Annotated in this window: 51 protein-coding genes, 1 tRNA gene and 1 pseudogene (1 of these 53 running past the window's edge); 20 read left to right on the forward strand and 33 right to left on the reverse strand. The window is 69.9% G+C overall.

Going from position 1 to position 57,671, the window contains the following annotated elements:
* Positions 1–393 precede the first annotated feature (393 nt).
* Entirely contained in the window at positions 394–1,155 is a 762-nt protein-coding gene (locus tag E1291_RS05280; protein WP_370770950.1) for an inositol monophosphatase family protein, read from the forward strand.
* A gap of 193 nt (positions 1,156–1,348) precedes the next feature.
* Here the strand turns inward: E1291_RS05280 and E1291_RS05285 are convergent, their stop codons facing one another.
* The 4 genes from E1291_RS05285 to E1291_RS43785 form a co-directional block, all read right to left on the reverse strand.
* Positions 1,349–1,597, reverse strand: a complete 249-nt coding sequence (locus E1291_RS05285; RefSeq protein WP_131736448.1) for a hypothetical protein — start codon at positions 1,595–1,597, stop codon at positions 1,349–1,351.
* A gap of 158 nt (positions 1,598–1,755) precedes the next feature.
* Positions 1,756–2,526: a helix-turn-helix transcriptional regulator gene (locus E1291_RS05290; protein WP_131736450.1), complete on the reverse strand. Its 771-nt coding sequence runs from the start codon at positions 2,524–2,526 to the stop codon at positions 1,756–1,758.
* A gap of 455 nt (positions 2,527–2,981) precedes the next feature.
* The gene (locus E1291_RS05295) at positions 2,982–3,701 is read right to left on the reverse strand and encodes an HAD-IA family hydrolase (protein ID WP_207400568.1); all 720 of its coding nucleotides are present in this window, start codon (positions 3,699–3,701) and stop codon (positions 2,982–2,984) included.
* A 56-nt stretch (positions 3,702–3,757) separates the two neighbouring features.
* Positions 3,758–3,877 (reverse strand): DLW-39 family protein, encoded by a 120-nt coding sequence (locus E1291_RS43785; protein WP_211238580.1) that lies wholly within the window; start codon positions 3,875–3,877, stop codon positions 3,758–3,760.
* Positions 3,878–4,096: 219 nt separating this feature from the next.
* On the opposite strand from E1291_RS43785, the gene E1291_RS05300 reads away from it, so the two are divergent.
* Together E1291_RS05300 and E1291_RS05305 are read left to right on the forward strand one after the other, a co-directional pair.
* Positions 4,097–4,303, forward strand: coding sequence for a hypothetical protein (locus tag E1291_RS05300; protein ID WP_131736452.1), 207 nt, complete (start codon positions 4,097–4,099; stop codon positions 4,301–4,303).
* Between the two features lie 351 nt (positions 4,304–4,654).
* Entirely contained in the window at positions 4,655–6,451 is a 1,797-nt protein-coding gene (locus E1291_RS05305; protein ID WP_131736454.1) for a M64 family metallopeptidase, read from the forward strand.
* 55 nt (positions 6,452–6,506) lie between these two features.
* Here the strand turns inward: E1291_RS05305 and E1291_RS05310 are convergent, their stop codons facing one another.
* From E1291_RS05310 to E1291_RS05320, 3 genes are read right to left on the reverse strand one after another with little or no spacing between them, the layout of a single operon-like run.
* Entirely contained in the window at positions 6,507–7,532 is a 1,026-nt protein-coding gene (locus tag E1291_RS05310; RefSeq protein ID WP_242613959.1) for a DMT family transporter, read from the reverse strand.
* A gap of 4 nt (positions 7,533–7,536) precedes the next feature.
* On the reverse strand, positions 7,537–8,520 hold the full coding sequence (locus E1291_RS05315) for a helix-turn-helix transcriptional regulator (RefSeq protein WP_242613960.1): 984 nt from the start codon (positions 8,518–8,520) through the stop codon (positions 7,537–7,539).
* The gene (locus tag E1291_RS05320) at positions 8,477–8,710 is read right to left on the reverse strand and encodes a hypothetical protein (protein WP_131736456.1); all 234 of its coding nucleotides are present in this window, start codon (positions 8,708–8,710) and stop codon (positions 8,477–8,479) included. The genes E1291_RS05315 and E1291_RS05320 overlap by 44 nt, the downstream gene beginning before the upstream one ends.
* Before the next feature lie 295 nt (positions 8,711–9,005).
* Between E1291_RS05320 and E1291_RS05325 the strand changes: the two genes are divergently transcribed.
* Positions 9,006–9,356: a VOC family protein gene (locus E1291_RS05325; protein ID WP_131736458.1), complete on the forward strand. Its 351-nt coding sequence runs from the start codon at positions 9,006–9,008 to the stop codon at positions 9,354–9,356.
* Between the two features lie 624 nt (positions 9,357–9,980).
* Here the strand turns inward: E1291_RS05325 and E1291_RS05330 are convergent.
* From E1291_RS05330 to E1291_RS05345, 4 genes are all read right to left on the reverse strand, one after another.
* The gene (locus tag E1291_RS05330) at positions 9,981–10,565 is read right to left on the reverse strand and encodes a TetR/AcrR family transcriptional regulator (RefSeq protein WP_131736460.1); all 585 of its coding nucleotides are present in this window, start codon (positions 10,563–10,565) and stop codon (positions 9,981–9,983) included.
* A 54-nt stretch (positions 10,566–10,619) separates the two neighbouring features.
* A complete protein-coding gene (locus E1291_RS05335) occupies positions 10,620–11,216 on the reverse strand; it encodes a short chain dehydrogenase (protein WP_131736462.1) in 597 nt (198 codons plus the stop codon).
* 10 nt (positions 11,217–11,226) lie between these two features.
* Positions 11,227–11,769 carry an NAD(P)H-dependent oxidoreductase gene (locus tag E1291_RS05340; protein ID WP_131736464.1) on the reverse strand — a complete coding sequence of 181 codons (543 nt, stop codon included), beginning with the start codon at positions 11,767–11,769 and terminating at the stop codon, positions 11,227–11,229.
* A gap of 147 nt (positions 11,770–11,916) precedes the next feature.
* Positions 11,917–12,372: a MerR family transcriptional regulator gene (locus E1291_RS05345; RefSeq protein WP_131736465.1), complete on the reverse strand. Its 456-nt coding sequence runs from the start codon at positions 12,370–12,372 to the stop codon at positions 11,917–11,919.
* 25 nt (positions 12,373–12,397) lie between these two features.
* On the opposite strand from E1291_RS05345, the gene E1291_RS05350 reads away from it, so the two are divergent.
* The 3 genes from E1291_RS05350 (at position 12,398) to istB (ending at position 16,563) form a co-directional block, all read left to right on the forward strand.
* Entirely contained in the window at positions 12,398–13,879 is a 1,482-nt protein-coding gene (locus tag E1291_RS05350; protein WP_131736467.1) for an MFS transporter, read from the forward strand.
* A gap of 240 nt (positions 13,880–14,119) precedes the next feature.
* Positions 14,120–15,769 carry an IS21 family transposase gene (gene istA / locus E1291_RS05355; RefSeq protein ID WP_131736469.1) on the forward strand — a complete coding sequence of 550 codons (1,650 nt, stop codon included), beginning with the start codon at positions 14,120–14,122 and terminating at the stop codon, positions 15,767–15,769.
* Positions 15,766–16,563, forward strand: a complete 798-nt coding sequence (istB, locus tag E1291_RS05360; protein WP_131736471.1) for an IS21-like element helper ATPase IstB — start codon at positions 15,766–15,768, stop codon at positions 16,561–16,563. Before istA ends, istB begins: the two co-directional genes overlap by 4 nt.
* Positions 16,564–16,710: 147 nt before the next feature.
* Here istB and E1291_RS05365 read toward each other — a convergent pair whose 3' ends face one another.
* Positions 16,711–17,850 carry an FAD-dependent oxidoreductase gene (locus E1291_RS05365; RefSeq protein WP_131736472.1) on the reverse strand — a complete coding sequence of 380 codons (1,140 nt, stop codon included), beginning with the start codon at positions 17,848–17,850 and terminating at the stop codon, positions 16,711–16,713.
* A 96-nt stretch (positions 17,851–17,946) separates the two neighbouring features.
* Between E1291_RS05365 and E1291_RS05370 the strand changes: the two genes are divergently transcribed.
* The 3 genes and pseudogenes from E1291_RS05370 (at position 17,947) to E1291_RS05380 (ending at position 21,012) form a co-directional block, all read left to right on the forward strand.
* Positions 17,947–18,564 (forward strand): TetR/AcrR family transcriptional regulator, encoded by a 618-nt coding sequence (locus E1291_RS05370; protein WP_131736474.1) that lies wholly within the window; start codon positions 17,947–17,949, stop codon positions 18,562–18,564.
* A 626-nt stretch (positions 18,565–19,190) separates the two neighbouring features.
* On the forward strand, positions 19,191–20,162 hold the full coding sequence (locus tag E1291_RS05375) for a zinc-binding dehydrogenase (RefSeq protein WP_131736476.1): 972 nt from the start codon (positions 19,191–19,193) through the stop codon (positions 20,160–20,162).
* Between the two features lie 288 nt (positions 20,163–20,450).
* A pseudogene (locus E1291_RS05380) lies at positions 20,451–21,012 on the forward strand (class I SAM-dependent DNA methyltransferase).
* Positions 21,013–21,035: 23 nt separating this feature from the next.
* Here the strand turns inward: E1291_RS05380 and E1291_RS41790 are convergent.
* A complete protein-coding gene (locus tag E1291_RS41790) occupies positions 21,036–21,272 on the reverse strand; it encodes a hypothetical protein (protein WP_165494970.1) in 237 nt (78 codons plus the stop codon).
* 1,585 nt (positions 21,273–22,857) lie between these two features.
* Between E1291_RS41790 and E1291_RS05385 the strand changes: the two genes are divergently transcribed.
* Entirely contained in the window at positions 22,858–23,181 is a 324-nt protein-coding gene (locus E1291_RS05385) for a DEAD/DEAH box helicase family protein (protein WP_131736478.1), read from the forward strand.
* Between the two features lie 82 nt (positions 23,182–23,263).
* On the opposite strand, the gene E1291_RS05390 is transcribed toward E1291_RS05385, so the two are convergent.
* The 4 genes from E1291_RS05390 to E1291_RS05405 form a co-directional block, all read right to left on the reverse strand.
* Positions 23,264–23,992 carry a bleomycin resistance protein gene (locus E1291_RS05390; RefSeq protein WP_131736480.1) on the reverse strand — a complete coding sequence of 243 codons (729 nt, stop codon included), beginning with the start codon at positions 23,990–23,992 and terminating at the stop codon, positions 23,264–23,266.
* A 46-nt stretch (positions 23,993–24,038) separates the two neighbouring features.
* The gene (locus E1291_RS05395) at positions 24,039–25,370 is read right to left on the reverse strand and encodes an SGNH/GDSL hydrolase family protein (protein ID WP_207400569.1); all 1,332 of its coding nucleotides are present in this window, start codon (positions 25,368–25,370) and stop codon (positions 24,039–24,041) included.
* A 382-nt stretch (positions 25,371–25,752) separates the two neighbouring features.
* Positions 25,753–26,793: a phosphatidylinositol-specific phospholipase C1-like protein gene (locus E1291_RS05400; RefSeq protein WP_242613961.1), complete on the reverse strand. Its 1,041-nt coding sequence runs from the start codon at positions 26,791–26,793 to the stop codon at positions 25,753–25,755.
* A 515-nt stretch (positions 26,794–27,308) separates the two neighbouring features.
* Complete coding sequence (locus E1291_RS05405; RefSeq protein WP_131736484.1) at positions 27,309–27,641, reverse strand: cupin domain-containing protein; 333 nt, start codon at positions 27,639–27,641, stop codon at positions 27,309–27,311.
* A gap of 80 nt (positions 27,642–27,721) precedes the next feature.
* Here E1291_RS05405 and E1291_RS05410 point away from each other — a divergent pair, with 80 nt between their 5' ends.
* On the forward strand, positions 27,722–28,666 hold the full coding sequence (locus E1291_RS05410) for a helix-turn-helix domain-containing protein (protein WP_207400577.1): 945 nt from the start codon (positions 27,722–27,724) through the stop codon (positions 28,664–28,666).
* 42 nt (positions 28,667–28,708) lie between these two features.
* Here E1291_RS05410 and E1291_RS05415 read toward each other — a convergent pair.
* The 9 genes from E1291_RS05415 to dnaA all read right to left on the reverse strand — a co-directional run bounded on the left by E1291_RS05415 (position 28,709) and on the right by dnaA (position 41,585).
* A tRNA-Ile gene (locus tag E1291_RS05415) sits at positions 28,709–28,782 on the reverse strand.
* Between the two features lie 91 nt (positions 28,783–28,873).
* Entirely contained in the window at positions 28,874–29,713 is an 840-nt protein-coding gene (locus E1291_RS05420) for a DUF3566 domain-containing protein (protein WP_242613962.1), read from the reverse strand.
* 42 nt (positions 29,714–29,755) lie between these two features.
* The gene (gyrA, locus tag E1291_RS05425) at positions 29,756–32,266 is read right to left on the reverse strand and encodes a DNA gyrase subunit A (protein ID WP_131736488.1); all 2,511 of its coding nucleotides are present in this window, start codon (positions 32,264–32,266) and stop codon (positions 29,756–29,758) included.
* An 82-nt stretch (positions 32,267–32,348) separates the two neighbouring features.
* The gene (gene gyrB, locus E1291_RS05430) at positions 32,349–34,286 is read right to left on the reverse strand and encodes a DNA topoisomerase (ATP-hydrolyzing) subunit B (RefSeq protein WP_131736489.1); all 1,938 of its coding nucleotides are present in this window, start codon (positions 34,284–34,286) and stop codon (positions 32,349–32,351) included.
* A gap of 433 nt (positions 34,287–34,719) precedes the next feature.
* Positions 34,720–35,286 (reverse strand): DciA family protein, encoded by a 567-nt coding sequence (locus E1291_RS05435; protein ID WP_131736491.1) that lies wholly within the window; start codon positions 35,284–35,286, stop codon positions 34,720–34,722.
* A gap of 27 nt (positions 35,287–35,313) precedes the next feature.
* Positions 35,314–36,438 (reverse strand): DNA replication/repair protein RecF, encoded by a 1,125-nt coding sequence (gene recF, locus E1291_RS05440; protein WP_131736493.1) that lies wholly within the window; start codon positions 36,436–36,438, stop codon positions 35,314–35,316.
* A 98-nt stretch (positions 36,439–36,536) separates the two neighbouring features.
* A complete protein-coding gene (gene gnd, locus E1291_RS05445; RefSeq protein ID WP_131736495.1) occupies positions 36,537–37,457 on the reverse strand; it encodes a phosphogluconate dehydrogenase (NAD(+)-dependent, decarboxylating) in 921 nt (306 codons plus the stop codon).
* Between the two features lie 92 nt (positions 37,458–37,549).
* Entirely contained in the window at positions 37,550–38,677 is a 1,128-nt protein-coding gene (gene dnaN, locus E1291_RS05450) for a DNA polymerase III subunit beta (RefSeq protein WP_131736506.1), read from the reverse strand.
* A 652-nt stretch (positions 38,678–39,329) separates the two neighbouring features.
* Positions 39,330–41,585, reverse strand: coding sequence for a chromosomal replication initiator protein DnaA (gene dnaA / locus E1291_RS05455; RefSeq protein WP_131736508.1), 2,256 nt, complete (start codon positions 41,583–41,585; stop codon positions 39,330–39,332).
* Between the two features lie 763 nt (positions 41,586–42,348).
* Between dnaA and rpmH the strand changes: the two genes are divergently transcribed.
* Genes rpmH through E1291_RS05480 form a run of 5 tightly spaced genes read left to right on the forward strand, consistent with a single transcriptional unit; the run spans position 42,349 to position 44,801 of the window.
* On the forward strand, positions 42,349–42,486 hold the full coding sequence (rpmH, locus tag E1291_RS05460) for a 50S ribosomal protein L34 (protein WP_131736510.1): 138 nt from the start codon (positions 42,349–42,351) through the stop codon (positions 42,484–42,486).
* Positions 42,487–42,499: 13 nt separating this feature from the next.
* The gene (gene rnpA / locus E1291_RS05465) at positions 42,500–42,877 is read left to right on the forward strand and encodes a ribonuclease P protein component (RefSeq protein ID WP_131736512.1); all 378 of its coding nucleotides are present in this window, start codon (positions 42,500–42,502) and stop codon (positions 42,875–42,877) included.
* Positions 42,874–43,275 (forward strand): membrane protein insertion efficiency factor YidD, encoded by a 402-nt coding sequence (gene yidD, locus E1291_RS05470; RefSeq protein WP_131736514.1) that lies wholly within the window; start codon positions 42,874–42,876, stop codon positions 43,273–43,275. The genes rnpA and yidD overlap by 4 nt, the downstream gene beginning before the upstream one ends.
* A complete protein-coding gene (gene yidC, locus E1291_RS05475; protein WP_131736517.1) occupies positions 43,268–44,278 on the forward strand; it encodes a membrane protein insertase YidC in 1,011 nt (336 codons plus the stop codon). The genes yidD and yidC overlap by 8 nt, the downstream gene beginning before the upstream one ends.
* A gap of 37 nt (positions 44,279–44,315) precedes the next feature.
* Positions 44,316–44,801 (forward strand): Jag family protein, encoded by a 486-nt coding sequence (locus E1291_RS05480; protein WP_131736520.1) that lies wholly within the window; start codon positions 44,316–44,318, stop codon positions 44,799–44,801.
* Positions 44,802–44,954: 153 nt separating this feature from the next.
* On the opposite strand, the gene E1291_RS43115 is transcribed toward E1291_RS05480, so the two are convergent.
* Complete coding sequence (locus tag E1291_RS43115) at positions 44,955–45,395, reverse strand: DUF6458 family protein (protein WP_207400570.1); 441 nt, start codon at positions 45,393–45,395, stop codon at positions 44,955–44,957.
* 174 nt (positions 45,396–45,569) lie between these two features.
* On the opposite strand from E1291_RS43115, the gene rsmG reads away from it, so the two are divergent.
* From rsmG to E1291_RS05500, 3 genes are all read left to right on the forward strand, one after another.
* Complete coding sequence (gene rsmG, locus E1291_RS05490; protein WP_131736522.1) at positions 45,570–46,259, forward strand: 16S rRNA (guanine(527)-N(7))-methyltransferase RsmG; 690 nt, start codon at positions 45,570–45,572, stop codon at positions 46,257–46,259.
* A gap of 317 nt (positions 46,260–46,576) precedes the next feature.
* Positions 46,577–47,392, forward strand: a complete 816-nt coding sequence (locus E1291_RS05495) for a ParA family protein (RefSeq protein WP_131736557.1) — start codon at positions 46,577–46,579, stop codon at positions 47,390–47,392.
* On the forward strand, positions 47,389–48,387 hold the full coding sequence (locus E1291_RS05500; protein ID WP_131736524.1) for a ParB/RepB/Spo0J family partition protein: 999 nt from the start codon (positions 47,389–47,391) through the stop codon (positions 48,385–48,387). Before E1291_RS05495 ends, E1291_RS05500 begins: the two co-directional genes overlap by 4 nt.
* Positions 48,388–48,569: 182 nt before the next feature.
* On the opposite strand, the gene E1291_RS05505 is transcribed toward E1291_RS05500, so the two are convergent.
* From E1291_RS05505 to E1291_RS05535, 6 genes are all read right to left on the reverse strand, one after another.
* Positions 48,570–49,061 (reverse strand): hypothetical protein, encoded by a 492-nt coding sequence (locus tag E1291_RS05505; RefSeq protein ID WP_131736526.1) that lies wholly within the window; start codon positions 49,059–49,061, stop codon positions 48,570–48,572.
* Positions 49,049–49,585: an RNA polymerase sigma factor gene (locus E1291_RS05510; protein WP_207400571.1), complete on the reverse strand. Its 537-nt coding sequence runs from the start codon at positions 49,583–49,585 to the stop codon at positions 49,049–49,051. Before E1291_RS05510 ends, E1291_RS05505 begins: the two co-directional genes overlap by 13 nt.
* 44 nt (positions 49,586–49,629) lie before the next feature.
* The gene (locus tag E1291_RS05515; protein WP_165494971.1) at positions 49,630–50,571 is read right to left on the reverse strand and encodes an alpha/beta fold hydrolase; all 942 of its coding nucleotides are present in this window, start codon (positions 50,569–50,571) and stop codon (positions 49,630–49,632) included.
* 519 nt (positions 50,572–51,090) lie between these two features.
* The gene (locus E1291_RS05520) at positions 51,091–53,406 is read right to left on the reverse strand and encodes a DUF8508 domain-containing protein (protein ID WP_207400572.1); all 2,316 of its coding nucleotides are present in this window, start codon (positions 53,404–53,406) and stop codon (positions 51,091–51,093) included.
* Between the two features lie 1,754 nt (positions 53,407–55,160).
* Complete coding sequence (locus tag E1291_RS45045; RefSeq protein ID WP_370770948.1) at positions 55,161–55,607, reverse strand: WYL domain-containing protein; 447 nt, start codon at positions 55,605–55,607, stop codon at positions 55,161–55,163.
* A 1,133-nt stretch (positions 55,608–56,740) separates the two neighbouring features.
* Positions 56,741–57,671: the 3' portion of a D-alanine--D-alanine ligase family protein gene (locus E1291_RS05535; RefSeq protein ID WP_131736532.1), read on the reverse strand. Its footprint extends 11 nt past the window's final position; the window shows 931 of its 942 coding nt (coding positions 12–942); its start codon lies off the right edge, out of view; its stop codon occupies positions 56,741–56,743.

The raw sequence follows: 57,671 nt of genomic DNA on the forward strand, positions 1-57,671 counted from the left end.
CACCAATGATACCGAAGTGACAATTAACGCGATCGCTGCTTAACTAGCACAACGGATCACGGGGTGGCCTTTTCTTACACCACTCCCATGGACGCGGCCCGACACCGTCCCCGGCACTGGCTCGGTGTGCACCCGAACGCCACAGTCGCCGATACCGAAGGATGCGCGTACGAGCCGGGGCCTGTTCTGGACGCGAACGCCGGACGGCATCGTAATGACGGGCGACCGACAAGAACGTCGCAATCTGGCAGTGCTTTCTTCGTCTTGGAGGTGGGCCGTGGCAACAGGACCATGGAACCTTTGGAGAGACCTTCCGCTCGCTCCGAGAATGAGGCAGGCCCGAATGATCGATGCTCCCGCGTCGTTGCTCCCCTGGCTCTCAAAGCAGCCGAGATCGCCGGCGACCTGGTGCGCACTCGCGTCCCCGGCCTGCTCACCGCCAAAGGCGACCGTGACATGGCCAGCGAGGTCGACTACGCGGTCGAACGCGCCGTCCGTGACTACCTCCGCGACCGCACGCCGGACATCGCCGTGCTCGGCGAAGAAGAGGGCATCACCGGCGATTCCAGGGGCGACCTTCTGTGGGCCGTCGACCCGGTGGACGGGACCGCCAACTTCGTCCGAGGCATTCCCTTGTGCGCCTTCTCACTCGGTCTGGTCCGCAAAGGGCGCTCGGTGGTCGGCGTCATCGACGTGCCGTTCCTGGGCACCCGCTACCACGCGGCCCAAGACATCGGCGCCTACGTCGGCGACCGCCGCATCCACGCCGGAACGACCACCGATCTCAGAGACGCCATCGTCGGTATAGGCGACTACGCCATAGGTGAAGGAGCCGAGTCAGAGAACCGCCTGCGTCTTGCGCTCACCGAACGCCTGGCCGACAACGTCCAGCGCATTCGCATGCTCGGCTCGGCGGCCGTCGATCTGGCCTGGGTCGCCGAGGGCAAGCTGGACGCCAGCATCATGCTGTCCAATCACCCCTGGGACACCGCGGCCGGCGCCATCATCGCCCGCGAGGCCGGAGCCGTCGTCAGCGACATTGACGGCACCCCCCACACCTTCACCTCCTCCGCCACCATCGCCTCGGCCCCTGCGATCACCAAGGAAATCGCAGCACTCATCCAAGAAACGAGCCAGACCACGAACAGTGCGTGAGCAAAGCGGCATTGCCGCTCGTCCGGCCGAGTTCGATCTCATGATCAGCTTGTACGTGCGGGAGGGGCGGCCCGCCCGGCGGCGTCGAGCATCTGCGCGTGGAAGTACTCGACGGGCCGCTGACCGCCGAGCAGATCGAGGCGGTGCCCCGCGCGGCCACGGTCGGTCGTCTACGCCCGTGCCGTGTGCCGCTCTAGGGCCATGTGCCCCATTTGGGGGGTGACTCGGTGGTGGCTTCGAACTGGCGGGCCCTGCTCAGGCACTTCGGGCAGATCGGCTCGTCAGTCGATCGGGCCACCGCCTCGGGCGTCGCCGGGCGCAGCGAGCCCAGCACGGTCATTCCGGGCGGCAGGGTGGTCTGAGGGTCGATCAGGACGGTCTCGACGGTCCTGGGGTCGAACTCGAAGGTCTGCCTGCACGCCGCACATCGTCCTGTGTCCAAGGGCTCTTCATCCGGCATCTTGCCAGCCCATCACCGCTGAGGGTCGTCCACAAGACGCAGGCGCCCAATCCGCGAGGCCCATGGCGAAAGGCACCCTGATCACGGGCAGGTCATGACCCGGCGGGGCGCCGGCCGGCGGTGAGCGGTCTGCTCGTGGTTCACGAATCGCCACTCGCGCGACGTTCATCTCTGAGGTGAGTCGCTTCTGTTTCATCGCTTCCAGAACGGGTCCTCGCGTTGCTGTCCATGCCTCGCATCATCGTGGAGAAGGTGTAAAAGGCGTCTTCGACCGCGTCCATGTCCTCGGGAAGCGGTCCCTCCCAGGCCACGTAGACCCGGTGGCCGCCGCCCCTCCGGGAGAAGGCGAGGAAGGAGAAGTCGTCCTCGCCGGGCGGGCCGATGTCGGCCAGGTCTCGGCGCTCGGAGACGCGGGTACCCCGTGGCGGGACGATCTCCATCGCGGCCGGCCTCCGCTGCTCCGCGAGGACTGCGGTCACGCTCCCGGGCTGCCAGCGCATGGCCCGGTCGAGACCCGCCGCCGTGGCGCTCCGCGGGGCCCAGGATCGGCGCAGCTCCTCGAGGTCGCGTTCCGAGAGGGCGGCATCACGAGCCACGTCGGCCCAGGTCAGCCCTAGTTCGCCCATGCGGTCCCGGACGAGGTCGGCGAGCAGTTCCCGGCCCGGTGGGGGCGGCTCGTACTCGATGGGCTCCTGGCCCTCCGACAGGCGGACCAGATCGCCCGGATACCAGCCGAGAGCGCGCTCGACGCGGCTGCGGGTGCCGGCCTGCGGCCAGCGTTCGCCCGACTCCAGGTTGTAGATCGTCTTCCGGTCGACGGAAGCCCGCTCGGCGAGTTGCTCTTGGGTCAACCCCAGATCGCCACGTCGGGCCGAGACGTAGCGGGCGACTCGCACAAGATCGCGCTTCATGCTCCTATCATGCCGGGCATTTTGGGGAACTTCTATCGTTTGCGCGCCAATAGTTGCCTACGCCAAGTCTCTTTCGATTGCCTCTACATAAGAGAAATTATGGAAACATGACACCTCAGAGGCCCTGAGCGTCCCTCGGGCGTTGTGGTCATCCCGCTGGCCATGCTTGCCAAGTTCCCCATAGTTCCCCACATTTGCCCACCGGCTCGGGGTCCGTCGCGTCTCCCCGCTCTCGTCCCGCGGCCCATGCGGCTGTTCACCGCGTCGTCGGGGATCCGGCTGAGCCTCGTGACGTCCAGGGGGATCATGTCGCCGGATGCGCGGTGCTCACGGCAGCGGGTGCGGGCCAGTCGGCAGCGTCGTCTCATGGCGGCGGGCGGACAGTGATCGCGAGAGGCCTCGTCCACCGGACGGGCACGAAGCGGCGGGCCGGTCCGCTGGACTCGCGGGCGGATTCAGCCGTGGTCGGCGGTCAGGGCGGGGCCCGGCGCCGCGGGGGCCGGGAGGATCAGATCGGGGAAGGCCGCCACGCTGGGGAGGACGTGGGTGGCGCCGGCCGCGAGGAGGCGGGAGCGGTCGTGCGCGCCGGTCAGGACGCCGGCGACGACGGACGCGCCGGCGCTGCGGCCGCAGCGCATGTCGTTCGCGGTGTCGCCGCAGACCGCGACGTGCCGGACGTCGTCGGCGCCGAGGCGCAGGGCGGCGGTCAGGACGAGGTCGGGCCGGGGGCGGCCGCGGCCGTCCTCGGGGCCGAGGGTGAGGTCGGCGAGGTCCCACCAGCCGAGGGCGTCGAGGATGCGGGACTGGGTGCGGCGGCCGAAGCCGGTCAGCAGGGTGACCTTCACACCGGCGGCGCGGATGCGCTCGATGGCGTGGGCGGCGCCGGGGACGGGATGGAGGCCGCGGCGGTCGACGAGCTGCTCGTAGGACCGTTCGAAGGCCAGGTGGGCGGCCTGGGCGCGGGCCTCGTCGAAGAGCGAGCGGAAGACCTCGATCGTGGAGCCGCCGCGCGACTCGCGGACGCGGGCCATCGCGGCGCCGTGGGCTCCCGTGCCGGGGGCGATCCCCAGGGCGGCGATCGCCTCGGCGAACGCGGTCTCGACGGTGTCACCGTCGGCGACAGTGGTCCCGGCGAGATCGAGGCAGACGATGGAGATCGTCTCTGCTTCGCTCACGCCGGGGCCTCCCTCGAAGTCGGGCGTGCGCTCTCCGCGGGACTATCGCCGGCGTCTCAGCTGTCGGACGAGGTGGCCTCGGTCCACAGGTCGAGCTCGGCGCGGTCCTGCTGGAGGCGGCGCCAGACGGCGAAGCCGCCGAGAGCGACGACGGCGAGAATGAGAAGCTTCTTCACGGTGGGGACCCCTTCACCTCGGTTACGAAGCCAAACCCGGGAACGATACGGATCAGTGATGCTCCCCCAGGCTCTTCGCAGCCTAGCAACCGATCCCGGTCGGTCCGCACCCGCACGGGGTTATCGGACCTGGAGTCCAATCCGGGTATGGCGGCCGCGCCTCTCGCCGGATCGGGCGCGTGGCCGGATAATCCGGGGGACGACCCTTCGGGAGTGCCGATGCCAGAGGACGACTTCGGGCTCTGGGAGCGTGAGCTCGACCCAGCTCCGGAGGAGGAGAGGTCCGGCGGGCGCGGGATGGTGGTGGTCGCCGGTCTCACGGCGACGGGCTGCACCGCGATGATCGCGCTGGGCGAGGTGCCGCTGGGCACGGCAGGGCTGGTGCTGTCGTCGATCATCCTGTTGCTGTGGCGGATCGGCCTCTGATGGACGGGCGGCGCGGTGTGGAGCCGCGCGAAGCGGACGTCCCGCCGACCGTGCGGCCACCGGACTTCGCCGGAGCCTGCCGGGGAAGCCGATCGCACACGGTGAGCACGCGAGGTCGGCGGGGCGGGCGGATGGCCGATCGTGGCCGTAGGGCGCCCGGTCCTCTTCTCCTCACTCGCAGGTAAGGCCGGCGTACGGCCGACCGGCGTCCGGGTCCGCGCGGCAGGCGTTGACACGGCGGATCTCCCGCGGTACATCCGGCTCAGCCGCTTGATCAGCGGGACGAGCCGGCGCGCCGTCCCCCAGGGCCCACCTCGCCCGTCGTGCGCGCCCTCGTGAGGAGGTCCGTGCATGGTGAGAGGAAAGGCAAGCGCGATCGGAGCGGTGGCCGCGGCCGTCCTGCCCCTGGCGGCGGCACCGGCCCACGCCGCGGCCCCGCCGGAGGCGACGGTGGTGCCGATCCAGGTCACCGGCGATCCCGCGAAGCGTTTCAACCTGGTCATCATGGGCGACGGTTACACGGCGGCGGACATGCCGAAGTTCCGGACCCACCTGGCCAAGCACCTGAACGACCTGTGGACGATCGAACCGTTCGCGTCGTACCGGAGCTACGTCAACGTGTACGCGGTCGAGATCCCCTCGGGGGAGTCGGGGGTGAGCTGCGACCCGGACCTGTCCTCCCCACGTCACAAGACACCACTGAGCATGGGGTTCTGGGGTGGGTGCCAGCAGAACGGCCTGCAACGGCTTCTCGTCATGGACGAGGACGCCGCCAAGACGTACGCGGATCTCGTCCCAGGGGCGACGACGGGAAATCGTCAGATCCTCGCCCTGGCCAACAGCGACACCTATGGCGGTGCGGGCGGCACGTACGCGACGGCGTCCGGGGGGAACGCATTGTCCGCTCTCATCGCCCCACACGAACTCGGGCATTCGCTCGGTGGACTGGACGACGAGTACGACTACTACCAGCGTGGCGTGCCCGGCGGGACGTACACGGGACCTGAGCCCACGTCCATCCACCACACGCTGCTCACCGAGCAGGAGATGACAACACAGAAGAAGAAGTGGTGGCGCTGGCTGGGCGAACGCAGCGAGGCCGGCGGCACCATAGGACGGTACGAAGGCGGCCTCTACAGCAGCAAGGGGGTGTGGAGGCCGAGCCGTCACTCCATGATGAAGACGCTCGGCTACTACTACGACCAGGTCGGACGCGAGCGGATGACCGAGCGGATCTCCGCCAAGGTCAACCTCGTCCAGAGCAACACCCCAACCGAGCAGCCCGTGGGCACCGACCGGGTTCTGTGGGTGGAAGCGCTGCATCCGACCGGCCACTCGTTGTCCATCACGTGGACCGTGGACGACAAGCCGCTACGCAATGCCGGTGCGAACCTCGACCTTTCCCGGCTGCACCTCCAGTCGGGTGCGCACACGGTCAAGGCCACGGTCACCGACCCCACCGACTTCGTCCGTGATCCGGCGATCCGCTCGTCGGCCGCGCTCACCCAGGTCCGCACGTGGACTGTGGATACGCGCCTGGAGACCCCGCCGACACAGGTGCCTGTCGACTTCACGTCCACCTCACCGACCGATCTGCCTGTGGGTGGGAAGAGCGTCGTGTTCGCTGAGACCACCCACCCGGTGCAGGACGTCCCCGAGGTCCGCTGGGAGTTGGACGGGCGGAACGTGCGCGGCAATGACCGTGACATCGACCTCGGACGGTTCCGGCTTCACGAAGGGACGCATCGTCTTGTCGCACGGGTCGGCTCCCAGACCCGGACGTGGACAGTCGACGCGGGACGTCCCACGGTGCAATACGAGCTCTCCAAGGCCGCCTGGAGCCAGACTCGTCCTGGACACACTCCCGAGTACCTCTTCGACGGTCCGTTCACCATGCGGCTCACCGGGACGGACGACCGGCCCGGCGTAGTGGTGTCGGAGTTCCGTGTGGACGGGGACGGCTGGTTCAACTACTTCGGCTGGCCCACTGACTCGCAGGCACCGTTCCTGTTCACGGAGAACGGCACCGTCATCGACAGCCTGACCTACGGGAAGCTCGGCAAGGGCCGGCACGTCGTGGAGTACCGCGCGATCGACTCCGCGGGCAACGTCGGCGACGCGCGGAAGTTCGTCGTCACCCTGCGCTGACCACGCGGCGGGCCGTCCCCGATCCGGGGACGGCCCGCCGCACGACCTGAGGGCCTTATCCGGCGGCCGGTGCCGGATCCCCGTCAACGTCAACGGGCACGCTGTCCGTCGGAACGCTGTCCGTCGGCAGGGCTTCCGACGGCATGGCGTTCGCCGGGATGGGGTCGGACTCCGCGGTCGGGGCGTGGCGCGCGGTGGCCAGGACGGAGCCGCCCAGGATCAACGCGAACGAGACGGTGATCGTCGCGGTGAGTGGCTCGTCCAGGAACAGCACGCCCGCGACGACCGCGACGGCGGGGTTCACGTAGGTGAACACCATCGCCCGCGAGGTGCCGACCTCCCGGATGAGCTCGAAGAACACCAGGAAGGCCAGCGCCGTGCAGAGGACCCCGAGCCCGGCCAGCGCCCACAGGACGCGGGCGCTCGGGCGCTCGTCCGGCCAGGTGGCGATCGCCGGCCCGGTGTAGGCGAGCGCCGCCAGGGCGAGGGACGACGTGGCGAGGTGGAGGCTGGAGAGGTTCTGGAGGCGCCTGGTCGCGATCAGTGGCGCCCCGGCGTAGCCGAGGGCGACCAGCAGGACCTCACCGAGCGCCCAGGTGTCGCCGCCGCCGAGGTACGGGCCGGCCAGCACGCCGACGCCGCCCAGCCCGACCAGCAGGCCCGCCCAGCGGAGCGGGCCCAGCCGCTCGGCGTCGCCGGTGAGCCGGGCCAGCAGCACCGCGATGATCGGGACGGCGGCGATCAGCAGGCCGGTCATCGAGCTGGTCAGCCGGTGCTCGGCGTCCGAGAGCAGCGCCCACGGCCCGAGGATCTCCAGCGCGGCGAACAGCAGCAGCGGCCGCCAGTGCCGGAGGACGGCGGCGGCCATCCCGCCGGCCCGGATCGCCAGGGGCAGCAGCAGAAGGGCACCGAGGGCGGTCCGCGCGAACACCAGCACCGGGACCGAGACCCCGTCGACGGCCACCTTGATCATCAAATAGGGGATCCCCCACAGCACGCTCATCAGCGCGAACAGCACCCAGCCGCGGCGACTCACCACGTTCTCCCGTTCTGTCTCCACCACCCCGCCCCCGGCGGGCACCGGCTCAGACTGCTGGGCGGCGCAGGGCGGCGTCTTGAACGCTGTTGCGGTAAGCGCCCGGGGTGACGCCCAGCACGCGCCGGAACCAGCGCGTGAGGTGCGCCTGGTCGGCGAACCCGACCAGTGAGGCCGCTTCAGCGGGACGGTGCCCGGCATCCAGCAAGCTCCGCGCGCGCGCCACTCGATGCTGGGCCAGCCAAGCGTACGGAGGCATGCCCATGGCGTCACGGAACGCGCGCAACAACTGGTAGCGGGAAAGGTCGAGGTCGTCGGCGACTTGGGCGAGCGTCGGCGGGGCGACCAGTTCGTCCGACAGGCGGGCCGCGACCGTGCGGGCGATCCGCCCGGTGTCGGGTCCGCGCCGCGTGGTGGCACCGCCCGGGGCCGGCCCGGTCGCCGCGTGCCGGCCGACGAGCGCGCCGAGCACGCCGAGCAGCCGGGTCTCCCCCTCCAGCGGGTCGTCGCCGAGGCGCAGCGCGCGGTGCGCCTGCCAGAGCGCCTCGCCGAGACCGGGGTCGTCGATGACCGGCTCGCGGAAGTGCGTTCCCACCGGCTCGCGCGTCAGCACCGCGTCCACCAGCTCGGCGCGCGGGTACAGGGCCACGTAGGCGAAGCCGTCCGGGCCCGCCGGGCCGCCGGTGTGCGCCTCCCCCGGCTCGATCACGACGATGTTCCCGGCCGCCGAGTACAGCCGCTCCCCGCGGTAGCGCATGGTCTCCACCCCGTCGACGCACACCCCGATCGCGAACTCGTCGTGGATGTGCGGCGCGTAGTGCAGGCTGCCGAACCTGGCCGTCAGCAGGTCGAGCGAGTCACCCTGGATCCCGCCGACCCGCGTCCACTCGGCGTGGTCGCCGGTCCGGCCGGACGGCGGACCGGGATCGTGACCGATCCGGCCGGGGGCCCGCTCGGCGACGGCGTCGTCGTGGTCCGCGGCCGGACGGTCAGGCGGAGAAGAGGAGGCGGAGCCGCCAGCGGTCGCGGTCACGGCCGAGCTCCGCGACCGCGACACCCTCGGCGCCGGTGACGCGGACACGGTAGACCTGCCCCTCCCGGGACGACCCGTAGGTCTTCAGGACCTCGTCCACGGCGTAGCGCGACCCCCGCCACTCGTACGCGGTGAGCCGCCCGGCCGGGTCGTGCTCGGCCTGGATCGGCTCGTTGAGAAGGTGCCCCATAGGTCCGCGAGCCTAGCACGCATTCGAACTGATGTTCGCAGGTCGGGGGCGGTACGGCGGGTGCCCGGACGGCCACCGCGGGGCGCGCGGCACCGGTCTCGGCACCGGCCCCGGCACCCGTCCGCGCGCCATCGTACGCGCGCGTGCGGGCGTACGCCGGGCGTGGCGCGAGGGTGCCCGGGCGCGTGTCCATGTCGCCATTAAGTCGCAGCATGCGAACCATGTCCAGACCAACCGAAAACCCCATGGCGCCCTTCTCGGGGGTAGGACGACGGCGTACCGCGAAGGGGGACGAATGATCAACGGGGCGCACGTCATCCTCTACAGCCGCGACGCGGCGGCCGACCGCGCGTTCATCCGCGACGTCCTGGGGTTCCGGGACGTCGACGCGGGGAAGGGCTGGCTCGTCTTCAAGCTGCCGCCCGCCGAGCTGGCCGCCCACCCGACCGAGGGCGCGCCACGTCACGAGTTCTACCTGATGTGCGACGACATCCAGGCCACGCTCGCCGACCTGACCGCGCGGGGCGTGCACGTGGACGTGCCGGTGAGCGACCAGGGCTGGGGCCTGCTCGCGGCCATCCGGCTGCCGAGCGGGGGCGAGTTGCCCATCTATGAGCCGCACCACCCCACGGCGAAGGATCTCTGACCCGGTTGTCCACAGGCTGGGGGCAACTTTGCACACACCTTCGCGACCCCTTGAGCAGGCCCTTCGAGGGTCTGTGTCCACAGCGAAATCCCCAGTCCACAGGCTTTTCATGGGATCCCGAGCGGTATTCGTCCCGCCGTCCACACGCCCTGATGATCCCCTACAGTATCCACAGCCTGTGGATAACGTCGGTGCACAACCTGGGTATCACGCGCGCGAGCGATGTCCACCATTCTTCCCCAGGAGACCCCTCTTGCCCTGGACCACTTATCCACGGCGTGGATAACCCGGTGACCAGCGACAAGGACACGTGACGCACACGTCCGCGCACGGACTGTTCACATCCTGTGGGCAACCATCTCCACAGCCCGGCGCGACCGGTGGACAACGTCACCCACCGGCAATCCCCAGCCTGGTCCCCAGCCCGACACGGTTATCCACCATGCGCACACCGTCCCCGGGCGTCTCATCGAAGCGGGCAGACGAGGATGACCGCCGTCCAGCCAGATCCCCGCAGTCGCCGAGGAATGACGAGCGCGAACGTCCGCCGGGCTAGTCGGCCGACAACCCCCAGTAGAGGATTTCCTGGTGCTCATGCCCGTCGCGGTTGGCGGCGGCGCCGGCTCAGGCGGACGGGGCGAGGGCGCGCTCGATGATCGCGCGCGCGGCCTCGCGCGCCGCCGGAACGGTGTCGGTGATCGTCTCCAGCGCCGCGGCGGACATGGCGCCGTCGAGCAGGATCGTCAGCTCGCGGGCGAGGCGCGCCGGGTCCGCGGCGCCGGCCTGGGCGGCGAGGTCGCGCACCCAGGCCCGGACGGCCCGCTTGTGCTCGACCGTGGCCTGGTGGACCGGCGTGCCCGGCAGGGACTCGCTCGCCGTGTTCACGAAGACGCAGCCGCGGAACTTCTCGCCGTCGCCCTTCGCCGCCTCGATCGCGCCGAACATCCCGGCGAGCCGCTCGCGCGGATCGTCTCCGGCGGCGGCCGCCGCCTCGCGGAGCATCCGCCGCCACTTCTCGTCGGCCTGCCGCAGGAACGTCAGCACCAGGTCGTCCTTGGACTTGAAGTTCGCGTACAGGCTCGCCTTCGCCACGCCGGACTCGGCGATGATCCGGTCGATGCCGACGCCGCGGATGCCGTAGGCGTAGAAGAGGTCGGTCGCCGTCCGGAGTATCCGGTCACGGGCGGGTTCACGCGTCTTCGCGGCCATCGGACGGCTCCTCCCAGATGGCTCTCCATCCTATGGACAGACAGGTCGGTCCGGCTAATGCGTCCGCCCGCGCACCGGACGGAACACCTGGCCCTGTGCGTCCCCGCCGATGGCCTCGGCGTACGCACGCGCCACGTCCGCCGCCGGGGTCCCCGCGGCACCGTCCCGGCCGATGGCCTCCAGCGTCTCGGCCACCCACCCTGGGCTCACCGCGTTCACCCGGAGTCCGCGCGGCATCTCGGGCGCCGCCGCCCGGACGAACGCCTCCAGCCCCGCGTTGACGAGCACGCCGGAGGCCATACCGAGCATGGGTTCCTCGAAGGTTCCGCTGGTCAGCGTGACCGAGCCACCGTCCCGCAGATGGCGGGCCGCCCGGCGCACCAGATGGACCTGCCCCAGCAGCTTTCCGCGCGTCGCCGCCAGGAAGTCGTCGTCCGAGGTGAGCGGGACGAGCGCGCCGCTCGCCGCGCAGCACACGACGGCGTCCACGTCCCGGACGGCGGTGAAGAGCTCGTCCACCGAGCCCTCGTCGTCCATGTCGACGCGTACGGGACCGCGCCGCGAAGCGCGCACGACCTCGTGCTCCCGCTCCAGCAGCGCGACGACGGCCGAACCGATGGTGCCGCCCGCACCGATCACCACGATCTTCATGATTCTCCTGTCAGACCGCGGCACGCCGCGGGGACCCGGCCAGCAGCGCGCGGTAGCTCCGCACGTGCCCGGCGAGCGCCTCGTCCCCGATGGACGACGCGCCATGCACGATGAACGGCCGCTCGTAGCGCATCCCGGTGAGGTTGGCCGTCGCGTCGAACGGCAGTAGCAGGTCGACCACCGGGAACCGGTTGAGCCCGCCGGGACGGTAGAGGTCCTCGCCTCCGCCGACGGCGGTGACGATCTGCATCGACCTGCCGCGCAGCGCGTGGCCCGCCGGGCCGTACGCCCAGCCGCGCTCGAAGACCTCGTCCAGCCACTTCTTCAGCAGCGGCGGAACCGAGTACCAGTAGAAGGGGAACTGCAGGACGACGCGGTCGTGCCCGACGAGGAGCCGCTGCTCGCGCGGCACGTCGAGGCGCAGGTCGGGGTACTCCGCGTAGAGGTCGTGGACGGTGACGTCCGGCAGGTCGCGGACGCCGTCCGCCAGCGCCGCGGTGACCCGGGAGGCGCCGAGGTCGGGGTGAGCGAGCACGACGAGCGTGCGTCCCATGGCGATCACACCTTTCGGAACCAGGTAGACAGGTCTGTCTAGTCGATGCTCAGATTAAGCAGACAGACCTGTCTAGTCAACTTTGGGAGAGACTCCCCGGGAACGCGCCCGAGTGAACGAGAACGATCAGCCGCTACAGGGCGTCTCTCAGAGGGTCTCCGCCCCGCGGTCGGGCGCCCACAACCGGTCGGCGTCCCCGGCGGCGACCCGCCCCCGGTACACGCCGATCTTGTGCTCGATGAGCTGGAGGTGCTGATGCATCTCGGCGAGCTTGGCGATCACGTCGGCGCGGTGGGCCTCCATGAGCGCGAGCCGCTCCCGCTCGTTGCCGTGTCCTTCGGCCACGAGCCGGGCGTACCGCCGGATCGTCCGGATGGGCATGCCGGTGGCCCGCAACCGGGTGCACACGGTGATCCACTCGAGGTCGAGCCGGTGGTAGCGGCGCCGGTTCCCGGCGGTGCGGTCCACGGGCGTGACGACCAGCCCGGCGCGCTCGTAGTACCGCAGCGTATGCACGCTGACCCCGGTGCGACGTGCGGCCTCGGCGATCGGCACGCCCGCCTCGGGAAGATCGTCCGCGTCCTGCCGGTTGACTTCGAGCACGCTCTAAATCCTAGCCTCCGTGCCCATGAGCACTTCGACACCGCCGGAGAGCACGCCCGGCGAGCTCACCCGCCGCCACCGGTACCTGGTGCTCACGATCTGCTGCGCGAGCGTCCTGGTCGTGGTCATGGACATCTCCATCGTCACCGTGGCGCTGCCGGCGATCCGCCGCGACCTGCACGCCTCCGTGTCCGGCCTGCAATGGACGATCGACGCCTACACGCTGGTCCTGGCGAGCTTCCTGGTCCTGGCCGGGTCCACCGCCGACCGGGTCGGCCGCCGGCGGATCTTCCGGATCGGGCTCGCGGTGTTCGGGCTCGGCTCGCTGCTGTGCGGCCTCGCACCGGGCGTCGGCTGGCTGATCGCCGCGCGCGCCATGCAGGCCGCCGGCGGCACGATGCTCAACCCGGTGGCGATGGCGATCGTCGCCACCACGTTCACCGATCCGCGCGAGCGGGCCGGCGCCATCGGCGTGTTCGGCTCGACGGCCGGCCTGTCGCTGGCCCTCGGCCCGGTCCTCGGCGGCGCGCTGGTCGACCGCCTCGGCTGGCACTCCGTCTTCTGGGTCAACGTGCCGGTCGTGGCCGCCGCGCTCGCGGGGGCGGCGCGGTTCGTCCCTGAGTCCCGCGCCCCGCGGGCGCGCCGCGCGGATCCGGCGGGCCAGGCGCTGGTGATCCTGATGCTGGGCGGCGTCGTCTACGCGATCATCGAGTCCCGGCGGCTGGGCTGGACCTCACCGCTCATCGTCGGCCTGCTCGCCGTCGCCCTGCTCGCCGCGCTGGGCCTCCTCCGCCACGAGTCGCGCCGCGCCGACCCGCTGCTGGAACTGCGCCTGTTCCGCAGCGTGTCGTTCAGCTCTGCGATCCTCATGGCACTGTTCGCCCTGTGCGGGTTCAGCGCCTTCCTGTTCGTGACCACGCAGTACCTTCAGGACGTGCGCGGCATGTCGGCGCTGGCCGCGGGGCTGTGCCTGCTGCCGGTCGGCGGGCTGATCGCGGTGTTCTCCCCGCTCGTCGGGCGGACGGTCGGCGCGCGCGGCCCCCGGCTTCCGCTCGTGATCGCCGGGACCTGCCTCGCGCTGGGCGGCGCCGCGTCGCTCCGCCTCGGCCCGGCCACCCCGCTCCCGGCCGTCCTCGCGGTCTACCTGCTGTTCGGTGCCTTCCTCGCCGCCGTCAACCCGCCGATCACCAACACGGCCGTCACCGGGATGCCGCGCTCGATGGCGGGGGTGGCGGGGTCCCTGGCCTCCGCCGGACGGCAGACCGGCACCACCCTGGGCGTCGCGATCTCCGGGACGATCGTGGGCTCCGCCGCGTCGCACGGCGGCACGGCGTTCACCGGCGCCGCGCACCGCGTGTGGTGGCTGGTGCTCGCCCTCGGCGTCGGCATCGTCCTGCTGGGGCTGCTCAGCACCGGCCGCTGGGCCAGGTCCACCGCCACCCGCGCAGCGGCCCTGTTCGACGAGGTGGACCGAGGCACGGACCTCCGAACCCCCTCCCACCGATGACCGACGGTACCCACCGCCCCTGGCGAAGCCCGAGTCCTGCGCTTTACAACGCGACCCGATTAGTGAACCCGCGCCAACGCGGTCGAACTGCTCGAATGGTTCTGTCGACGTCTAGCGGCAGCGTTTGTCGATGAGTTTGGGCAACGCCCCTGATCATCGAAATCTGGTGTCGATGAGTTTGGTGAACACCAGGGTCCTTGCGGTGGGAGCATGATGCGTAACTCACCGTGAGAGGGCTGGATGCCGCGGCAGTCGAAGACCGAGCTGTACGCAGCGATCCGGCGTGACGTGCGCGCGGGCCTGTCGATCCGGGGTGCGATGCGTAGGTATCACGTGTCTCATCCCACGGTGAGTAAAGCGCTGGCGTCGGCGTGGCCGGAACCGCGGAAGAAGCTTCCGCCGCGGGCGTCGCGGGTCGATTCTTACAAGCCGGTGATCGATGCGATGTTGCTGGCGGACCTGGATGCTCCGCGCAAGCAGCGCCATACCACCAAGAGGATCTTCGACCGGCTGGTTGCTGAGCACGAGGCGGGTGATCTGTCGTATGGGATCGTGCGTCGTTATGTCGCTGAGCGGCGCCCGCAGATTCGGGTGGAGGCCGGCCGTGCTCCGGTGGAGGCGTTCATCTCCCAGACGCACCGGCCAGGTGCTGAGGCGGAGGTCGATTTCGGGGACGTCACGGTTCGTTTAGCTGGCCAGCAGGTGACGTGTTACCTGTTCAGTCTGCGTCTGTCGTATTCGGGTAAGGCGGTGCACCGGGTGTTCGCCTCTTGCGGGCAGGAGGCGTTCTTCGAGGGGCACGTGCATGCCTTCGATGTGCTGGGCGGGGTGCCGTTCGGCAAGATCCGGTACGACAACCTCGAGTCCGCGGTCGCTCAGATCCTGGGGTTTTCCCGGCAGCGGGTGGAGACCGAGCGGTGGACAGCGTTTCGCTCGCACTACGCCATCGACAGCTTCTACTGCCGCCCGGGGATCGAGGGCGCGCATGAGAAGGGCGGGGTGGAGGGCCAGATCGGATGGTTCCGGCGCAACCACTTCGTGCCGGTGCCCGAGGTCGGCTCACTGGCCGAGCTGAACGAGATGGTCGATCGCTGGGACGTCGAGGACGAGCAGCGGCGGATCCGCTCGCGTCCCCGCACGGTCGGTGAGTACTTCGCCGCTGAGAAAGAGCTGCTGAAGCCGTTGCCGATCGAGCGCTTCGAGACGGGGCGGCAGTTCTCGCTGCGGGTGGACCGTCACAGCCAGATCAGTGTCCGCACCAACCGTTACTCGGTGCCGGTGCGGTTGATCGGCCGGATGGTCCGGGTGGTGCTGCATGCCTCGGAGCTGATCGTCTATGACGGGCGCGAGGAAGTCGCCCGTCATGAACGGCTCAAGGCCAAGGGCCAGTCGCGCCTGGAACTCGACCACTATCTCGAAGCGCTGGTCCGCAAGTCCGGGGCTCTGCCGGGTGCGACCGCATTGGAACAGGCCCGCGCCGCGGGACGGTTCACCCCCGTCCACGACGCGTGGTGGGCGGAGGCATGCAAGGCCCACGGCGACGCGGCAGGCACTCGCGCGCTGGTCGAGGTGCTGTTGCTGGCCCGCCACATGGCCCACGAACACATCGTCGCCGGCATCGCCACCGCCCTGCGGGCCGGAGCGCTGACCGCTGATGCGGTCGCGCTGGAGGCCCGCAAAGCGGCTGAGGCCGATGACTGTCCGGCCGTGCCCGAAGACGACTCTGAACCTCTGGCACCGGCGCAGGCGACGGTGACGTCGCTGACCGCCCGGCGGCTGGCCCAGCTTCCCCCCGACAGGCGTCCCCTGCCTTCGGTGGCCCCCTACGACCAGCTCCTGCGCCGCCGTGCCGGCGGGCAGGACTCCACCAGCAAGGAAGAGATGCGATGACGACCAACCGCCACCGTGGGCTGACCGAACAAGCCGCCGACACGGCAGTGGACACCGCCTGCCGCATGCTGCGCCTGCCGACCATCCGGGCCAAGTTCACCGAACTCGCCGAGACCGCTGCCCGCGAACAGATGTCTTATCGCGGGTTCTTGGCCGAACTACTCATGGCCGAGTGCGACGACCGCAACCGGCGGCGCTCCGAGCGCCGGATCAAGGCCGCCGCTTTCCCCCGCGACAAGTCGCTGCGCGAGTTCGACTTCGACTCCAACCCCAACATCGACCCTGCGACCATCCACACCCTGGCCGCCTGCGACTGGGGCCGCAAGGGCCAGCCGCTCTGCCTGATCGGCGATTCGGGAACCGGCAAGTCCCACCTGCTCATCGCCCTGGGCACCGAAGCGGCGATGGCCGGCTTCCGGGTGAAGTACACCCTGGCGACCAAGCTGGTCAACGAACTCGTCGAGGCCGCCGACGACAAGCAGCTGTCCAAGACGATCTCCCGCTACGGGCGGGTGGACCTGCTTTGCATCGACGAACTGGGATACATGGAGCTGGACCGGCGCGGCGCCGAACTGCTGTTCCAGGTCCTGACCGAACGCGAGGAGAAGAACAGCCTGGCGATCGCCTCCAACGAGTCCTTCGGCGGCTGGACCAAGACCTTCACCGACCCCCGCCTTTGCGCCGCGATCGTCGACCGCCTCACCTTCGGCGGAACCATCATCGAAACCGGCACCGACTCCTACCGCCTGGCCCAGACCCGCGCCCGGCAACAACAGCAGGCAACAGCCGGCTGAGCATCTCCAGCGACCGCATCAGGGCGGGCGGGCCTGACGGCTCTACCCGGTACCCCCTGCTTGTGTCCCTGTTCCCGTCATCACCGCATCGCTGGGAGTCCTCGGCGTTCTGCGTTTCGATCCCGCCGAGCCAGTGACGCGCGTGGCTCAGGACGTTCGGGCGATGGGCAGTTGTCCGGGGTCGTGGTCATACAGCCAGCCGGTGGCCTTCTCATAGAAGCGGTTGAAGAAGAACGGCATCATGATCTCTCGGAGCCTGGCCGCTATGGGCCCTGCCGTTTTGGCGTCCCGGTTGGCGGCCGCCGTCTTGGCCAGCTTGCCCGTACGATCATGGCGCAGCCGGTCGAAGGCCGCCAGGGCCGCGGGGACGGCCTCGGTCGCCGCGAGTTGACGGGCGAGTGCGACGGCGTCCTCGATCGCCATCGAGGCTCCCTGCCCGGCGCCGACCGGATGGGCCGCATCACCGACCAATACCATGCGGTCGTCATGGCGACGTGTCACCGGGGGGAGCACATGTAGCAGGGTGGAAGCGGTCACCGCCGAGGAGGCGCGGAGCACGGCGAGCGGCGTCTTCTCGGTCCGGAACAGCTCGGTCAGCTTCGCCAGGCCGACGGCGGTCAGGTCCTGCGGCGGATCGGCTGCGGCGACCTGAGCGGACCACCACACGGTGCCGTCGGGAGCGGGCAGGTAGATGAAGGCCCCGCGACGCGCGAAGACCATGTTGAAGCCCTGCGGCCGCTCACCCGGCAGGCGCATGGGTCCGTCGGTGGTCCCGGAGATCGAGTACAGGCCCGCGTAACGAGGCTCGGGGGCCGCGGGGTTCAGCGCCCGGCGGGTGGCCGACCAGATCCCGTCTGCTCCCACGACGAGATCGGCGCCGTCGGTCAGCGGATCGGGTGAGTCGCCGGAGAGCCATCTGCCGACGAGGATCCGGGCGCCGGCTCGCCTCGCCTCCTCCCGAAGCACCCCGACCAGGTCGGCGCGCATCAGCGTCACACTGCGCAGCGGATCGCCGGACCGTCGCCCGCGGGGTACGTCGCCCAGCGGCCGGTCCCTCCCGGACCACATTCGCTGCCTATCCACCGGAAAGCCCGCCTGCTGAACCGCATCCAGGCATCCGAGCGCGTCCAGGGCGCGCAGTCCGTTGACCGACAGGCTGACGAACGACCCCACCGTCCCGGCGGGATCCTCATACGCCTCATAGACCGTGACCTGAGCCCCGATCCGTGCCAGCGCGATCGCACTCGCCGACCCGGCGACCCCGCCGCCCACTACGACTACCTGCACGAAAGCCCTCCTGAATCAAAGTTCACCGAATCTTAATTCGGTGAAATCGTGTTCAGTATGCTGATGCGGCGACGACGACGTCAAGACGGAGGTCCGGTGGGAGTACGCAAAGCGAGGGCCGCGGAGACCGAGGCCGCCCTGAAAGACGCCGCACTGCAGCAGTTCATGGAACGCGGCTACCTGAACACCAAGATCACCGACATCACGGCCGCGGCCGGCCGGGCCACGGGCTCCTTTTATGACCACTTCACGAGCAAGGACGACCTGCTCCAAGCACTGCTCGCCGACCTGCACGGCAAAGCGCACGACCGACTCGCCCAAGAGGATCACCCGCCACACGACCTGACGGACCGAGAGCAGCTCCACGAGCACCTGGCGGTGGCCTGGCACCTGATGCGCGACAACCGGCCCATCATGATCGCCCTGTTCGAACAGGCGCTGGCTGCGGGTCCCAGCGCAGGCCGGCTCTGGCGGCGCCTGATCCAGGACACCCAGGTGCTCCGCGAGCACCTGGAGCACCTGCGAGAGACGGGGCACTCCCTCCCCGGCGACCCGGAACTGGTCGCGGCAGCAATGGGCGGGATGCTGTCGATGCTCGCCTACGCACTACTCAGCGGCGACCCGGACTCCGGCCGCTCCGACGATGAGGTGATCGACACCCTCACCCGGCTCCTGCTACACGGCCTCGCCGGTCCGAGCCCCTCGCCGGCATGACAAAAGACGGCATGGCCGAGCGAGCATGCCTCCCCCAGCGTGACCAGCCGGTGTCCACGCGTCCATACGTTGACGGACGAGGATGTCGGCCGCGCGGTCGTGCAACGCCCCGTTCACTGTCACGGTCCGCTGGTCTTCTCATCCACGGGCAAACAATCGCCAACATCGCGCACAGCTGCGCTTGAGTGCTCGGTCGGACCCCGGTGAAGGGCCGGGACGCCAAACGACGCACCGCCGTCGCTGAATCTCATCGACACTTCCGGGCTGAACACCCTGCGATCGTTCACGAAACACGCGAACAAACGTTGCTGCTTCTGACCGACGCACTCAGCTCGAACGTCCGCCGTCGTCGGGTCCATGAGTTCTCCGCAGCTTCCCCTCTCGGAGGGGGCTCGACGACACGTCATGGCCGGGACGAATGACGGGCCACAGCCACGGAGTCAGTTGAAGGCGGTCCGAGGTGGCCGTGATCCGAGGCTGTGGGCTCGGAAGGTGGAGGTTCGCCGGGGATGAGCAAACGACGCGCGGCGCGGGGAGAGCCGATGTGAAGAGAGTCACCGTTGACCTCAAGATGTGTTGAGGTTAGAGGATCGGCCTCTCCGAAAGCTTCTGGAGCGGAGGGGCCCATGCGGGTGGTCCAAGCGGTGCGATTCGGCGGTCCGGAAGCGCTGGTGCCGGGTGAGGCACCGGATCCGGTGGCCGAGGCGGGACAGGTCGTGGTCACGGTCGAGGTCGCGGGCGTGACCTTCGTCGAGACACAGATCCGGCGCGGCGTGAGCGAATGGCATGCCAGCCCGCCGCTGCCGTACGTCCCGGGCGGACTGGTGGCCGGAACGGTGAGCTCCATCGGCGCACGGGTGGATCCGTCCTGGCTCGGGCGGCGGGTCATCGCCGGCACCGGCGAGACCGGAGGCTTCGCCGAACGCGCGGCCGTCGGCGTCGAGGACCTTTTCCCCGTGCCGGACGGCCTGGACCTGCCGGACGCGATCGCCCTGCACAGCGACGGCGGCACCGCCCAGGGCCTCGTGGAGACGGCCAAGATCCGCCCCGGTGATCGGGTGCTGGTCGAGGCGGCGGCCGGTGGCGTCGGCAGCCTGCTGGTGCAGCTCGCCCGCGCGGCGGACGCCCGCGTCATCGGGGCCGCCCGGGGCGCCCGCAAGCTCGACCTGGTCCGGGACCTGGGCGCCGACGCCGCGGTCGACTACTCCGAGCCGGACTGGACCAGGCGCGTACTCGACGCCACCGGCGGCGCGGGACCGGACGTGGTCTTCGACGGCGTCGGCGGACAGATCGGGCGAGCCGCGTTCGACGTGACGGCACGCGGGGGCCGGTTCTCGGTCCACGGCGCGTCCAGCGGCGAGGTCACGCAGATCGACCCGGCGGAGGCGCGGGCCAAGGGCGTGGAGGTGCTCGGTATTGAGCAGCTGTTCGGTTTCGGGCCGAACCTCGTGCGGTGGGCGAACCAGATGATGTCCCTGGCCGCCGCGGGGGTCGTCCGCCCCGTGATCGGGCAGACCTTCCCACTGGAACGCGCCGCCGACGCACACGCCGCCATCGAGAACCGCACCGCCCTGGGGAAAACCCTGCTGCTCATCTAACCGAACCTCAAAGAGCACCCGGCCTCCATCAGCCAATGCCAGGCGCCCACGCCCCCATCACCCAACCAAGCCGACAAACACCCCCGCGCTCGTCGCGCACGCCGTGCGGCTGTCGGCTCGACCGGCCGCGGGTCGTCCTCGGGTATCGGGGCATGCCGGGTCGTCAGCGTGGGGTGGCGTTAAACCGTTGGACGGCGTCGATTCGCCGTTGACACCATCGCCCCTGTGCGACAGGACGAGATCTGGAACCAGGACGCCGCCCAGCGCTACGACACCCCGGGCACCGGAATGTTCGCCCCGGACGTTCTCCGGCCGACCGTCGATTTCCTTGCCGCTCTCGCCGGAGACGGACCGGCGCTCGAATTCGCGATCGGTACCGGCCGCGTCGCCGTTCCCCTGTCAGAACGAGGGGTGCCGGTGAGCGGCATCGAGCTGTCCCGTCCGATGATCGAGCAGCTGCGCGCCAAGGCGGACGCGGCCACCATCCCGGTGACGGCCGGGGACATGGCCTCCGCCACGGCCCCCGGGACCTTCGCGCTCGTCTACCTCGTCTACAACACGATCTCCAACCTGCTCACCCAGCGAGAGCAGGTGGCCTGCTTCAGGAACGCGGCACGTCATCTCCGGCCGGGCGGCCGCTTCGTGATCGAAGTTCGGTGACGGCACGGAGGCCCAGGTCTTCCGCAGCCCGCACCGCTATGTCTGGCCCGCCGAGCTCGACCTGATGGCCCAGCTCGCCGGGTTCGATCTGGAGGACCGGTACGGGGACTGGACGGGCTCCGACTTCACCGCGGACTCCCGCTCACACGTCTCGGTCTACCGCCTCCCGACCGAGCCTTCCCCATCCTGAAGCCTCACCGGCGGGCGGTTGTCTCAAGCACCGCCGCATCGCCGGCCGACCAACCGCGAACGTCCGGTGCACTCGGTGGGTGCGGTGCCCTTGACCAGGAATCCGCCGGACCCGCCCTGCGACAACGGCGCCACCGCCGCGACGATCCGGCCCAGCATCGGCTTCGCGGCCCCAACACGCTGTCCGGTGCCTCGCCCCGTCCGTTGACTGCCCACAGCGAGGCGGCCGATCACCGTCGCGGCGGCCTCGTCGTCACCCACGGCCTGCCCGAGCGTCCGAGACGAAGATCGTGCCGCCACCCACGACCGCGGCACGCCCCGGGTCCCTGAAGTCGTATCGCCTGCCCGCCCGGACGGGCGAGTGTTGCTCAGCCTCGCCCGGACCGCCTATTCCCCCGTCCCGATGCCCCGGCCGCGTGCCAGTGCAGCCGGCGAGGCGGCCGACCAGCATCGCGGCCGCTTCAGCATCACCCACAGCCGACCGAGCCCGAGTCTCCCTGGCGAAGATCGTGTCACCACCGACGAGCAACAGCCCGTCCTGAGCGCTGAAGGCATATCACCTGCCCGCCCGGACGAGTGGTGCTGCTCAGGCCCGTCCATGCTGCTTGTTCCCCCCGGCCGGTGCCAGCGCCACCAGCAGGTACCAGCTCCGCCAGCCGGACGCCGATCGTCGCCGCTTCAGCCTCTCGCCTACGACCCGTGGCACGCCCTGCACACTGAAGTCGGTTCGCCCGCCCGGACGAGTGGTGCTGCTCAAGCCCGTCCAGGCCGCTTGTTCCCCCCGGCCGGTGCCGGCGCCACTAGCAGGTGCCAGCTCCGCCAGCCGGACGCCGATCGTCGCCGCTTCAGCCTCTCGGCGACCGGACGATCCCGAGCGCTCGTCACGACGATCGAATCGCCGACGACCCGTGGCACGCCCTGCACACTGAAGTCGGTTCGCCCGCCCGGACGAATGGTGCTGCTCAGCCTCGCCCAGACCGCCTATTCCCCCCGGCCGGTGCCGGCGCCACCAGCAGGTGCCAGCTCCGCCAGCCCGGCGCCGATCGTCGCCGCTTCAGCCTCTCGGCGACCGGACGATCCCGAGCGCTCGTCACGACGATCGAATCGCCGACGACCCGTGGCACGCCCTGCACACTGAAGTCGGTTCGCCCGCCCGGACGAATGGTGCTGCTCAGCCTCGCCCAGACCGCCTATTCCCCCCGGCCGGTGCCGGCGCCACCAGCAGGTGCCAGCTCCGCCAGCCGGACGCCGATCGTCGCCGCTTCGGTCTCTCGCCGACGACCGGTGGCACGGCTTGCGCACTGAAGTCGGTTCGCCCGCCCGGACGAGTGGTGCTGCTCAAGCCCGTCCAGGGCGTCTTTTCGCTCGGTGGGTGGATCGCGTGGGCTGGCGGGCTCCCTAGGTGGCCAGTGTGGACCGCCGCTCTGTGGGTGGGCGAGGACGCCCTGCGCGCCTCCTTTCTTTCGGGGGATGCGGGCGGCTCGGTGGTGGTCGGCGGACGCGTTCGCCGAGGACGACCCGCGTCTGGGCGCGCGAGTGCCCCGTCACCGACCTTCCCGGAGCAGCACGCTGTGCCCTTTGGCGCGGTGGGGTCAGCCGGGCCGACGACGCGGCCGTCCTTTGCTGGGCTTGTTCTCGGGCCGGTGATCTACGGCTGGTGCTCGATCGCGCGATCACAGCATTCGATGGCCGGGACGGGTCCCGGGGCGGCCTGCCATCATGACCGGCACGTTGTCCGGCCGGTTCGCGGAGGTGCGTCATCTTCTGGCGGTGGAAGCCTCAGCGAAAGGCTCCCGAACCTTTGGCCTCCCGGTCGGAGCCGGAGCGGATCTTCACCCATGGGCAGGTGGCGGCGTGGCTCGGTCTGGAGGGCGTCGTGCATCTGCTCACCGTCAGCGAGGAGAGCGCGGTCGCGCATACCAAGCAGCTGGAGAGCGTTTTCGCTCTGCTGGGGCGGCGGCTCGCAAGGTTGTCCGCAGGCGACTCCGCGGAGGTCAGGGCCGCTGCCTATGAGGCCGACGTGGTGGTCGGAACCGTTGACGACTTCGTCGCCGACCTTGGACGCGAGACCGAGCTGGGGATCGTCCGGCATGCCGCGGTGATCGAGGGCGATCCGACCGGGGCATTGGTCCAGCTGCTGGACATGTATCGCAGAGTGATGCCCGGGTAGTCCGCCGGGGCCTGCTGGATGGCTCGGCGCAAGACTCAAGGTCGTCGGCGGTACGTCAGGGCGGGGCAGACGGTGGCGCGGGTCATGCGCCGTTGGCCGTGGTATCGAGGTGGGGCAGGGCGACTTCGAGGTCTGACAGGCGGCGGAGGTCGTCGGCGTGGGCGGCGGAGTCGGGGACGGTGAGGGCCCTCGCCTCGGCCGCAAGCCTGCGGGCTCGGGAACCGTCGTTGAGATGGGCGGCGAGGTCGGCGCGGAGGATCAGGGCTTTCAGCCGCTCGGACGGGGTGAGGGGTTCGCCCGAGGCGAGCAGGTGGTCGAGAATCTTCGCGGCGCCGTGGTGGTCCTCCTTCGAGTCGCTGAGAAGGGTGGCCGTGTGGAGGGCTCGGGCAGCCTTCCCCTGTGGGGCGGGGGCATGGCTCAGGTCGTCGGAGATCGGCTGCCCGATGCGGAGCTGGATGCCGTCGGGGTCAGTGAGCAGGAACTGGCGGAGCCCGTAGCTGGTGTCCTTCAGCGGGCCCAGCCTGGGGAGGCCCCGGACCGGGATTCGGCCGAGGACCTCCTTGAGGCCGCCGCGGAACTCTTCGTAGAGCGCGTCCACGTCGGTGGTGACGATGTAGCACATGTTCATGGACGCGGACGGGTCGTGTTTCTTCCAGCCGAAGAACTGCAGCTCGATGTCACCGTGACGGACGGACAGGTAGGGGTTGGGGCGGGTCTGCCGGAAGGTCTGCTCGAAGTTCAGGGTCTTGTAGAACTCCCAGGTGAGATCGATCGAGCGGCACGGATAGATCGGGATCGCTTTCTCGCCCATAGGGGCAGGTTAGGCGGCCGGAGATTTGTAGTCAAGTTTGATTAGATCAGAGGGCCGCCAGGTCGATGGCTCGCGCGATGGCGTGATAGCCAGCGTCGTTGGGGTGCAGACCGTCCATGAAGACATAGCCCTGCCTGGGCAGTCGTGGGTCGGCGGAGCCGGCCATGGCCCGGTCCGAGTCGATGACGGCGTCGTATTCGCGGCTGGTGCGGATCCACAGGTTGAGGGCTTGCCGGACCTTCTCCCCCTCGGGGCTCCACATCGGAAAGAGCGCTCCCTTCATGGGGCCGACGGTCATGCCGATGGCTCGGACGCCGGCGGCGTGGGCGGCCTGGATGAGCTTGCGGTGCCCTTCGATCAACTCCTGAGCCGTCACCTTCGGGTTGGGGCGCACACAGGGGTCGTCGCTCTGGGGGGCACCGATGTCGTTCGCGCCCAGGTGGACGATGACCGAGCGGACACCGGGCCGGTCGAGCACGTCCCGCCGGAACCGGGACAGACCACTCCGCCCACCGCAGGCGGAGTCGCGGAGCAGCTTGTTCGTGCCGATGCCCGCATTGAGCACGCCCAACGGCCGGCCCGCCGCGTCGAGACGCTCCTGAAGGTCGTCGGTGAAGCGCGCGTCGGCGTCCATCGTGGAGCCAACGCCGTCCACCAGAGAGTCTCCGAAGACGATGACGGTGCGCCGCCCAGAGACGGCGGCGGCCCCGGGCGGACGGCCCGTGACCTCCAGACCGCCGAGGAAGTACCAGGAACCGGTGGATTCGGCGAACCCGCCCTGACCGACGTCGGTGAGGTGGTCGCCCGGGGCGCGGTAGGACTTCGTCAGGGCGAAGCGGTGGAAGGTGGCGGGGCCGGTCGCGCCGGTGAAGCGCATCGTCAGGGCCAGCCGTTCCAGCGGCGAGGTCGGCATCGCAACGGCGTCGCTGAGCAGTTCGCGCCCCGGCTGGACGACGGCCCGGGGAGAGCGGCCGAACGTCACCGGGACGAACGTGCCGGGCCAGGCGAGGGCACCACCGGCCGACCGCGCGACGGTCACCCCGGCCACGTGCAGCGGCCTGGTGCCGTAGGCGTTGGTGAGCCGGATGCGGAGATGGGTGCCGCCGACACCGGCCCGGACCACCTGGCGCAGGGACTGCTGGGCGAAGCCGGTCGTCGACCAGTTGGGCCCGGAGTCGTCGTCGCCCGCGACGGGCGCCTGCACGCCGGTGCCCCATGCGACCGTCCACGACGGGGTGGACGGGCCCGTGCCGGTCAGCCGGGTGGAGACCGGCGAGCGGGACGACGCGGCCTGGGTCATACCGGCGATGAGCGCGGCGGCGGCGCACGCACCCACGATGATCTTTATAGCGTGGAAGCCCGGCTTGGAAAGGCGCATGCCATCGATTTCACCGTCCAGGGTGGGGGCGGGGCATGCGGGCGGGCCTCACTCTTGAGGTATAAGCAGCCATACCTCACATGGAGTCCACAGCCTGTGGATAAATGGCGCGAAGATCACTGAGCGTGGGCCGACCAGGACTTTTCTCCGCTGATTGCAAGCGAACGACCAGGTCACTGGTCCCTGTGCAAACCGCGCCTCCGCACACAGGGCACTTGTCTGACAGTGGTCCTCGGCCGTCACGCGAGGGCGTTGACAGTCCCGCCGGAGCGACGCCGGGGGCGAGCCCCGGCGAGACTGATCGAGAAGCGATGCCACGCTCGCACAAGGGCGGTCACGGAGCGACCCGTCGGGCGAGCCCGTGGGCCGATCTCGCGGTGGCTCAGCGCTCCAGGTGGTTGGAACGGCAGGAACGGGGGGCGTTCACGGGGTTGCAGCGCGCCGGGTCGTCCCCGGGGAGCTGGGCCACGTAGTCGCTTCCGTACCTGGCCGCCAGCCCGATCACAGGGAAGTCGGTGCTGATGACCTGTGCCCCACTGGAGAGTGCGGCCTCGAGCCTGGACGTGTCGCCCGACCGGGCCTGGTCGAACGGGACGTCGGATCGCGTGCGGACGAGGTAGCCGCGCCGGACCAGGTCCCGGATCTCCTGCTGGCCCGCTCCGGTCGGCTCGTTCTGCTCCACGAACGCGGCGTCGGGACGTCCCGGCGCCGAGTCCGTGAAGATGACACGATTCTCGAGGTTGGGGTGACCCTCCAGGTAGGGGGTCTGAACGTCCGCGCCCTTGTTGTCCATCAGGAACAGGAACTTGCCCCGGGACTCCTTCAGGGTCGGCCAACCGTACTTCAGGACGGACTGCTCCAGGGTGAGCCCGGGGCGCCGCAGCTGGTCAGGCTTGATGATCTTGTCGTCGCCGACGGTCGCGCGGATCTCGGCGTCGAGCTTGTCCATGATCGGGGCGTCCCAGCGCGGGCTTCGCGGCCCGCCCAGCTTCTCGTAGGCCGGGTCGGTGGACTTGAACTCAAGCAGGATCGGGATAGGGACGTGTCCCGGGTTGGCGTTCGACCACGAGTTCACTTGGCCCAGGCACTTGGCGAGGGAGACGCACGACGACCCGTAGTCGTGGTCACCCCAGTGAAAGACCTTGAACCCGGGCTTCTTCCACTCCGGGTCAGTGAGCTCTCCCAGGCCCGCTTCCCTACGGACGATGGGCTTGCTGTACAGCCCACCCTGAGGGTCGGGGTAGATGTCCAGCTCGATGGAGCGGACGCGCTGCGACGAGAACTGCAGTGGCAGCGACGCGTGCGAGTAGGCGAGGTTCCACCAGCCCTTGTCCCGCGTCGCCTGGACGGCCTTCTCGGCGTCGGTGAGCTCGCGGTGGTAGCTGTTGTGAGTGGCGATCATCTGGATCTGGTTGAGTCGCACCGGACCCTTGTCGGCCGGGCGTGCGCTCGCTGTATTTGCCGGGAGTACGGCGGCCAGGACGGCCACCGCGCTCGAGAACGTTGCGAGGGCGATACGACGACGGCGCATCTGCATCCTCCAGGGGAAACGCGAATGAAACGCGTCGAAGCCTGATCGCCCACCATGATCGTTGCGTGAAGCACGGCGATGGACGCCGTGAACCGGGGCGGAACACCGCAGCTCAGAACACTGTCCATAGCCTGTGGATAACTTTGGTCCCCAGCCTCGCCGACTGTGGATCCGGCCGCCGTCCACCGGTCGCCCCCAGCCCGCCACGCAGCCGAAACACATGTCCGACCAGGTCAGAGCCACACGCTCAACATTCATCCACAGTCTGTGGAAAACGTCTCCCACACCCCCGTGGACAGAGCTGTCCCCAACGAGGTCCCCAGCCCCGTCCCCAGCTTCGCCGTTCTCCCCACCCTCTTCCACACCCCACACCGGACCTGACGTGCGGAAGCCCTGCCGGGCTCGTCCTAGCCCTCCGGGTAGAAGAGGAACAGCGTGCAGCCGCTCGTCGTCTGGGGAACATGCGAGGTTCCTGCGGATGCGTGGATGAAGGAGCCAGCCGGGTAGTCCCGATCCCCGTCGTTGAAGACGCCGGAGACCACGAAGACCTCCTCGGGCCCCGGATCGTGGACGTCGATCCCCTCCCAGCACGTGTTCGCGTCCATCTCCAGCACGAAAGCCTTCGCGCCGTTGTCCCCCTTCCACAGCGGACGCAGGTGGATGCCAGGGAAGAGTTCGTGGACCGGAGCGTCCTGGACGGCGGACCACACGTAAGCGGGCGCGTTCTGTTCAGTCGTCATGCAGCCCAGCCTTACCGCCGGCCACCATCCCGCGGAGTGTCAGGAAAGACACCCTGAGGTACTTTCCTGACATGCATCGCATGGTGGCGCTCGTCCGTCCATCGCAGTCGACCTTCGAACTCGCCTGCGCGGCCCAGGTGTTCGGGGTCGAGCGGACGGGGCTCCCGACGCGGTACACCTTCGGCGTGTGCGCGGAGCGCCCCGGACTGATCGCGACGCGTGCCGGTTACGACATGCTCGTGACCGACGGCCTGGACGCCTTCGACCGGGCGGACACGGTGATCGTCCCGGGTTGGCTACCCGTCCGGGAACCGCCCTCACCCGCGGTCGTCCACGCGTTGCGCCGTGCGCACTCCCGTGGGGCGCGGATGGTCAGCATCTGCTCCGGTGTCTTCGCGCTCGCGTACGCCGGCCTGCTGGACGGGCGGGAGGCGACCACCCACTGGGCGCTCACGGACGAACTCGCCGCACGCTTCCCGGACATCCAGGTCGACCCGGACGTGCTGTACGTGGACCACGGCGACGTGGCCACCAGCGCGGGGGCCGGGGCGGGCATCGACCTGTGCATGCACCTGCTCCGCGGCGACCAGGGCGCCCGGTACGCCGCACAGGTCGCCCGGACGATGGTCATGCCGCCCCACCGGGAGGGCGGGCAACTGCAGTACTCAGCGCCGCCCCACCCCGCACAGATCGACGGCACGCTCGCGCCCTTGCTGGAATGGGCCGCGGAGCGTCTCGGCGAGCCGCTGACCGTCGAGATCCTGGCCGCGCACACGGGCGTCTCCACGCGCACGCTCGCCCGCAGGTTCGCAGACCAGCTCGGCACCAGCCCGGGGCGCTGGCTGCTCGCGCGGCGGATCACCACGGCCCGGGACCTGCTGGAGTCCTCCGACCTGCCGCTGGAGACCATCGCCCGCCGCGTGGGCCTGTCGTCGGCCACCAACCTGCGCAGGCGCTTCCTCAAAGCCCTGGGCACGACACCGGGCGCCTACCGCCGGGCTTTCCGCACCGGCGCGCGACATTGAAAAGACCCCCACCGATACTCGGAGGGGGTCTGGGGGAGTGAGTGGGCCTAGGTGGACTTGAACCACCGGCCTCATCCTTATCAGGGATGCGCTCTAACCGACTGAGCTATAGGCCCGCATTCGCCGCCGCCCCTGGCGGCGCAACGAGAGGTTACCCCATTTGGCGCGGCAACCGGAAATCGATTGCGGGGCGGCGGCGGGACGGTGTTACTCGGCCTCCTTGAGGGTGACCTCCACGCCGCCCACCAGGTCCGCGGCGAGGTTGTAGATGACCGAGCCGACCGTGGACAGGGCCGTGATGAGAAGGACGTTCAGGGCGCCGACCAGGACCGTGTAGCCGAAGATGCGGAAGAAGGAGAACCAGCTTCCGGCGTCGACGCCGCCCGTGGTCTCGCCCTGCTGCTTGGTGAGGCTGTTGATGGTGTCGCTGATGGCGTCGAACACGCCGAGACCGGACAGGATCGCGTACAGGACCACGACGGCGACCAGCAGGACGACGAAGCAGACCAGCGACATCACGAAGCTGAACTTCATCACCGACCAGGGCTCCAGCCTGGCGAGCTGGAGCTGGGCCTTGCGGGCCGGCTTGCCGGCCACGGCGGGCTGGGTGGACGTCTTCACCGGCGCCGTGCCCGACGGGGCCGGGCGGTCCTTCAGGACCGTGCCCGCGAAGCCGCCCTTCTTGCCCGAGCCGGACGCCTCGCGGCGGCCGAACGGCCGGCTCGACTTGCCGGCGCGGTCGCGGGAGGACGACGTGGACGCCTCGGAGGGCGTGGCCCATCCGCCGGACGTGGTCGAGGACGGCTTCCCCGCGGGCGAGTCGAGCGGCGCCGGGTCGCGGTCGCCGGTTCCGGGAGGCTCGTCCGCGTCGTCGGCCGGGGCGATCTCGGGCCGGGCCGCGTCCTCCTCGACCTTGTCGAGGTCCATCCTGGTCTCGTCGGAGCCGACGTCGACGCTCGTCTCGTCCCGGCCTGGCGTGGCGGAGGCGGTCCTGCCGCCCGATCCCTTGGCGGATCCGCCCTTGCTCGTGCCGGGCTCGCTGCTCACGTGTCCTCCTGGCCTAGCGGCTCGGTGCCGAGGCGGAGGACGTCACTCACCGTCGTCCCCCTCGACCTCGGCGTCGTCTGAGTCCACCATGGACTCTACGTTCCTCGCGATGGCGACCACGCTGTCCCCGTCCGCGAGGTTCATCAGGCGGACGCCCATGGTCTGCCTGCCGGACTGCTTGATCTCCGCGGCGGTGGTACGGATCACGCCGCCGTTGGACGTCATCGCGAACACCTCGTCGTCCGCGCCGACCATCAGCGCTCCGACCAGTCTGCCGCGCGTCTGAACGATCTTAGCGGTGAGAACGCCCTTGCCCCCACGACCTTGGCGCGGATACTGGTCCGCCGCGGTGCGCTTGGCGTAGCCGCCCTCGGTCGCGATCAGGACGTTCTGGGACGAGTCCTGCACGACGAGCATGTTCAGGACTTCCTGGTCCTCCTCGAAGCGCATGCCGATCACGCCGGAGGTGGCGCGGCCCATCGGGCGCAGCGAGTCGTCGTCGGCGCTGAAGCGGATCGCCTGGGCCCCGGTGGAGACCATCAGCAGGTCGTCCTCGGACGAGACGAGCCGCGCGGCGATGACCTCGTCGTCGTCGACCAGGTTGATGGCGATGATCCCGCCGGTGCGCGGCGAGTCGAAGTCGCGCAGGGCGGTCTTCTTGACCCGGCCACGCTTGGTCGCGAGGACGAGGTAGGGCGCGACCTCGTAGTCGCGCAGGTCCATGACCTGGGCGATGCGCTCGTCCGGCTGGAAGGCCAGCAGGTTGGCGACGTGCTGGCCGCGCGAGTCGCGGCCGGCGTCGGGCAGCTCGTAGGCCTTGGCGCGGTAGACGCGGCCCTTGTTGGTGAAGAACAGGATCCAGTGGTGCGTCGTGGTGACGAAGAACTGGTCGACGATGTCGTCCTGCTTGAGCTGCGCGCCGCGGATGCCCTTGCCGCCGCGCCGCTGCGCCCGGTACAGGTCGGTCTTGGTCCGCTTGGCGTAGCCGCCGCGGGTGATGGTGACGACGACGTCCTCTTCGGCGATGAGGTCCTCGTAGGACACGTCCCCGTCGAAGGGGATGATCTGGGTGCGCCGCTCGTCGCCGTACTTCTCGACGATGGGGGCCAGCTCCTCGCCGACGATCCGGCGCTGCCGGTCGGGCGAGCCGAGGATGTCGTTGTAGTCGGCGATCTCCGCCATGAGCTTGTCGTACTCGTCCACGATCTGCCGGCGCTCGAGGGCGGCGAGCTTGCGCAGCTGCATGTCGAGGATGGCCTGGGCCTGGATCTCGTCGATCTCCAGCAGGCCCATCAGGCCCTGCTGGGCCTCCTGGGCGGACGGGGAGCGGCGGATGAGGGCGATGACCTCGTCGATGCGGTCCAGGGCCTTCAGCAGGGCGCGCAGGATGTGGGCGCGCTCCTCGGCCTTGCGGAGCAGGAAGCGGGTGCGCCGGACGATGACGTCGATCTGGTGCGCGACCCAGTGCCGGACGAACTGGTCGATGCGCAGGGTGCGGGGCACCCCGTCGACGAGCGCGAGCATGTTCGCGCCGAACGTCTCCTGCAGCTGGGTGTGCTTGTACAGGTTGTTCAGGACGACCTTGGCGACCGCGTCCCGCTTGAGGACGATGACCAGGCGCTGACCCGTCCGGCCGGAGGTCTCGTCGCGGACGTCGGCGACGCCGTCGAGCTTGCCCTCCTTGACCAGCTCGGCGATCTTCAGGGCGAGGTTGTCGGGGTTGACCTGGTAGGGCAGCTCGGTGACGACCAGGCAGGTGCGGCCCTGGATCTCCTCGACCTCGACGACGGCCCGCATGGTGATCGAGCCGCGGCCGGTGCGGTAGGCCTCCTCGATGCCCTTGCGGCCGACGATGAGGCCGGCGGTGGGGAAGTCGGGGCCCTTGACCCGCTCGATGAGCGCCTCGAGGAGCTCCTCGTCGGTGGCGCCGTAGTTCGCGAGGTACCACTGGACGCCCTCGGCGACCTCGCGCAGGTTGTGCGGCGGGATGTTGGTGGCCATGCCGACGGCGATGCCGGCCGAGCCGTTCACCAGCAGGTTCGGGTACCGCGACGGGAGGACGTCGGGCTCCTGCGAGCGGCCGTCGTAGTTCGGCGAGAAGTCGACGGTCTCCTTGTCGATGTCGCGCAGCAGCTCCATCGCCAGGGGCGCCATGCGGCACTCGGTGTAGCGCATGGCCGCGGCGGGGTCGTTGCCGCGCGAGCCGAAGTTGCCGTTGCCGTCGACGAGGGGGTAGCGCATCGACCACGGCTGGGCGAGCCGGACGAGCGCGTCGTAGATGGCGGAGTCGCCGTGGGGGTGGTAGTTCCCCATGACGTCGCCGACGACGCGCGCGCACTTGAAGTAGCCGCGGTCGGGCCGGTACCCGCCGTCGTACATCGCGTACAGGACGCGGCGGTGCACCGGCTTGAGGCCGTCGCGGACCTCGGGCAGAGCGCGCGCGACGATGACCGACATCGCGTAGTCGAGATAGCTCTTCTGCATCTCGACCTGGATGTCGACCGGTTCGATCCGTTCGCCCGGGTGTCCACCCTCTGTGGTCACGTCCGTCACTCTCAAGACCTCTTCTGCTTGGTGGGAAGGAAGTACGACGCCGGCTGGGAGCCCGGCCGGTCACTGCCGGGCGACGCGAACCTCAGATGTCGAGGAAGCGCACGTCCTTGGCGTTGCGCTGGATGAACTCCCGGCGGGGTTCGACCTCTTCGCCCATGAGCACGCTGAACAGCTCGTCGGCCTGCGCGGCGTCGTCGAGCTGCACCTGCAGCAGGACCCGGTTGTCGGGGTCCATGGTGGTGTCCCACAGCTCGTTGGCGTTCATCTCGCCGAGGCCCTTGAAGCGCTGCACCTGGTCGCGGGGACGCGGGTCCTTCTTGCCGGCGGCGATCCCGGCCTCGATGATCGCGTCCCGCTCCGCGTCGGAGTAGGCGTAGTCGGACGTGGTCCCCCGGGCGTCCCACTTGATCTTGTAGAGCGGGGGCTGGGACAGGTACACGTGGCCGGCCTCGATGAGCGGCTTCATGAACCGGAACAGCAGGGTCAGCAGCAGCGTGTTGATGTGGTGCCCGTCGACGTCGGCGTCGGACATCAGGATGATCTTGTGGTAGCGGAGCTTGGCGATGTCGAACTCGTCGTGCACGCCGGTGCCGAGGGCGGTGATGATCGCCTGCACCTCGTTGTTCTTCAGGATCTTGTCGATCCTGGCCTTCTCCACATTGAGGATCTTGCCGCGGATCGGGAGGATCGCCTGGAAGTGCGGGTTGCGGCCGCCCTTGGCGGAGCCGCCCGCGGAGTCGCCCTCGACGATGTACAGCTCGGAGCGGGACGGGTCGGTGGACTGGCAGTCCGACAGCTTGCCGGGCAGCGACGTCGACTCCAGCAGGCTCTTGCGGCGGGTCAGGTCGCGCGCCTGCCGCGCCGCCACCCGGGCCCGCGCCGCCTGCGACGCCTTGTTGATGATCTCCTTGGCCTCGCCGGGGTTCTCCTCGAACCAGTCGCGCAGGTGCTCGTTGCAGGCCTTCTGCACGAACGACTTGGCCTCGGTGTTGCCGAGCTTGGTCTTGGTCTGGCCCTCGAACTGCGGGTCGGCCAGCTTGATCGAGATGATCGCGGTGAGGCCCTCGCGGACGTCCTCGCCGGTGAGGTTGTCGTCCTTGTCGCGCAGCAGGCCCTTGTCGCGGGCGTACCGGTTGACGATCGTGGTCAGCGCGGCCCGGAACCCCTCCTCGTGGGTACCGCCCTCCGCGGTGTTGATCGTGTTCGCGAACGTGTGGACGGACTCGGCGTAGGACGAGTTCCACTGCATGGCGATCTCCACCGACATGCCCTCGGTGTCGTCGCCGAAGTAGACCACCGACTCGTGGGCGGCGTCCTTGCGCGCGTTGATGTAACGCACGAAGTCCTCGATGCCGCCCTCGTAGTGGTACTTGACCTCCTGCGGCTCGCCCGCGCCGTGGTCGAGGCGCTCGTCCTTCAGGGTGATGGACAGGCCCCTGTTGAGGAACGCCATCTCCTGCATGCGGCGGGAGAGGGTCTCGAAGTTCCACTCGGTGGTCTCGAAGATGTCCCCGTCGGGCCAGAAGGTGATGCGGGTTCCGGTCTCGTCGGTCGGCTCACCCTTGCGCAGCTCGGTCTCGGGCCCTCGCCAGGTGTAGGACTGGCGCCACACGTGCCCGTCGGTCCGTACCTCGGCCTCCAGCCTGGTGGACAGCGCGTTCACCACGGCGGAGCCGACGCCGTGCAGGCCGCCGGAGACGGCGTAGGCCTTGCCGTCGAACTTGCCGCCCGCGTGCAGCGTGGTCAGCACGAGCTCGATGGCCGGCCGCTTCTCCACGGGGTGCTCGCCGACCGGGATGCCGCGCCCGTTGTCGAGCACGCTCACCCCGCCGTCGGACATGAGCGTCACGACGATGTCGTCGGCGTAACCGGCGAGGGCCTCGTCGACCGCGTTGTCCACGATCTCGTAGACGAGGTGATGAAGGCCACGCTCCCCGGTGGACCCGATGTACATGCCGGGGCGCTTGCGAACCGCCTCGAGTCCTTCAAGGACAGTGATCGAACTAGCGTCGTACGCCAAAGGAGATCCTCCTGCCGGGGATGACGGCCGCCCCGCGCCCGAGGGAGCGCGGCGTGCCCCGTAACACACATAAGGGGCGCCCTCGTGCTCTGTTCGTGTTCGGAAGAGCCCTGGGCGACCCATGACGGCGCAGCATCCTGAACCCAAATTCATTCTACCGGTTCACGCGGCGAAAAGTGGCACTCACGAGCGCTGTGCGCCCGTGTGGCGGCCGAAAGGGCCTGGAGATGCATCCCCCCATAGCCCTAGGGGGGTTCTCTGGCCTACGGCGCGCTCGCTGCTGAACTCGTCACCTGGTGTCCCGAACAGATGTTCCCACCCGCCACCGACATTCGGTTACACGGAGCTACAACGACCACGCCCCGCGACGACGTTCCCGGCCGGGCGCCGCGAACCGGCGCCGCCAGGGGCGCGGGCGTTTCGGTGCGCGAGGTCAGCGGACGCGCCAGGCGCCCGTCCGGCGCGGTCCCGATGACGGCCCGACCACCTTCACGCGGCGGACGGTGCCGTGCCCCAGCTCCTCGTTCAGCCGCCTGACGAGGGTGGACGACAGCAACCGCAGCTGCGTCGCCCACGTGGTGGAGTCGGCCGCCACCGTCAGCTCGCCTCCCTCGAAGTGCTCGGGACGGGTGTGCTCGGCCAGCTCCGGACCGACGATCCCCGCCCAGTTGCCGAACACCCCGCCCACAGCCGCCCTCTGCTCCCACCCACGGGACGCGAGCAGTTCGCGGATCGCCGCACCGAACGCCTTGGGGTCGCCTCCCCTGCCCGGTTCGCGGACCCGGACGAGCTTGGACGACTTCCTCTTGCCCCCCTGGCCGGGGAGGGTCCCGCGCTTGAGCGCGTCCGCCTTCGCCTGGGCCAGAGCCTCGCGAGCCAGTTCGATTCCGGTCTTGGGGGGCGGACCGTCCGGAACGCCTCCTGCGTCCCGTCCGTCCGCCGTGGTCGCGGGATCCACCGCGCCGGGGGAGTTATGCACATCCTGTGGATCGTCATCCATCGTGCCTACTCCTCCCCAGGCTGTAGATCAGTCACGAACGACCTGGCCGTCCGCGACGGTATACGAGCCGCCCGTCAGTTCCACCGGGACGTCCGCGGGGACGGCCGCCGTGATGAGCACCTGCTCGGCCGGAGCGACCAGCTCCGCCAGGCGGCTGCGGCGGCCCGCGTCGAGCTCGGCGAACACGTCGTCCAGGATGAGGACGGGGTCGTCCCCGTCGGCGCGGAGCAGGTCGAACGCCGCCAGCCGCAGGCCCAGCGCGAACGACCACGACTCGCCGTGACTCGCGTAACCGCGGGCGGGCAGCTCCCCCAGCCGCAGGACGAGCTCGTCCCGGTGCGGGCCGACGAGGCTGACACCGCGTTCCAGCTCCTGCTTCCGATGCTCGGCCACGGCCTTCAACATCTGCTCGGCCAACTGTGCACGGTCTGTGGACAACTCGACGTCGCCCAAGGAGCTCTTGTAGGTGAGATCCACCGCGTCACTGGACGGCGCCAGCGACGCGTACGCGCGCGCGACGAGAGGACGGAGCGCGGCCACCAGATCCAGCCGGGCCGCCAGCAGCTCCGAGCCCGTGCGCGCCAGGTGCGAATCCCACACGTCCAGGGTCGCGAGCACCTCGGGCCCGGGGGAGCGCCGGTGCGCCGCCGCCGACTTCAGCAGGGCGTTGCGCTGCTTGAGGACGCGGTCGTAGTCCGCCCGCACCCCGGCGAAGCGCGGCGCCCGGATGGTCAGCAGCTCGTCCATGAACCGGCGCCGCTCCCCCGGGTCGCCCTTGACGAGCGCGAGGTCCTCGGGGGCGAACAGCACCGTCCGGAGCATCCCCAGGATCTCCCGGGGCCTGGGGACGGGGGAGCGGTTCAGCCGCGCCCGGTTCGCCTTCCCCGGGTTGATCTCCAGCTCGATCAGCGCCCGGCGGTCGTCCTTGACCACTCCGGCCCGGACGATCGCGCGCGGCGCGCCGTGGCGGACGAGCGGCGCGTCCGTCGAGGCCCTGTGGCTCCCCTGCGCGGCGACGTACCCGACCGCCTCGACCAGGTTCGTCTTGCCCTGCCCGTTGGGGCCCACGAACGCGGTGACGCCCCGTTCGAACGCGACCTCTGCGGTGGCGTAGGAACGGAAGTCCTGCAGCGAAAGGTGGGCGACGTGCACAGGACACGAGCGTAGAGCCTCCGGCAACCCCCGGCAGCCATCCACCTTGTGGACGGCTCCGGGGGCTCGCGGTGGCGCCTACGGGGACCTGTGGAGGGTCAGAGCTGCGGCGGGGTGACGTCGGCGCCGGGGGAGTCGGCGCCCTGGGCGGTCTCGACCCCGTGGCCGCCGAACTGGTTGCGGAGGGCGGCGACCACCTTCATGGCGGGGGAGTCGTCCTGCCGGGAGGAGAAGCGCGCGAACAGGGACGCGGTGATGGCGGGCAGGGGGACGCCGTGGTCGACGGCGGCCTGGACGGTCCAGCGGCCCTCGCCGGAGTCGTTGGCGTACCCGCGGATCCCCTCGAGCTCGGGATCGTCGGCGAGCGCGCGGTTCATCAGGTCCAGCAGCCAGGACCGGATGACCGTGCCCTCCTGCCAGCTGCGGAACGTCTCCGGCACGTTCGTCACGACGTCGCTGGCCTCGATCAGCTCGTAGCCCTCGCCGAAGGCCTGCATCATCGCGTACTCGATGCCGTTGTGGACCATCTTGACGAAGTGCCCGGCGCCGATCCGGCCGGAGTGGACGAAGCCGGACTCCCCCTCCGGCTTGAGCGTCTCGAAGATCGGCATCAGCCGCTCGACGTTCTCGTCGTCCCCGCCGACCATGAGGGCGTAGCCGTTCTGCAGACCCCACACGCCGCCGCTGACACCGCAGTCGACGAAGCCGATGCCCTTGGCGGCCAGTTCCTCGCCGTGCTTCTGGTCGTCCACATAGTGCGAGTTGCCGCCGTCGACGACGATGTCACCGGGCTGGAGGAGTTCCCCCAGCCTGTGGACGGTGTCGGCGGTGGGCTTGCCGGCGGGGACCATCACCCACACGGCACGGGGCGGGGACAGCCGCTCGATCAGCTCCTTCAACGATCCGACGTCGCTGATGCCGGGGTCACGGTCATAGCCGACGATCGTGTGGCCGCCGCGGCGCAGGCGCTCGGCCATGTTGCCGCCCATCTTGCCGAGGCCGATGATCCCAAGCTCCATTGCTCACTCTCCTGTGCGTAACCCGTCCGGAGGACCGCGGGGGCGGCTCCCCCGCGGCACGGTCGTCCCCTGGTATGCCCCAGGAGACGGCCTTACCCGGACAACCGCACCGGCATGATCAGATAACGGTAGTTGGGGTTCTCACCGTCCTGCGGCGGCTTCCCGGTGAGCACGGCGGGCTTGGTCGGGGTCGTGAAGGAGAGCCTGGCCACGTCCGAGCCGATCGCCGAGAGCCCGTCGAGCAGGAACTGGGGGTTGAAGGCGATGTCGATGTCCTCGCCCTCCAGCGTCGCCTCCAGCGCCTCGACGGCCTGGGCCTCGTCCCCGGTGCCCGCCTCCAGCACGACCTCGCCCTGGCTGAACGAGAGCCGTACGGGGGTGTTCCGCTCGGCGACCAGCGACACGCGCTTGACGGCCTCGATGAACGGCGAGGTCTGGATCTCGGCGAGGCCCGCGTACTCGCTCGGCAGCAGCGACCGGTACTTGACGAAGTCGCCGTCCAGGAGCCGCGACGTCGTGCGCCGGCCGCCCCCCTCGAAACCGATCATGCCCTCGCCGGTGCCGCCCGTCCCGCCGAGCGCGATGGACACCTCGGCCCCGGCGGTCAGCGACTTGGCGGTGTCGGCGAGCGTGCGCGCCGGGACGAGCGCCACGGCGGAGAAGTCGGGCCGCTCGGGCTTCCAGTGCAGCTCCCGGACGGCCAGCCGGTACCGGTCGGTGGACGCGAGGGTGACGGTCTCCCCCTCGATCTCCACCCGGACGCCGGTCAGCATCGGGATGGTGTCGTCCTTTCCGGCGGCGATCGCGACCTGCGCGACGGCGGCCGCGAACTCGTCACTGCCCACCGACCCGGCGGCCGGCGGCATCTCCGGCAGCGTGGGGTAGTCCTCCACAGGCATGGTGAGGAGTGTGAACTTCGCGCTCCCGCAGCGCAGCATCACCTTCGCGCCGTCGGTCGTCACCTCCACAGGGTGGGGAGGAAGGCTGCGCGAGATCTCGGCGAGGAGCCGGCCGGACACCAGCGCGGTGCCCGGCTCCTCCACGTCGATGTCGGTGGAGACCTGCGCGGAGACCTCGTAGTCGAACGCCGAGAGCTTCAGCCGGTCGCTCGCCTCGATGTGCATGCCCGCGAGGACCGGCACCGGGGGCCGGACCGGCAGCGTGCGCGCGGTCCAGGCCACGGCGTCGGCCAGGGCGTCTCTGTCGATGCGGAACTTCAAGGGGACCCGCCTCCTGCAGGTTTCGGACAAGGGTCAAGTGGAGAGATCGTCGTCGGCGCGCCCGGGGCAGGTTGTCCCCAGGCCCTGACTTGAGTTGGATCTTTTCTTGGATAGAGAAGTAGAGCAGTACTAGTCATAGGGGCGGTGGATAGTGTGGACATCCTGCATCGTCCCAGGTGAGAGTGCGAATCTCCGTCCACCGGCCCTGTGCATGACCCGTGGACGGCGCGACGCGGGCTGGGGACGGCGAATCCGTCCCCACACGTCATCCTCAAGTCATCCCCCGGTTGTCCACGAGTTGTCCGCAGGTTCTCCCGGCCCGGAGCGGCGTCCGGCGACAATGCCTGGTGATCGGCGCGCTCGTCCCCAGCCCGTCCCCAAGTAGTCCCCAGGCTGTCCACGAGTCCGTCCCCATGATGCCGGGTGGGCGTCCCCAGGCGGTCCACAATCCGTCCACGAGTCGTCCTCAGGTTGTCCGCAGGTTTTCCCCGGGCTATCCACCGGGATCCCCAGAGTTATCCCCAGCCTGTGAATTCCGATTTTCGGCTTTCTAGGTACTTCATCCCGACCGGGGACGGCCGTCGCCGGGCCCCGCGGCGGCCCACCGGAGGCCGGCGCGAGGCAGGCCCGGAACCCCTCGCGAACGGTCCCGTCAGCGCTTGCGGGCCTGGTGCTTGATCCGGCCCGTCAGCTCTGTGACCTGGTTGTAGATGGCGCGGCGCTCGGCCATCAGCGACCGGATCTTGCGCTCGGCGTGCATGACCGTCGTGTGGTCGCGACCCCCGAACTGCTGCCCGATCTTGGGGAGCGACAGCTCCGTCAGCTCCCTGCACAGGTACATCGCGATCTGCCGCGCGGTCACCAGCATCCGCGACCGCGACGGTCCACAGAGGTCCTCGATCGTCGTCCCGAAGTACTCCACAGTCTGAGCCATGATCATCGCGGCGGTGATCTCGGGCCCGGAGTCGTTGGGGATGAGGTCCTTCAGGACGATCTCCGCCAGCTTCATGTCGACCGACTGCCGGTTCAGGCTCGCGAACGCGGTCACCCGGATCAGCGCGCCCTCCAGCTCGCGGATGTTCGTCGCGATCTGGGACGCGATGAACTCCAGCACGTCCGGCGGCGCGGCCAGCCCCTCCTGCCGGGCCTTCTTCTGCAGGATCGCGATGCGCGTCTCCAGCTCGGGCGGCTGGACGTCGGTGGTCAGCCCCCACTCGAACCGGTTGCGCAGCCGGTCTTCCAACGTCACCAGCTCCTTGGGAGGACGGTCACTGGAGATCACGATCTGCTTGCTCGCGTTGTGCAGGGTGTTGAAGGTGTGGAAGAACTCCTCCTGCGTCTGCTCCTTGCCCTCCAGGAACTGGATGTCGTCGACGAGGAGGATGTCCACATCCCGGTAGCGGCGGCGGAAGCCGTCGGCCTTTCCGTCGCGGATCGAGTTGATGAAGTCGTTCGTGAACTCCTCGGAGCTCACATAGCGGACGCGGGCGCCATTGAAGAGGCTCTGCGCGTAATGGCCGATCGCGTGCAGAAGGTGCGTCTTGCCGAGGCCGGAGTCCCCGTAGATGAACAGCGGGTTGTACGCCTTGGCCGGCTGCTCGGCGACCGCGACGGCCGCGGCGTGTGCGAACCGGTTCGAGGAGCCGATGACGAACGTCTCGAACGTGTACTTGGGGTTGAGCCGGGCGTGCTCGGACGCGCCCGCCCCCTGGCCACCGGACGAACCCGCCCCGGATCCGCCCGCCCCGCCTCCAGGGCCTCCAGGAACGCCGGGCACGGCGCCGGGTCCGCCCCCCGGGCCAGGGCCGGGGCCCCTGGCGTCGGTGCCCTCCTCGTCTCGGAAGGACCCCTCGCCCCGGTACGGCTCCTCCCCGCGATACTGCTCGGCCCCTCCGTACTGCTGGTCCGCGCCAGAGAAGGGCGACTCCGAGCCCTTGAAGGGATCCTCGGCATGCCCGAGCGGGGCCTCCTTGCCGTGCTGCGCCTCCCGCCCCGGGGGCTCGGCGCGGCCGCCCGACCGCAGGGGGCCGAGCGTGCGGTCGTTCAGGTGGGACGGAGCGTGCGGCGGACGGCCCGCCGGCTCGCCGCCATAGCCCTCGAAGCCCTCAGGGCCTCCATAGCCCTCGGAGACGCCGTAGCCGTCTCCGCCGCCGTACCCCTCGCCGCCGGGCGCGTGGTGGCGTCCTCGTCCCGGATAGCCCTGGCCGCCGCGTCCGTCGAAGGGACCGCGTCCCGGCCCGGTCCCGTACGCGGGCGGGCGCGGCGCGGGCGGATAGGCGCCGCCGTGCTCGCCGTCCCGTTGCGGCCATCCACGATCGTCCTCGCCCTGTGGATAACTTCCGGGCATCCCGGGGTTGTGGGTAACTCCCGGCGGCGTCCGGTAGCCCTGCTCGTTGTAAGGCTGCTCGTTGTACGGCTGCTCGGCGTAGGGACGGTCGGAGCGGTCGTAGGGCTGCTCGCCGTACTGCTGGTCGCCGTAGGACCGGTCCCGTTCGCGCTCGTCGAGGGGGCGGTCACCATAGGAAGGTGCGGGATCGTGCAGGCCGGAGCCCGGTCCGAGCCCGCCGGGAAGCGGCGCCGGCAGGGGCTCCCCTGTGCCCGCGCGCGGGCCGCCGCCGCCCGGGCCGGGCCCGCCTCCCGCCCCCGCGGGCGGCTCGGGCTGGACGGTCACCGCGACGCGGATCTCCCTGCCCAGCTCGTGTGAGAGCGCCTGCGTGATCAGGTTGCGCAGCCGCGTCTCCAGGGCGTCCTTGGCGAACTCGTTCGGCGCGGCGAGGAGCGCGGTGCCCTCCACGAGGGCCAGCGGGCGGACCATGGGCAGCCATGCACGGTAGCTAGGAGACAGATCGCTCTCGGACAGCGCCGTGAGGGTGCGGGCCCAGACCGATCCGAGATCCTGACCGTCCATACGCAAGGTCCCCTCCCCACAACTCCGACGAGCGGAGTACCTGACTGCCCAGCCCTCCCACGGTGTGAAACCGGCCTCGTGGGGCACGGCCGCGACGCGGGAGCCTTACTCTCTCACGAGTTGTCCACAGAGTTGTCCACATGCTGTGCATGAGCATGGGGCGCCCTGTGTAAAAGTCCAGAGCGCAGACTCGGAGACGAGATCGGGGTGCCTACCGGACACTCGACGACGCCGATGCGGGGCCGGGAGTGAAGCGGAGGTGGTACGCAGGAGGTCTGAACGAGGGGTGGAGCGATTTCGAAGGAGAAGTGAACGCCGACGTCGAGTCGTCGAAGATGTCGAAGGGGAGCGTCGGCTCGCTCGCAAGACCTTAGTCCCCTCCCGCGTCCCCTCGCAACATGAACAACGCGTTACCAGGGAGATGCCGGCGCCTGGCGTTCTCTGCTCTCCACAGGCCCTCCACAAGCCGTCCACAGGTCCTCCGCGGGCCTCCGCCGAGATGCCCAGGGGCCTGCCGCGAAGCCCTCTTGGAGGGCCTCCTCCAGGGCTTCCGCTCACCCTCCGGAACGCGTCGCTCGTTTGACCGCACAGGCATCTAGCCCGTAACGTTCTGAGGTCGAGTCGCATCGATGGAGATGACGCGTGCCCGCCGGCCGCCCTTCCTGGGAAGCACGGGTGGGCCCCCGCTGCGGGGGACCAGACGCGGCCCTCGATGCGAGTTATCGCGCCTGAAGACGAACCGACCGCAGCACTGGAGCCTCTCGTGAGCAAGCGTACTTTCCAGCCGAACAACCGTCGCCGGCACAAGAAGCACGGCTTCCGGCTGCGCATGCGCACCCGCGCCGGGCGCGCCATCCTCTCGGGGCGGCGTGGCAAGGGCCGCGCCCGCATCGCGGTCTGACCGACCCCTTTCCATGCTGCCGTCCGGGCACCGGATGCGGCGGCGGGACGAGTTCACGCTGGCCGTCCGGCGCGGTCGCCGCGCCGGACGGCCGACTGTCGTCGTCCATCTGCTCCCCTCCGGCGCGACCGGCGAGGCCGCCGATCCGGCGGGGCCCCCGCTGGTCGGGTTCATCGTGGCGCGCACCGTCGGCAACGCCGTCGTCCGCAACTCGGTCCGGCGCCGTCTCCGGCACCTGATGCGCGCGCACCTGGACCGTCTCCCAGCGGGTAGCCTGCTCGTAGTGCGCGCCAACCCCGCAGCGGGAAAGGCGCGCCCTGACGAACTGGCCGCGGATCTGGAGTCGGCACTCGACCGGCTGCTGCGGCCCGCGTCCAAGGGGCGGAGATGACGAGTCGGCCGGGGGACCTTTTCCCCGCGCAGCACACGGCGGGGACCCCGGGTCCCGTCGCCGCGGTGCTGATCCTTCTCGTCCGCGCCTACCGCCGCTTCTTGAGTCCCCTGCTCGGGCAGCAGTGCCGCTTCCGGCCCACCTGCAGCGCGTACGGCCTGGAGGCGCTCCATGTCCACGGCGCGCTGCGCGGCACGTGGCTGACGGCCCGGCGGATCGGCCGGTGCCATCCCTTCCACTCCGGGGGTTACGACCCGGTGCCGCCGAAGAAGACGTCTGGGACGTCCTTCCCCGAGGGGCCTTCCCCTCAGGACCAAGCCCCGGCGGCTTCTTCGAACTCCGGCCGCGAGGAGAGCGGCCCCGCCCTAGCAGAGCCCAAGGAGCTGCCCGGTGCTTGATTGGCTGTACGAGATCGTCGCTCAGCTCATTGTGTGGATTCACGCAGCGCTGAGCACCGTCGTCCCGAAGAACAGTGGGTGGGCCTGGGGCGGCTCGATCATCCTTCTCACCGTCCTGCTGCGGCTGGCCCTGGTCCCCCTCTTCGTGAAGCAGATCCACGCTTCGCGGAAGATGCAGGAGCTCAACCCCAAGGTCCAGGCGCTGCGCAAGAAGTACAAGAACGACAAGCAGCGCCTCAACCAGGAGGTCATGAAGCTCTACCAGGAGAACGGCGCCAACCCGCTGTCGGGCTGCCTGCCGATCCTGGTGCAGATGCCGATCTTCATTGGCCTCTTCCAGACCCTCAAGCGCATCTCGGACGCCAAGCCGGGTCACGACGTCTTCGCGTTGAACTCGGATCTGGTCCAGAGCGCCCAGAAGGCGAACATCTTCGGCGCGCACATCCCGGACACCTTCCTCAACGCCTGGGGCGCCGACCCCAAGAGCTGGAGCGCGATCGTCGTCACGGGCATCGCCGTGGTGATCAGCTCGTGCACGACGTTCTTCACCGTCCGTTCCAGCATGAAGCGCCAGCCCGTCACCGACGACGCCAACCCGATGATGCAGGCGCAGAAGATGATGGTCTTCCTCGCGCCGCTGTTCGGCCTCTTCGGTCTCGGCTTCCCCTTGGGCGTCCTCATGTACTGGGTCACGTCCAACAGCTGGACGCTGGCCCAGCAGCACTACATCTACAAGCGGTACCCACCGCCCGGCACCAACGGCGACACGGGCGGCTCCGCCTCCGACGGCAAGGTGTCCACCACGAAGACGGGCGCCAAGGCGGGGACGAAGACCGCCGCCAAGGCCGGCGCGAAGAACGCCCAGACCTCGACCGGGATCAAGGCGAAGCTCAAGAAGGAGCCGGAGCCGGCACCCGAGCCGGAGGACACCAAGCCCAAGGTCGTCCGGAACCAGCCGACCCGTAAGTCGCGCAGCAAGCGCAGCGGCAGCCAGAAGCGCTAGTTTGAATCCCGAGTCCGTGCCGGAGAAGGAGACCCCGTTGAGCCAGACCGACACCACCGAGGTCGACGTCCAGGCGCTCGAGCAGGAAGGCGAGATCGCCGCCGACTACATCGAGGGCCTGCTGGACATCGGTGACTACGACGGCGACATCGACATGGACGTCGAGGGCGAGCGCGCGGTCGTCGCGGTCGTCGGCGGCGCCCTCGACGAGCTGGTCGGCAAGCGCGGGGAGGTCCTGGAGGCACTGCAGGAGCTGACCCGGCTCGCCGTGCACCGCCAGACCGGCAACCGCACCCGCCTCATGCTCGACATCGGCGGCTACCGGGAACGCCGCCGCGCCGAGCTGACCAAGCTCGGCACGGACCTCGCCGACGAGGTGAAGCAGGCCGGCGAGCCCAAGCCGCTCGCCCCGATGACCCCGTTCGAGCGCAAGATCGTGCACGACGCGGTGGCGGCCGCCGGGCTGCGCAGCGAGTCCGAGGGCGAGGAGCCCGACCGGTACGTGGTGGTCTATCCCGCCTGACCCGAACATAGGAGAACGGCCCCGGTGCATCCATGCCGGGGCCGTTCTCATTGGGGGCGGGGCCCCGCGCCCTGACCCGGCGCGGGGCCCCACCGGGCGCCCGGTGCGCACCGCCGCCCAAGACAGCGCACCGGGCAGGCCGGGGGGAAGGTACTAGCGGCGGCGTCGCGGGACGTCCGGCTCGGACATGATCGCGGGGCCGTTCTCCTCAGCGGGGTCCTGTGCGCGTGCGGGATCCTGCGCGACCGCCGGGTCCTGGGCGGCGTGGCCGTGCGTGACCCCCTGGTCGGCCGGATGCTCGACCACCCGTTCGATCCGCTCCACGGGACGACCCAGCGGCGGCGGGTCCTGGACGACGTGCTCCTCCCGCACGATCGTGCCGGGCTCGTCCCCGTAGGCCGGATCCGTGCCCGCCACCCTGCCGGCCCGCCGGCGGGGCCGGGTGTACCGCAGGGTGAAGCCCATGCTGATCAGGCCCACCAGGATCAGGATCCAGCCGACCAGGTGGATGTCGACCCCGCTGAGATCGACGCGCAGGGCGAAGGCGAGGATCGCGCCGATGGCGATGAACGCGAGACTGACTCCGATTCCCATGTGCCGAAGCTCCTTCCGGGGGCTGACGGGCGACACGCTCCTCCCTCTACCCGGCCGGCGGTGAATATTCGGGCGGTCAGACGGTCCTGACCCCGCGGACAGGGTCCGGACGTCCCCTGCGCTGGGACGTTGCGTGTGTACGCGGCCACATGTTTTTGTGGAACGATTCGTACGGTGGGCACTGCACGTGAGGTTTTCGGTGACGCGCTGCCGGTCGCGGAGCGCTACGCGGCGTTCCTCGCCGACGCCGGAGTGGAACGCGGGCTCATCGGTCCCCGCGAGGCCGACCGGCTCTGGGAACGGCACCTGATCAACTGCGCGGTGGTGGCCGAGGCGATCCCGGACGGCGCCCGGGTCGTCGACGTCGGCTCCGGCGCCGGACTGCCCGGGATCGTGCTCGCGATCGTCCGCCCCGACCTGCGGGTCACCCTCCTGGAGCCGCTGCTGCGGCGCACCACCTTCCTGGACGAGTGCGTCGCGCTGCTCGGCCTCCCGAACGTCGAGGTCCGCCGCGCCAGGGCCGAGGAGGTGGCCAAGGAGTTCGCCGTGGACGTCGTCACCGCGCGGGCCGTCGCCCCCCTCGACCGCCTCGCCCGCTGGGCGCTCCCCCTGCTGCGTCCGGGCGGCGAACTGCTGGCCCTGAAGGGCGAGCGCGCCGCCGTGGAACTGGCCGAGGCTCGTCCCGTTCTCGAACGTTTCGGGGTGCGGACCACCGAACTGCTCCAAGTCGGTCGCGGTATGGTCGATCCGCCGACGACGCTCGTCCGAGTGGTCGCCGACCGCGAGGTCGGCCGGAACGGGGCGGTCGGGCGACAACAACGCGCGCCCCGGCGCGCTAAAGGGTCGAGGAAGAGGTCTTCATGAGCACGGGACCAGGGCCGGGCCGGCCCGACCGCGCCGACGAATCCCCCGACGATCAGCCGTCCGACCCGGCCGCGCCGGCCCAGGACGACGCCGCCCGGGGGGAGGCGGCGCCAGACGCCGCGCCCTCCGGACACGCCATGTGGGGCAACACCACGTCCGGCACCGCGGAGAACGTCGGCTACGTGCCGACGAACGCCGGCGCACAACAGCCGCCGGCCCCGCGTAAGGGCACATCTCAGGGGGAGTCAGAACTCGTGCGCGAGGCGCTCAAGGACGCCAAGGTTTCACATGAAACAGCGGTCAACGCACTCAAGGTGATGGCGGGCCGCAGGGAGAAGGAATGGCCGCGGCCGGGACACTGCCGCATCATCACCATCGCGAACCAGAAGGGCGGCGTCGGCAAGACCACCAGCTCGGTGAACCTCGCCGCCTCGCTCGCGATGCACGGGGCCCAGGTGCTCGTCGTCGACCTCGACCCGCAGGGCAACGCCTCGACCGCGCTCGGCGTCGAACACCACGCCGAGATCCCGTCGATCTACGACGTGCTGATCGAGGACGTCGCGATGGAGGACATCGTCGTCCCGGCGCCCGAGATCCCCAACCTCTTCTGCGCCCCCGCGACGCTCAACCTCGCGGGCGCGGAGATCGAGCTGGTCTCCAAGGTGGCCCGCGAGTCCCGGCTGCGCCGCGCGCTCGACGCCTACGAGACCGACAAGTTCGACTACGTGCTGATCGACTGCCCCCCGTCGCTCGGCCTCCTCACCGTGAACGCCTTCGTCGGCGGCGACGAGCTGCTCATCCCGATCCAGTGCGAGTACTACGCCCTAGAGGGGCTCGGCCAGCTCATCCGGACCGTCGACCTCGTCAAGGCGCACCTCAACCCGAAGCTGAGCGTCTCCACGATCCTGCTCACGATGTACGACGCCCGCACCCGGCTGGCCGCGCAGGTGGCCGAGGACGTCCGCACCCACTTCGGCGACGTCGTCCTCAATACCGTCATCCCCCGCAGCGTCCGCGTGTCCGAGGCGCCGAGCTACGGCCAGTCCGTCATGACCTACGATCCCGGTTCCAGCGGTGCGCTGGCCTACAGTGAGGCGGCCTCCGAGATGGCGCACCGTGGAGCGGCCAAGTGAGCCAGCAGAGACGTGGCCTGGGCAAGGGACTCGGCGCGCTCATCCCCACCGCCCCGCCACCGCCTCCCCCGGAGGAACCGGGTGCCGCGGGCGGACCCGGCAACCTGGGCGGTCCGCACCGGCCCGGCGCGGACGGCGCCGCCTCCGCCCCCGACATCGCACCCGTGGCTGGGGCCCACTTCGCGGAACTGCCCGTCCGCTCCATCACGGTCAACCCGAGGCAGCCCCGGGAGCATTTCGACGAGCAGGCCCTGGAAGAGCTCGCCGAGTCGATCGGCATCGTCGGCCTCCTGCAGCCCATCGTCGTCCGCAGGGCCGACCTGCCCGACCACGACTATGAGCTGATCATGGGGGAGCGCCGCTGGCGCGCGTCCCAGCTGGCCGGGCTCGACGTCATCCCCGCGATCGTCCGCGACACCGGCGACAACGACCTGCTCCGTGACGCGCTCATGGAGAACCTCCACCGCCAGCAGCTCAACCCGCTGGAGGAGGCGGCCGCCTACCAGCAGCTCCTGCAGGACTTCGGCGCCACCCACGAGCAGCTCGCCACCCGCATCGGCAGGTCCCGCCCGCACATCACGAACACGCTGCGCCTGCTGAACCTGCCGCCCGCCGTCCAGCGCCGGGTCGCCGCGGGCGTCCTGTCCGCCGGCCACGCCCGCGCCCTGCTGTCCCTCGACAGCGTCGAGGCCCAGGAGCACCTGGCCCAGCGCATCGTCCAGGAGGGCCTGTCCGTCCGCGCCCTGGAGGAGCTCATCGCCCTCCGCGAGGTGGACGACAACGAGCCGAAGGCCCCCCGGCAGGGCCGCCGCAAGCTCCCCGTCGCGCCCGCCCTGAAGGAGCTGTCAGAGCGGCTCTCCGACCGCTACGACACCCGCGTCCGCGTCGACATGGGCCGCAACAAGGGCAAGATCGTCGTAGAGTTCGCCACCCTTGAGGACCTCGACCGCATCATCAAGTCCATGGCCCCCGACGACGAGCCCGCAACGGACTGACCCCCGCGCCCCGGACCCATGGTGGCTTCCGGGGCGCGTTCCACGGAACGCCTCCGGTCCCTGGAACCCCGCAGGACGCCCCCCCTGCGGACTCCCGTGTGGACGGCCCCACAGGCCGGACAGTGGCGAGCGCCGGCAGCTCAGGAACACGGGCCCCGGCGGCCCTCATCGTGCCCTGTGCGTCAGTCGTCGAGTTCCTGCCGCAGACGTTTGATCATCCGGTGGCCGCCGCCGGTCGCGGCGACCATCGCGACGAGCAGGCGTCCACCGGCGAAGCGCAGGCCGCCGCAGCCCGCGAAGCGGGTGCCGTCGCCTTCCGGGGTCGCCGCCATGCCGCCGATGACCAGGCGGCTCTGCATCAGGCACCAGCCGGGCTTCAGGACGACCTCGAAGTCGCCCCGATTGCCGAGGAGGCCGGCGGCCTTGGCCGTGAGCCGCTTCTCCGCCGGGTCGGGGGCGGCGGTGTCCCGGCCCACGACCCGGAATGAGCGGATGTCCGTGATCAGTGCGGGGATGCTCGTCTCGACGTCGTCGACGTAAGCCCAGACCCGTTCGTAAGGGATGCGCAGGTGCTCCTCGGTGTACATGACGCCGGGGATCGAGGCGGCGAGCACGCGCATGCGCCGGACCGGGTCCAGTTCGGCGACGGGCCAGGGGGCGGTCATGACGTCCATGCCTTTCGGAAGGTGCTCTTGGCACGGCTCAGCCGGGACTTCGCGGTGCCCGGCGAGATCGTGAGCAGGTCGGCCGCGGCCTTCTCGTCCAGACCCTCGATCTCGCGCAGGACGAGGATCGCGCGGTGTTCCGGTGACAGCCGGCCGAGAACGTCCCGGATGTCGGCCGCCAGTTCGGGGCTGCCGGCCGCCGGGACGTCGTCGAGTTCGGCGGGGATCTGGTGCTGGTTCCGGCGTGCGACGCGGACGGCCTCGCGCACCGCCGTCGTCCGCACCCAGCCATAGAGGGCACCGGGATCGCGGACGTTGCGCAGGCCCTGGAACACCGCGAGCAGTGCCTCCTGCGCCGCGTCCGCCGAGTCCTGGAGCGCGATCGGGCCACAGAGCCTGGCGACGTACGGAGTCAGGAGATCCAGGAGGTCGTTCATCGCCACCGCGTCGCCGCGCTGCGCCCTGCGGACGAGGTCGGCGGCGATGGCGAAGCGGTCGGGAGGGCGCGGTGCCGCCTCGCCGGTTTCCGCCACCTGTCCCATCCTCCCGTCCGTCGTGATGACCTGCACGAGAGTATTCAGGACGCGGTGACCTCTCCCTTGGCGGCGCTGAACGCCGGGGTCGCGCCCTGGGAGAAGAAGATCCGTGCCTCGGCCGAGACGGCTTCCGGTCGCTCCTCGGGCAGCAGATGCCCGCCTCCTTCGATCACCATGACCCGCAGGTCGTCGGCATGGCTCGTCCCGTCGCCGACGACGTCCGGCGGGACGACGAGGTCGCGTTCCCCAGCGAGGATCAGGGTCGGGACCGTCAGCCGTGCCCGGCGGTACCGGCCACGAGGGTGCCGCAGGATCTCGTGCAGGACGTACTGGAAGTGGAACTGTTCCCCGGCCCGCGCCCGAGCCGGATCGCGGAAGACGTCGGCGTAGACGTCCAGGTCCTCGCGGTCCCACAGGGCGGCGTCGACGGCCCAGTGCCGAAGCAGGAACCTGACGAACCGCCGCCCGCGCAGGACGAGCCGTCCGATCGGCGGATACTCCAGTGGCGCCGTGTGCCACATCCGCCACAGATTCGGCAGGAGCTTGAGCGGCTCCGGCCACGGATGCGCCATGTTCACGGCGACGAACCGGCTGACGCGTTCCGGCGACTCGATGGCGAGGATGAAACCGATCCACGCGCCCCAGTCGTGGCCGATCACGCGCACACGGCCGAGATCCAGCGCGTCGAGCAGCGCGATCACGTCGCGTGTGAGGGCGCCGCCGGTGTACCCGTCGCGGGGGGCGTCCGACCAGCCGAATCCGCGCAGGTCGACGGCGATGACCCGGTGGTCTGTAGACAGCTGCGGGATCACGTGCCGCCATGCGTACCAATGCTGCGGAAAGCCGTGCAGCAGCAGGACCGGCTCACCGTCGCGCGGTCCCGCCTCCGCGACATGGAGCCGGACGCCGCGGTGCGGGAGATCGACGAGACGGTGGCCGACGCCTGGGACGTTGGGCATGTCGGGCGTGGTGGTCACGGTCATGGGATCCTCCGGAGCAGGAGTAGGTGGTGTCGCCTGGAGAAGAGGAAGCCGGGGGGCCATCGGTTCCATGCGAACTTCGCGATTTCTCACCGGCGTGTGAGGGCCGCCCACTCAGCGACCCGCCGGCCCACCCGCCGGTGGCCGCGTGACCAGTCCGCGCGGATGCGAGCCTGCGCCACCTGCTGTGCCAACTGGAATGGGAAGTCCCGTTCCGCGGTGTGGTCGCGCGCCGGCCGCCCGGGTTCGCCGACCGAGATGCGATGACGCCGGACGTGCACGGGTCGTGCGCGTCACCGCAGGCACCGACCTCGGCGCTCCGGTGACCGCCGAACAGCACGGCGGGTGATCACAGGGTGGTGTGCTGAGGCTGCCACCGGCGCCCTCAGATCCTTCCCGCGAAGACGGCCGGTTCGAGATCGGATCTCGAACCGGCCGTCGTTGGTACTGCTGGGTCCTGCTATTCGGTGACGGGGCTGCCGGGCAGGCAGCGGGCCGGGATCGGGTCGACGTCGCAGCCGGTCAGGATGCGGACGATCTGCGGGTCGTGGTCGCTGTCCTGATCGGCGAACTCGCTGTTGATGTGGACGATGCCGTAGGAGTAGCCCTTGATCGACGGGCTGAGCAGGATGTGGTCGAGGACCTGGCTGTTGCCGTCGAAGATGTAGCTGTAGCGCTGGTCCTCGGGCAGGGAGTTGACCAGGGGGTTGAGCACGGTGCCGTTGCCGGTGAGGGTCTGGAGGGCCGGGCTGTGAACTGGTAGTCGTTCAGGTCGCCCAGGACGACGACACGGGCCCGGCCGGCGCTCTGGGTGGCGAGGTCCTTCACGAACGCGTTGACCTCGGTGGCCTGCTTGACGCGCTGGACCTCGGAGCCGCGGGCCGGGGGCTGGACGGCCGCCGACAGCGGGTAGTCGCCGCCCTTGGAGTTGAAGTGGTTGGCGACCACGAACAACTGCTTGTTGCCATCGAAGAGGAACTCACCGACGAGCGGCTTGCGGCTGGTGTTCCAGGCGTCGCTGGCCGGGTTGATGCGGCCGGGCGAGACCGACAGCGAGATCTGGTTGCTGGTCGGACGCTGGCGCACGACGGTCACCGCGGTGTTGGCGTCGCCGCCCGCACGGTCGACGAACGTGGTCCGGGCCGGGTTGAACAGGAACACCGTGCGGATGTTGCCGCCGGGCGCGCCGCCGTCGGCCCCGTCGTTCGGGTTGATGGAGCGCCATTGGTAGGCGGGGCCGCCCGCGGCCTGGATCGCCGCGGTGAACTTCGCGATGGTCTCATCGGCCGCGACGACACCGTCGTTGACGGTGCCGTTGTTGTCCTGGATCTCCTCCAGGGTGAGGATGTCGGGCGAGCGCAGGTTGGTGACGACCGCCTGGGCGAGCCGGTCGAACTTCGACTGCGGGTTGGTGGCCGCGAGGTTCTCGACGTTGTAGGTGGCGATCGACAGGTCGCCGGCCTTCTTCGGCGGCGCCACCTGCTGGCGCTTGAGGACCTTGGTGCTCAGCTCGCCGAGGTCGGTCGCCTGGATGACGTAACCGCCGAAGGACTGGTAGTCGAGCGGGCCCGCGCTGCCGGCCTTGAGGGTGTCGCCGACGTTGGCCTTGGGCGCGCCGTTCAGGCCGACGAGCATGAGACGGCCGCTGTTCGGGTCGTCGTAGGACTTGTAGACCGTGCCGCCGCGCGGGGTCGGGTTCTGGTTCGGCTTGGTCTGCACCCACAGCTCGTTGAACTCGTTGACCGGGCTCACCAGGCGGGTGTCCTCGGCCAGGGTGACCCGCATGCCCTCATGGATCTCGTACCAGTCCAGGACGTACGAGCTGGGCTCGACGGGCTGGGCCTCTAGGGCGCCCTGCTTGGTGTAGGCGTCCGGGAGCGCGACCGGTACCGCCGCCGGCAGCGCGTTGCCGCTGCTCAGCTTGGTGGTGTTGATCGCGCCGCCGAGCTCGGTGAGCGACTGCGCGCCGGCGGCCGGACGGTACTCGGTGACCCGGCCGGTGGCCAGCACCGAGTCGCCGACGGCGACGGCCGGGGTGGTGGAGCCGGTGAAGACGAACAGACCCTCGGAGGATTTCGGGTCGGCGTCGGCCGTGGGGTCCTGGAACCAGTAGCCGCGCGAGTTGCCCGTCGTGCGGACGGCCGTGACGATGCCCGGGACGTTGGTGACGCTCTGCCCGACGATCGGGGAGATGCGACCGGGGCCCTGGATGTCGTGGATGCGCACGGATCCGGGCGTCGGGTCGCCCCCGCCCGGGGTGTCGTCGGCCTTGACGGTGGTGCCCGCGGTGTTGGTGGCCTTCGGTACGCCCGAGGTGAAGTCGACCGAGTTGTTGTCGGTGTCGGCGAGCGAGCCGCTGCGGGCGGCGGCCGTGGTGTTGGTGAGCCCCGGCGCCGCGAGCGTCTCGACGTTGGCGGTCGCGCCGTACCCGACCAGGTCCTTGACGTTGGGGGCGGTCGCGCAGCTGATGCCACAGCCGACCAGCGGAACCTGGGCGGTGACCAGCGCGACGACCCCGGAGGTCGCCGACATCGGAATGCTGCCGGAGGCGTCGGGGGTCGGCAGGTCGATCGTGCCCGCGGCCCCCGGCGCCTGCCGAACGAGGTAGCGGCCATGCGCCGGGATGGTGCCGGAGAGGTTGGTCATCTGGAAGACGGCACCGGCCGCCGACGCGTACTGGACGCTCCAGCCGGTGACGTCGATCGGCGCGTCCGTGCGGTTGGCCAGCTCGATGAAGTCGTTCTTGATGGTCGCGCCGGAGTTGCCCCCGCCGCCGTAGACGGCGGAGATGACGACGTCGGACGACAGTGCCGCCGCGGTTCCCGGCACTGCGGTCATCGTCGCCGCCACCACGAACGGCAAGCACGCCGCCGCCGTGATCGAGCGACGCGTTCTGGGTGATGCCACTGGTTGTGCTCCTGAGGTGTAGGGGTCCCCAGGAGCATGGTCCTGTGCTGACCTTGAGGGATTCGCACTAACTAAAAACATTAATACAACTTTTTCCTAATTCGTCCCTTTTTGATCATGTCAATGGTGCAAACAAGACATAGAGGACATATGTGTCCGGCAATGCCCGCTTGATCACGATCGTCCGGCCCGTCTCACCCTCACTGGGCCGCACCCCCACCACCACCCCGCACTTGGGACCTCAGTGAGCCGGTGAAAGCGCCGGGCATATGGGACGAGGTGACCAGGCTGGCGCCGTCGCGTATGGAGCCCAGTGCGGCAGCCCGTCGTTCGATGGGGTGACTTCACTGCTGAGCGCCGGCACGTGATGGCGGCCGAGTTGCCGTACGCCGACGCACGGTGTCCGGTCGCCTTGGCGATGTCGGACGTGCCGTGCGGTATCAGCAGCCCTCGGGCGCCTTCTCGTCCGCCAGCGCGACGTTCTGGCGAGCGCGGTGCCGAGCGAGAACCCACGTACACCAACCCTCCGTCGCCGGTCAGCGGTGTCGCTGCCGCGACAGCGCGCTGGTCGGCCGGGCGTATCGGGTGATCTCGTCCTTGAGCGCGAGGCCCTCCTCGGCGGTGCCGACGATACGACCGCCCTACGGATCTGGGGCGTGGAGCTCGTGGCCCGCCGTTGGCGACCAGGGCGAAGCGGTGACGGTGTGGTCGGCCGGTCCGGAAAAGCCTGGATTGCTTGAGTCGATGAGCATGCATCGCGACCACCGCGCCCACGGCCCCGGCACGCGTCTACCCCCGAGCTCTAATGTCGGCGGTGCTGTCGCCACCGACAAGGCAGCAGACTTCCAGTAGCTCCCGAGATCCGGTACTTGCGCCAGGACGCCTAGGCCGTCCGTCCTCGATTCGGTGAGTGGTCGTTCGGTGGGGCTGCTGACTGTGGAGTGAAATGAGAGCTTTCGCTGCTGCGGGTCTCTACGTCTGCGAGCTGGCCCGTCCGTGCTAGGCGAGTGGCTTGGTGGAGCGGTTGCGCCCAGCCCCAGGTTTCGGCCGGACGACGTGTGGCGCTTTGCGTGGCTGTGTGGGGAGTTCATGCGGCGGGAAAGAGGAACCCTGGCGAACGCTCGTCGCCATGATGGGAGTCGAGCGATGTTTCTCGTGAAACATCGCGCAGGGCAGATTGACTGGTGCCGCTCATCGAACGAGGGAGCCCGTCAGAGGTGGCTGCAGGAGGGGCGCGGAACGCCTTCCTGCACTGCCGTGGATGGCTCGCGCTGCTTCTGGATAACACAGCCCACCCGGCGGCCGCCTTGCCTTCGCCGACCTCGTCGGCAGGAGCTGTCCCGCCGACGATGCGATTCGCGCCGTCGCCGCTTAGGTCTGAGATGCCTAGAGCTGACACGGCACAGGGACCTGTGCCTCGGGAGTTCAAGTGCGAGGCCGTCCGGATGGTGCTGGACGGTGACCGCCCGGAGGACATCTGCGGAGTGCAGCCCTCATGGACGTGAGCGCTGGCGCAACCTATGACATAGCTGCACGACCTAGGGTGTCGCGGGGCTCGTCTCTGAATGGCCAAACCCTTGCCGCCAAAGGACCCCGCCTGGCGACATCGGAGGAAGCATCCGCCGGCGGTGAGTGGGGAAAGCGCCAATCGCGACGGGTGGCTCTGATCTCCTCGCCTCGGGCTCCTACACGGCGACGGCGGCCCTCCGGCCCCGAACACAACGCCGAACGGCTCTTCTGCGGAGGGTGTCGTCTGATCGGGCGATGAGGTACCACGATCCGGCTTTGAGGACGATGCCGAGAGGTGCGAGAACGCGGGTGACCTGTTGGGGGTGCTGCCAGCGGCGGTAGCGGATCTGGATGCGCTGCTTGGTTCCAGATGGCGTCGTCGGGGAGTGCCGACAGTGCACCGCCAAGCCAGTCCGCCCCGTCGGTCCCGCCGGCTCCAGATTGCGCGTCGGCTCCCTGCAGTGCACGCCTCGACTCCACCACAACACGGCATAAGCCAGGCGGGCGTCCGACCGATAGGGCGCGCTTTGCCGCCAATGTCCCGGGGGCTGTGCGGGCGGCTTCTGGTGTCGATGTTCCTGCGCCGACGCCTCAGGGCGTCGTCCGCCTGACGGTCTCCTCACGCCGAGTCAGCCAGTTGCGGTCGGCTTGGAGGGCACCGGCGTCGCCACACTTTGTCAGGCCGAGTCGGGCACGCAGACCATCCTGGCGAGGTGAGAGGCGCGCGGTCGCTGGGGTGGTCGACGGACAGGGGGCGGTGTGGCGAGTCTGCCTCTGTCTGATGGTTGCTTGGGTGGTCGGCTGTGCGTGAGGAGCGCGTGTAGGACGTTGGGTCCTTCGGGCGGTCGATGGCGCAGGTGCGATCTGTTCTTTGGCCGGTGGCCGTGCGGGGCTGGTGGGTTGCCATCGGGATGAGCGTGGGCGTTGCGTGTGGGGCACGCACTGCGCTGACCGTTCAGGCGGGATGGCCCGAGTCCGTCCTTCGTCTGGCGGGTCGCTTGCGGGGTTGCTCGCTGTCGGGTGTGCGTTGGGTATGGGGCGCCGCAGTCGGCAGGGCGGTGGGGTTCTGGGGGCGCTTGTCTTGCTTGTGCCGTCGATGTAGGGGGCTATGTTCCAGTCCGTCTTTCGGCTGACGGCCGCTTCTCTGCTTAGTGCCGTGCCGGGTGCGGGGCGTTGGGCCCACACGGCTCGTCGCCGTCGGTAGGTCGGTGTCGTGGGTTGCGCGGGCTGCCTATGGAGTCGGTGGCAGAGGTGCGTCTCTCATCTGATGGTGGTCGACAGATGCTTTGTGTGCCGCCGCCGTCGGTAGGCGTAGGGCGGACCCCCGTGCGGACGTGGGCTGTTGGTTGGCCGTGCCGGTTTGACGAAGGTGGAACCGTCGGGTGGGGCTGACCCGGGAGGTGTGGGGCGGCCGTGTGGCGGTGTTGGCGTCGCGCTGGCGGGGCGCCGACATCCGGGGGCTTGGGATGTTCGGGGGCGGCTTCGAGCTTGCCGCTGGGGCGATCCGACGGGCCGGATTTGGGATCTCGTTGAATCCCGGAAGGTGGCCGGGGCGGTTCGGTGGTGGCGCGGGCCGGCTGAGGCGGGGGCGGGCGGGTCCTTCGGTCGGGGCGCCTGGCTTGCTGGGAGCTGGGTTTGGGGGACGCGCGGGGCCGAGGCCAGCTTCCTCTGGTGGTGGGGATGTCCCGCTTTGTTGGTGTAGGCGGGTGGTGGGACCCGATGTTTCACGGGAAACAGCGGGCCCGGGGATGGGACGTCAGCGGTAGCGGGCGAGGATGAGGTCTCGGCAGACCTCGCCCAGGTCGAGGCCGGCGACGCTGACGGCTCGGGGGAGGAGGCTGGTCTCCGTCATGCCGGGGGCGACGTTGACTTCGAGGAAGTGGACCTCGCCGTCGTCGTCCACGATGAGGTCGGTGCGGGAGAGGTCGCGGAGGCCGAGGGCGCGGTGGGCGGTGACCGCGGCGGCGGTGGCGCGTTCGGCGGCGTCCGGGGTGAGGCGGGCCGGGGTGACGAACTCGGTGTCCCCGGCGTCGTAGCGGGCCGTGTAGTCGTAGATGCCGCCGGGGGCGACGATCTCCACGGCGGGAAGGGCGGTCAGGGCGCCGTCACGTTCGATGACGCTGACGGAGACCTCGGTGCCGGAGATGAAGCGCTCGACGAGTGCGGCGTCGCCGTAGGCGAAGCAGCCGACCATGGCGGCGGAGAGTTCGCTCGCCTCGTGGACGACGGAGGCGCCTAGCGCGGAGCCGCCCCGGGTGGGCTTCACGAAGAGGGGCAGGCCGAGACCGCGGATGATCTGTCCGAGGACGGACGCGGCGCCGAGGTCGTGGAAGACCTCCTTGGGGAGGGCGACGGACTCGGGGGTCTGGAGGCCGGCCCGGCGGACGACGGACTTGGCGGTGGGCTTGTCCCAGGCGACACGGCAGGCGTCGGGCCGGGCGCCGACGTAGCGGACGTCGAGCAGTTCGAGGACGTCACGGATGGAGCCGTCCTCCCCCGCCGCGCCGTGCAGGACGGGAAAGACGGCGTCCGGCGGGTCGTCCGCGAGAGAGTCGAGGAGGGTGGCGTCCGCGTCGCGGAGCTCCACCGGAATGTCGAGGGCGCGGAGCGCGTCGGCGACGCGGCGGCCGGAGCGGAGGGAGACCTCCCGCTCATAGGACAGTCCCCCGGCGAGGACGACGACGTGC

The organism is Actinomadura roseirufa (genome assembly GCF_900659635.1).
GTDB classification, from domain to species: Bacteria; Actinomycetota; Actinomycetes; order Streptosporangiales; family Streptosporangiaceae; genus Spirillospora; species Spirillospora roseirufa.

What these genes read in the sequence shown, in the direction of transcription:
- gnd (WP_131736495.1), bottom strand. Translation starts at nt 37,457, where the DNA reads ATGGAGCTTGGGATCATCGGCCTCGGCAAGATGGGCGGCAACATGGCC.
- E1291_RS05515 (WP_165494971.1), bottom strand. Translation starts at nt 50,571, where the DNA reads ATGACCGTGACCACCACGCCCGACATGCCCAACGTCCCAGGCGTCGGC.
- E1291_RS05520 (WP_207400572.1), bottom strand. Translation starts at nt 53,406, where the DNA reads ATGACCGCAGTGCCGGGAACCGCGGCGGCACTGTCGTCCGACGTCGTC.
- E1291_RS05330 (WP_131736460.1), bottom strand. Translation starts at nt 10,565, where the DNA reads ATGGCCGCGAAGACGCGTGAACCCGCCCGTGACCGGATACTCCGGACG.
- E1291_RS05325 (WP_131736458.1), top strand. Translation starts at nt 9,006, where the DNA reads ATGATCAACGGGGCGCACGTCATCCTCTACAGCCGCGACGCGGCGGCC.
- E1291_RS05320 (WP_131736456.1), bottom strand. Translation starts at nt 8,710, where the DNA reads ATGGGGCACCTTCTCAACGAGCCGATCCAGGCCGAGCACGACCCGGCC.
- E1291_RS05375 (WP_131736476.1), top strand. Translation starts at nt 19,191, where the DNA reads ATGCGGGTGGTCCAAGCGGTGCGATTCGGCGGTCCGGAAGCGCTGGTG.
- E1291_RS43115 (WP_207400570.1), bottom strand. Translation starts at nt 45,395, where the DNA reads ATGGGAATCGGAGTCAGTCTCGCGTTCATCGCCATCGGCGCGATCCTC.
- E1291_RS05390 (WP_131736480.1), bottom strand. Translation starts at nt 23,992, where the DNA reads ATGGGCGAGAAAGCGATCCCGATCTATCCGTGCCGCTCGATCGATCTC.
- istA (WP_131736469.1), top strand. Translation starts at nt 14,120, where the DNA reads ATGCCGCGGCAGTCGAAGACCGAGCTGTACGCAGCGATCCGGCGTGAC.
- E1291_RS05340 (WP_131736464.1), bottom strand. Translation starts at nt 11,769, where the DNA reads ATGGGACGCACGCTCGTCGTGCTCGCTCACCCCGACCTCGGCGCCTCC.
- yidD (WP_131736514.1), top strand. Translation starts at nt 42,874, where the DNA reads ATGACGAGTCGGCCGGGGGACCTTTTCCCCGCGCAGCACACGGCGGGG.
- rnpA (WP_131736512.1), top strand. Translation starts at nt 42,500, where the DNA reads ATGCTGCCGTCCGGGCACCGGATGCGGCGGCGGGACGAGTTCACGCTG.
- istB (WP_131736471.1), top strand. Translation starts at nt 15,766, where the DNA reads ATGACGACCAACCGCCACCGTGGGCTGACCGAACAAGCCGCCGACACG.
- E1291_RS05300 (WP_131736452.1), top strand. Translation starts at nt 4,097, where the DNA reads ATGCCAGAGGACGACTTCGGGCTCTGGGAGCGTGAGCTCGACCCAGCT.
- E1291_RS05335 (WP_131736462.1), bottom strand. Translation starts at nt 11,216, where the DNA reads ATGAAGATCGTGGTGATCGGTGCGGGCGGCACCATCGGTTCGGCCGTC.
- E1291_RS05410 (WP_207400577.1), top strand. Translation starts at nt 27,722, where the DNA reads ATGGTGGCGCTCGTCCGTCCATCGCAGTCGACCTTCGAACTCGCCTGC.
- E1291_RS05395 (WP_207400569.1), bottom strand. Translation starts at nt 25,370, where the DNA reads ATGCGCCTTTCCAAGCCGGGCTTCCACGCTATAAAGATCATCGTGGGT.
- E1291_RS05405 (WP_131736484.1), bottom strand. Translation starts at nt 27,641, where the DNA reads ATGACGACTGAACAGAACGCGCCCGCTTACGTGTGGTCCGCCGTCCAG.
- dnaA (WP_131736508.1), bottom strand. Translation starts at nt 41,585, where the DNA reads ATGGACGGTCAGGATCTCGGATCGGTCTGGGCCCGCACCCTCACGGCG.
- E1291_RS05495 (WP_131736557.1), top strand. Translation starts at nt 46,577, where the DNA reads ATGGCGGGCCGCAGGGAGAAGGAATGGCCGCGGCCGGGACACTGCCGC.
- E1291_RS05290 (WP_131736450.1), bottom strand. Translation starts at nt 2,526, where the DNA reads ATGAAGCGCGATCTTGTGCGAGTCGCCCGCTACGTCTCGGCCCGACGT.
- E1291_RS05505 (WP_131736526.1), bottom strand. Translation starts at nt 49,061, where the DNA reads ATGGACGTCATGACCGCCCCCTGGCCCGTCGCCGAACTGGACCCGGTC.
- E1291_RS05435 (WP_131736491.1), bottom strand. Translation starts at nt 35,286, where the DNA reads ATGGATGACGATCCACAGGATGTGCATAACTCCCCCGGCGCGGTGGAT.
- E1291_RS05350 (WP_131736467.1), top strand. Translation starts at nt 12,398, where the DNA reads ATGAGCACTTCGACACCGCCGGAGAGCACGCCCGGCGAGCTCACCCGC.
- E1291_RS05305 (WP_131736454.1), top strand. Translation starts at nt 4,655, where the DNA reads ATGGTGAGAGGAAAGGCAAGCGCGATCGGAGCGGTGGCCGCGGCCGTC.